The 41244-nt window shown below is 45.2% G+C and carries 34 protein-coding genes, 4 tRNA genes, 3 rRNA genes and 1 riboswitch (1 of these 42 running past the window's edge); of the genes, 7 read left to right on the top strand and 34 right to left on the bottom strand.

What is annotated here, in order from left to right; genetic code table 11:
* The 4 genes in view from betA to choV are tightly spaced (at most 49 nt apart) and all read left to right on the top strand, a layout consistent with a single transcriptional unit that may run on beyond the window.
* Nucleotides 1-603, top strand: the 3' end of a protein-coding gene (betA, locus tag OCU74_RS16135) for a choline dehydrogenase (RefSeq protein ID WP_087482030.1). It extends 1110 nt beyond the left edge of the window; only the last 603 of its 1713 coding nucleotides appear in the window; the start codon falls outside the window, past its left edge; its stop codon occupies nucleotides 601-603.
* Nucleotides 604-624: 21 nt separating this feature from the next.
* Nucleotides 625-1578 carry a choline ABC transporter substrate-binding protein gene (locus tag OCU74_RS16140; RefSeq protein WP_087482031.1) on the top strand — a complete coding sequence of 318 codons (954 nt, stop codon included), beginning with the start codon at nucleotides 625-627 and terminating at the stop codon, nucleotides 1576-1578.
* Between the two features lie 49 nt (nucleotides 1579-1627).
* On the top strand, nucleotides 1628-2476 hold the full coding sequence (gene choW / locus OCU74_RS16145; RefSeq protein ID WP_390623633.1) for a choline ABC transporter permease subunit: 849 nt from the start codon (nucleotides 1628-1630) through the stop codon (nucleotides 2474-2476).
* A gap of 1 nt (nucleotide 2477) precedes the next feature.
* Nucleotides 2478-3692, top strand: a complete 1215-nt coding sequence (gene choV / locus OCU74_RS16150; protein ID WP_087482032.1) for a choline ABC transporter ATP-binding protein — start codon at nucleotides 2478-2480, stop codon at nucleotides 3690-3692.
* A 130-nt stretch (nucleotides 3693-3822) separates the two neighbouring features.
* Here the strand turns inward: choV and thiH are convergent, their stop codons facing one another.
* From thiH to OCU74_RS16250, 20 genes are all read right to left on the bottom strand, one after another.
* On the bottom strand, nucleotides 3823-4935 hold the full coding sequence (thiH, locus tag OCU74_RS16155) for a 2-iminoacetate synthase ThiH (RefSeq protein ID WP_087482033.1): 1113 nt from the start codon (nucleotides 4933-4935) through the stop codon (nucleotides 3823-3825).
* Nucleotides 4932-5717 (bottom strand): thiazole synthase, encoded by a 786-nt coding sequence (locus OCU74_RS16160; RefSeq protein ID WP_087482061.1) that lies wholly within the window; start codon nucleotides 5715-5717, stop codon nucleotides 4932-4934. The genes thiH and OCU74_RS16160 overlap by 4 nt, the downstream gene beginning before the upstream one ends.
* Nucleotides 5718-5724: 7 nt before the next feature.
* Nucleotides 5725-5934 carry a sulfur carrier protein ThiS gene (gene thiS, locus OCU74_RS16165; RefSeq protein ID WP_087482034.1) on the bottom strand — a complete coding sequence of 70 codons (210 nt, stop codon included), beginning with the start codon at nucleotides 5932-5934 and terminating at the stop codon, nucleotides 5725-5727.
* Nucleotides 5931-6755 (bottom strand): HesA/MoeB/ThiF family protein, encoded by an 825-nt coding sequence (locus OCU74_RS16170; RefSeq protein WP_234993615.1) that lies wholly within the window; start codon nucleotides 6753-6755, stop codon nucleotides 5931-5933. The genes thiS and OCU74_RS16170 overlap by 4 nt, the downstream gene beginning before the upstream one ends.
* The gene (thiE, locus tag OCU74_RS16175; RefSeq protein WP_087482063.1) at nucleotides 6736-7920 is read right to left on the bottom strand and encodes a thiamine phosphate synthase; all 1185 of its coding nucleotides are present in this window, start codon (nucleotides 7918-7920) and stop codon (nucleotides 6736-6738) included. The genes OCU74_RS16170 and thiE overlap by 20 nt, the downstream gene beginning before the upstream one ends.
* 113 nt (nucleotides 7921-8033) lie before the next feature.
* The gene (thiC, locus tag OCU74_RS16180; RefSeq protein WP_087482035.1) at nucleotides 8034-9968 is read right to left on the bottom strand and encodes a phosphomethylpyrimidine synthase ThiC; all 1935 of its coding nucleotides are present in this window, start codon (nucleotides 9966-9968) and stop codon (nucleotides 8034-8036) included.
* A 139-nt stretch (nucleotides 9969-10107) separates the two neighbouring features.
* Nucleotides 10108-10206, bottom strand: a riboswitch (TPP riboswitch).
* Between the two features lie 43 nt (nucleotides 10207-10249).
* A complete protein-coding gene (crcB, locus tag OCU74_RS16185; RefSeq protein WP_087482036.1) occupies nucleotides 10250-10633 on the bottom strand; it encodes a fluoride efflux transporter CrcB in 384 nt (127 codons plus the stop codon).
* Between the two features lie 101 nt (nucleotides 10634-10734).
* Nucleotides 10735-12120 (bottom strand): multicopper oxidase family protein, encoded by a 1386-nt coding sequence (locus OCU74_RS16190; protein ID WP_087482037.1) that lies wholly within the window; start codon nucleotides 12118-12120, stop codon nucleotides 10735-10737.
* 133 nt (nucleotides 12121-12253) lie between these two features.
* Complete coding sequence (locus tag OCU74_RS16195) at nucleotides 12254-13195, bottom strand: glycoside hydrolase family 43 protein (protein ID WP_087482038.1); 942 nt, start codon at nucleotides 13193-13195, stop codon at nucleotides 12254-12256.
* Between the two features lie 9 nt (nucleotides 13196-13204).
* A complete protein-coding gene (locus OCU74_RS16200; RefSeq protein ID WP_087482039.1) occupies nucleotides 13205-14605 on the bottom strand; it encodes an MFS transporter in 1401 nt (466 codons plus the stop codon).
* A 639-nt stretch (nucleotides 14606-15244) separates the two neighbouring features.
* Nucleotides 15245-15321: transfer RNA gene (locus OCU74_RS16205), tRNA-Asp, on the bottom strand.
* 93 nt (nucleotides 15322-15414) lie between these two features.
* A 5S ribosomal RNA gene (gene rrf, locus OCU74_RS16210) occupies nucleotides 15415-15530 on the bottom strand.
* 81 nt (nucleotides 15531-15611) lie between these two features.
* Nucleotides 15612-18500, bottom strand: a 23S ribosomal RNA gene (locus OCU74_RS16215).
* 359 nt (nucleotides 18501-18859) lie between these two features.
* Nucleotides 18860-18935: transfer RNA gene (locus tag OCU74_RS16220), tRNA-Val, on the bottom strand.
* A 28-nt stretch (nucleotides 18936-18963) separates the two neighbouring features.
* A tRNA-Lys gene (locus tag OCU74_RS16225) sits at nucleotides 18964-19039 on the bottom strand.
* A gap of 18 nt (nucleotides 19040-19057) precedes the next feature.
* Nucleotides 19058-19133, bottom strand: a tRNA-Glu gene (locus tag OCU74_RS16230).
* A 62-nt stretch (nucleotides 19134-19195) separates the two neighbouring features.
* Nucleotides 19196-20737: ribosomal RNA gene (locus OCU74_RS16235) — 16S ribosomal RNA — on the bottom strand.
* Together the 16S, 23S and 5S rRNA genes with 4 tRNA genes alongside form the textbook arrangement of a ribosomal RNA operon.
* Before the next feature lie 453 nt (nucleotides 20738-21190).
* On the bottom strand, nucleotides 21191-21718 hold the full coding sequence (gene hemG / locus OCU74_RS16240; RefSeq protein ID WP_087482676.1) for a menaquinone-dependent protoporphyrinogen IX dehydrogenase: 528 nt from the start codon (nucleotides 21716-21718) through the stop codon (nucleotides 21191-21193).
* 12 nt (nucleotides 21719-21730) lie between these two features.
* Complete coding sequence (locus OCU74_RS16245; RefSeq protein ID WP_087482677.1) at nucleotides 21731-23188, bottom strand: TrkH family potassium uptake protein; 1458 nt, start codon at nucleotides 23186-23188, stop codon at nucleotides 21731-21733.
* Between the two features lie 23 nt (nucleotides 23189-23211).
* Nucleotides 23212-23841, bottom strand: coding sequence for a YigZ family protein (locus tag OCU74_RS16250; RefSeq protein WP_087482678.1), 630 nt, complete (start codon nucleotides 23839-23841; stop codon nucleotides 23212-23214).
* A 274-nt stretch (nucleotides 23842-24115) separates the two neighbouring features.
* Between OCU74_RS16250 and OCU74_RS16255 the strand changes: the two genes are divergently transcribed.
* From OCU74_RS16255 to fadA, 3 genes are all read left to right on the top strand, one after another.
* Nucleotides 24116-24364, top strand: coding sequence for a hypothetical protein (locus tag OCU74_RS16255; RefSeq protein ID WP_087482679.1), 249 nt, complete (start codon nucleotides 24116-24118; stop codon nucleotides 24362-24364).
* A 680-nt stretch (nucleotides 24365-25044) separates the two neighbouring features.
* Nucleotides 25045-27228 carry a fatty acid oxidation complex subunit alpha FadB gene (fadB, locus tag OCU74_RS16260; protein WP_087482681.1) on the top strand — a complete coding sequence of 728 codons (2184 nt, stop codon included), beginning with the start codon at nucleotides 25045-25047 and terminating at the stop codon, nucleotides 27226-27228.
* A 4-nt stretch (nucleotides 27229-27232) separates the two neighbouring features.
* Nucleotides 27233-28402 carry an acetyl-CoA C-acyltransferase FadA gene (gene fadA, locus OCU74_RS16265; RefSeq protein ID WP_087482682.1) on the top strand — a complete coding sequence of 390 codons (1170 nt, stop codon included), beginning with the start codon at nucleotides 27233-27235 and terminating at the stop codon, nucleotides 28400-28402.
* A 63-nt stretch (nucleotides 28403-28465) separates the two neighbouring features.
* Here the strand turns inward: fadA and glmU are convergent, their stop codons facing one another.
* From glmU to mnmG, 14 genes are all read right to left on the bottom strand, one after another.
* On the bottom strand, nucleotides 28466-29827 hold the full coding sequence (glmU, locus tag OCU74_RS16270; RefSeq protein ID WP_087482683.1) for a bifunctional UDP-N-acetylglucosamine diphosphorylase/glucosamine-1-phosphate N-acetyltransferase GlmU: 1362 nt from the start codon (nucleotides 29825-29827) through the stop codon (nucleotides 28466-28468).
* 141 nt (nucleotides 29828-29968) lie between these two features.
* Nucleotides 29969-30391 carry a F0F1 ATP synthase subunit epsilon gene (locus OCU74_RS16275; protein ID WP_087482684.1) on the bottom strand — a complete coding sequence of 141 codons (423 nt, stop codon included), beginning with the start codon at nucleotides 30389-30391 and terminating at the stop codon, nucleotides 29969-29971.
* Between the two features lie 18 nt (nucleotides 30392-30409).
* Nucleotides 30410-31813, bottom strand: a complete 1404-nt coding sequence (atpD, locus tag OCU74_RS16280) for a F0F1 ATP synthase subunit beta (RefSeq protein WP_087482685.1) — start codon at nucleotides 31811-31813, stop codon at nucleotides 30410-30412.
* Between the two features lie 34 nt (nucleotides 31814-31847).
* Nucleotides 31848-32714 carry a F0F1 ATP synthase subunit gamma gene (gene atpG, locus OCU74_RS16285; protein ID WP_087482686.1) on the bottom strand — a complete coding sequence of 289 codons (867 nt, stop codon included), beginning with the start codon at nucleotides 32712-32714 and terminating at the stop codon, nucleotides 31848-31850.
* A 44-nt stretch (nucleotides 32715-32758) separates the two neighbouring features.
* Nucleotides 32759-34300: a F0F1 ATP synthase subunit alpha gene (gene atpA, locus OCU74_RS16290; protein WP_087482687.1), complete on the bottom strand. Its 1542-nt coding sequence runs from the start codon at nucleotides 34298-34300 to the stop codon at nucleotides 32759-32761.
* A gap of 13 nt (nucleotides 34301-34313) precedes the next feature.
* On the bottom strand, nucleotides 34314-34847 hold the full coding sequence (gene atpH / locus OCU74_RS16295; RefSeq protein ID WP_087482688.1) for a F0F1 ATP synthase subunit delta: 534 nt from the start codon (nucleotides 34845-34847) through the stop codon (nucleotides 34314-34316).
* 14 nt (nucleotides 34848-34861) lie between these two features.
* A complete protein-coding gene (gene atpF, locus OCU74_RS16300; RefSeq protein ID WP_087482689.1) occupies nucleotides 34862-35332 on the bottom strand; it encodes a F0F1 ATP synthase subunit B in 471 nt (156 codons plus the stop codon).
* A gap of 70 nt (nucleotides 35333-35402) precedes the next feature.
* Complete coding sequence (atpE, locus tag OCU74_RS16305) at nucleotides 35403-35645, bottom strand: F0F1 ATP synthase subunit C (RefSeq protein WP_038180493.1); 243 nt, start codon at nucleotides 35643-35645, stop codon at nucleotides 35403-35405.
* A gap of 50 nt (nucleotides 35646-35695) precedes the next feature.
* Nucleotides 35696-36478 (bottom strand): F0F1 ATP synthase subunit A, encoded by a 783-nt coding sequence (gene atpB / locus OCU74_RS16310; RefSeq protein ID WP_087482690.1) that lies wholly within the window; start codon nucleotides 36476-36478, stop codon nucleotides 35696-35698.
* A 12-nt stretch (nucleotides 36479-36490) separates the two neighbouring features.
* On the bottom strand, nucleotides 36491-36859 hold the full coding sequence (locus OCU74_RS16315) for an ATP synthase subunit I (protein ID WP_087482691.1): 369 nt from the start codon (nucleotides 36857-36859) through the stop codon (nucleotides 36491-36493).
* Between the two features lie 148 nt (nucleotides 36860-37007).
* Nucleotides 37008-37901: a ParB/RepB/Spo0J family partition protein gene (locus OCU74_RS16320; RefSeq protein WP_087482692.1), complete on the bottom strand. Its 894-nt coding sequence runs from the start codon at nucleotides 37899-37901 to the stop codon at nucleotides 37008-37010.
* A 24-nt stretch (nucleotides 37902-37925) separates the two neighbouring features.
* The gene (locus tag OCU74_RS16325; RefSeq protein ID WP_087482693.1) at nucleotides 37926-38699 is read right to left on the bottom strand and encodes a ParA family protein; all 774 of its coding nucleotides are present in this window, start codon (nucleotides 38697-38699) and stop codon (nucleotides 37926-37928) included.
* 15 nt (nucleotides 38700-38714) lie between these two features.
* A complete protein-coding gene (gene rsmG, locus OCU74_RS16330; RefSeq protein ID WP_087482694.1) occupies nucleotides 38715-39347 on the bottom strand; it encodes a 16S rRNA (guanine(527)-N(7))-methyltransferase RsmG in 633 nt (210 codons plus the stop codon).
* A 1-nt stretch (nucleotide 39348) separates the two neighbouring features.
* Nucleotides 39349-41244 carry a tRNA uridine-5-carboxymethylaminomethyl(34) synthesis enzyme MnmG gene (mnmG, locus tag OCU74_RS16335; RefSeq protein ID WP_087482695.1) on the bottom strand — a complete coding sequence of 632 codons (1896 nt, stop codon included), beginning with the start codon at nucleotides 41242-41244 and terminating at the stop codon, nucleotides 39349-39351.

The raw sequence follows: 41244 nt of genomic DNA on the forward strand, positions 1-41244 counted from the left end.
CAGGCAGCTTTCTCCGGACACGGATTCCAGGTTCACGTAGGCCCGAATAAACCAGAAAGCCGGGGGAAAATCACAATTACCTCGTCGGATCCACATATAAAACCTGCGATTGAATTTAACTACCTGTCAACCGAACAGGATCAGCAGGACTGGCGGGATTGCATCCACCTGACCCGGGAAATCCTTTCTCAACCAGCTCTTGATGCTTACCGTGGAGATGAAATCCAGCCCGGAGCCGGAATTAACAGTGATGAAGAAATTGATCAATGGGTCCGGGAAAATGTTGAAAGTGCTTATCACCCTTCCTGCTCCTGCAAAATGGGTAGCAGCGAGGATCCAATGGCTGTCGTCGATTCCCAGTGCCGAGTGATGGGAATTGAACAGTTACGCATTGTCGATTCATCAATCTTTCCCACGATTACCAACGGCAACTTGAACGCCCCTACCATTATGGTTGCAGAGCGAGCTGCTGATTTTATTTTAGGCAACACACAACTCCCCAGATCTGATGCACCAGTCTGGATTGCAGAAGACTGGCAGACACAACAACGCACCAGTCAGCCTCGACGCTCTTCTGTACCCGATACAGAAATGAGCCGATGAACAAAAGTAAAAGGAAATACTATGAACTTCAGAAAATGGCCTTTAACTACCAAAATAGTAGCACTGAGCCTCAGTGCACTATTCTCTTTACAGAGTTATGCAGCAACAACCTGCGAAACCGTCCATTTTTCCGATGTCGGATGGACCGATATTACTTCGACAACAGCAGTTACCAGTGAAGTATTAAATGGTCTGGGTTACGGCACCAAAACCGATCTGTTATCGGTTCCTGTAACCTATTCTTCGATGGCAAACGGTGATATCGACGTTTTTCTGGGGAACTGGATGCCAACCATGGAAGGTGATATCAAAAAATATCTTGATGCCGGCAGTGTAGAAAATGTTCGTGCAAATTTAACCGGTGCAAAATATACCCTTGCTGTTCCTCAGTATGTCTACGATGCAGGTGTACATTCCTTTGCTGATCTGGCGAAATACGCGAGTAAATTCCACAATCGTATCTATGGTATTGAACCCGGAAATGACGGTAACCGACTGATTCAGGACATGATCGACACCAATGCTTTCCAACTGAAAGATTTCAATCTGATTGAATCCAGTGAAGCCGGCATGGTGTCTCAAGTCTCCCGATCTATCCGCCGTAATCAGTGGATTGTTTTCCTTGGCTGGGCACCTCACCCAATGAATACCAACTTCAAAATGGCTTATCTCTCCGGAGGTGATGATTATTTCGGGCCGAACTACGGTGGTGCCACCGTATATACCAATGTCCGGAAAGGCTACACCGCACAATGTCCGAATGTTGGAAAACTGCTCGCCAACCTGCAGTTCAGCCTAACCATGGAGAACCAGATCATGGACGGTATACTCAACAAAAAACAACCCGCACAACAGGCAGCAAAAGCTTGGTTAAAGTCGAATCCTGAGGTTTTAGATCAATGGCTTGATGGCGTGACAACTTTAGATGGTAAGCCCGGAAAAGCAGCAGTACTTCAATACTTAAACGCTCATTAATACGCAACGGACGGAGCAGGCATGACCTGCTCCGGAGAGGTACATTATTGTGAATAATCTCATCACTGACTATAAAATCCCACTGGGTCAATGGATGGAATCAGCGGTAGACTGGCTGACAATTCATGCTTCCGGACTTTTTGACATGATTTCCTACACTCTTGAAACGGTCATTATGTTTCTGGTTGATATCTTTCAGTTTATGCCACCAGCAGTTCCTATTGTGATCACTGCGGCACTGGCATGGTGGCTTCATCGTCGAGTGTCTCTGGTCATCTTTATCGTCGCTTCCTTATTGCTGATTCTGAACCTCGGCTACTGGCAGGAAATGCTGGAAACCTTTGTTCTGGTATTTGCTGCAACAACCATTTCTGTGCTTCTCGGTGTTCCTGTCGGTATTATGGCAGCCCACCGTCCATGGCTGTATACAGTCATCCGTCCGATTCTCGATCTGATGCAGACCGTTCCGACCTTTGTTTATCTGATCCCTACTTTGGTTTTATTCGGGCTTGGTGTTGTTCCCGGATTGATTTCGACCATAATTTTTGCCATTGCTGCCCCGATTCGTCTGACTTATCTGGGTATTATCCGCGTTCCGGAAGAGCTGATCGAAGCCGGAAAAGCATTTGGTGCCAGCAATATGAAGCTGCTGTTTAAAGTAGAACTACCGGCAGCAATGGCCAGCATTATGGCCGGCGTCACCCAATGCATTATGTTATCTCTTTCGATGGTAGTCATTGCGGCACTTGTTGGTGCTGATGGCTTAGGGAAGCCCGTTGTCCGGGCGTTGAATACGGTGAATATTTCTCAGGGATTCGAAGCAGGCCTGGCGATTGTTCTGGTAGCCATCATTCTTGATCGACTCTGTAAAACGCCAAATCAGGCCAAGGAGCAATAAGATGAATCAATCTGTATATAATGAATCAACCGATGCGATTGCCATTGAAAACCTGGACGTTGTTTTTGGCCGGACTCCGGAGAAAGCTCTGACACTACTTGATCAGGGAAAAACCCGACAGGAAATCATCGATCAAACAGGGCTGGTTGTTGGTGTCAATGGCGTCAGTCTAACGGTAAAAGAAGGAGAAATCTGTGTCCTGATGGGATTATCCGGTTCGGGCAAATCCAGCCTGCTCCGGGCTGTCAATGGGCTAAACCCAATTACCAGAGGTTCACTGAAAGTGAAACATGGTGAAGATTTCGTTGATGTTGCAAACTGTACACCCGACGCTCTACGCAATCTCCGGACGGAGCGTGTTTCAATGGTATTCCAGAAGTTTGCACTGATGCCTTGGCTAACCGTTGTCGACAATGTTGCATTTGGTCTTGAAATGCAGGGAATTTCGAAAAAAGAACGTCGCCAGCACGCCAGAGAAAAGCTGGAAATGGTCGGTCTGGCAGAATGGGAGAAGAAATATCCTCATGAGCTCTCCGGCGGGATGCAACAACGCGTCGGCCTTGCCCGGGCTTTTGCCATGGATAGTGACATTCTCCTGATGGATGAGCCTTTCTCTGCGCTTGATCCTCTGATTCGAACCCAACTTCAGGATGAACTGCTCACTTTGCAGAAAAAGTTAAATAAAACCATTCTGTTTGTCAGTCATGATTTGGATGAGGCATTAAAAATAGGTAATCGCATCGCTATCATGGAATCCGGGGAGCTAATTCAACATAGCCGTCCCGAAGAAATTGTTCTTCAGCCAAGAACCGATTATGTTCGTGAATTTGTTGCCCATACCAACCCATTAAATGTACTGAAAGGCCGTTCACTGATGAAACCAATTGATGAACTCGCTCATCAGGAAGGGCGCTGGCAGATTTCTCAACAGCATGATCTATGGCTGGAACATCAGCAAGGTAAGCTGGTTATTCAAGGCTCGGCTCCTGTTAAAACAATTTACTGGGATCAGGACCATGATATGGCAATGTTAGATAAGCACTCTGTCATCATTGCTTCTCCCGATATAGATATGCGGGATGCGATTGAAATTCGCTATAATACTGGCCACCCGATCGTTCTGGTTGAGAACGATGAACTGGTCGGAATCCTGAGCGATGATAATTTCTATCATGCCCTACTTGGCAAATATAATGAAACATCCAAGGCAGCTTAACTTACCGTGACATAAAAAAAGAGAAGGTATCATATGAACCTTCTCTTTTTTATTCACGTATGTTTGATGATTGAGTGATGTTTCACGTGAAACATTGCAGAATATATTTCAGATACTTTTGAAAATCTAGCTAGCCAGAGAAAACAGCATGCCAATCATGCCACACAGGTTCTAATCCTCTTTGCATGACCGCCAACTCCACCTCTTCAGCAGACCGCTCATCCCCGACACTAAATTGTTCCAATGCCAGAGTTTGATCTGCATACCCTCCGGGCTGAGTCTTCGATGCAGCAGAGATAGAAGTAATCCCAAGAGGAACCACATTATCTCTGAAACTTGGCGACTCACGTGTCGACAGGGATAATTCAACTTCAGGATCGAACAAGCGGAAAGCACATATCGTTTGTACTAGTTGTCGATCAGTCATCACAGAGCTTGGTTGAACACCACCGGTACACGGTCGTAAACGAGGGAAAGAAATCGAATAACGGGACTTCCAGTAAGTTTTTTCCAGATAAGACAGGTGTGCAGCAACATGAAAAATATCAGTCCGCCAGTCATCTAGTCCGATTAATGCCCCAAGACCAATTTTATCGATACCAGCCTTCCCAAGCCGATCTGGTGTCAGTAAGCGATATTCAAAATCTGTCTTATTACCACGTAAATGATGTTGCGCATAAGTTGATGGATGATATGTTTCCTGATAAACCATCACTCCATCCAAACCAAGCATTTTCAGTCTGGCGTATTCGTCTTCTGCTAACGGCTGTACTTCCATCGCCAGATAATTGAAATGCTGCTTTATCTGTGGCACCACCTTTTCAAAATAGGATAAACCAACTTTTGTCTCATGCTCTCCGGTCACGAGGAGAACACTATCAAACTTCATCTGTTTGATAGCTGCAATTTCAGCATCAATATCATGACTGTTCAGTATTTTTCGCTTAAGCCGGTTTTCCATTGAAAAGCCACAATAGGTGCATGAGTTAGAACATAGGTTAGATAGATAAAGTGGGATATAGAATCCCACCGTATTACCAAACCGCTGTCTGGTCAGAGCCATCGACTGTTGTGCCATTTGCTCAAGATAAGGCTCAGCAGCGGGAGAAATCAGCGCCTTGAAATCTTCCAAAGAACGTCTGGTTTTTCTCAGGGCCAGAACGACATCAGCAGCTGTTTTACTATAGACAGAGAGACGAATATCATCCCAGTCAAGCTGATTGAACACATCCAGAAAACTCATGCGTCCTCCTCCAGAAAATCAGTCAGAGGGCTGGTTGCCATTGCAAAAGATGATGAGGAGGCAATTCCAGCTTCATAGGCAAGGCGCCCGGATTCAACAGCAAGCTTCAATGCTTTAGCCATCATAATAGGATCGGCAGCACTCGCCATGGCAGTATTAATTAAAACAGCATCGGCTCCCATCTCCATCGCCAAAGCAGCATGTGATGGCGCACCGATTCCAGCATCAACAATAACCGGAACTTTGGCTTGTTCAATGATAATTTCAAGAAATGATTTCGCCGCCAACCCCTGATTTGATCCAATCGGTGCACCAAGCGGCATTACAGCAGCACAACCAACTTCTTCAAGCCGTTTGCATAAAACCGGATCAGCATGGCAGTAAGGTAAAACGACAAATCCACCTTTTACCAGCATCTCTGCGGCATACAATGTTTCCATGGGATCAGGCAATAAATATTTCGGATCCGGATGTATTTCAAGTTTTATCCAGTTAGTCCCTAACGCTTCCCGGGTTAGATGCGCAGCAAAGATCGCCTCTTTCGCCGTTTTTGCACCGGAAGTGTTCGGGAGTAAGTGAATATTTAACTCTAGCAGTGGTGTCAGAATATTATCATGGTGAGATTCCAGATCGATCCGCTTGAGAGCCATGGTTGTCATTTCTGATCCGGAGGCCTGAATTGCTTTAGTCATCATTTCAGAGCTGGCAAATTTACCGGTTCCGGTAAATAAACGGGAAGCGAACGTTCTGTCTGCAATTTTTAACGGTGTTCTGTTTATCATTTTCAATTTAACCTCCGGCAATCACCTGGAACAGAGAAATCTGATCGCCATCATTTAGAGTTGTCATCTGCCAGCGACTTTTCGCGATGACCTGTTCATTGAGTGCAAATACACATCCCTTTTCTGGAAAACCGATATCACTGATAAGCTGAGCGAGCGTGGTACCGGCAGAAAGGGTATAAATAGTCTGATTCAGCGTCACTTGAATATCTATCATGATTCCACCTTCTTATGAGCATCTTTGTCTACCGAATCACCACAGACAGGACAATTCATATCTTTTTCAAAACGAAATGATCTCAACTGCATTTCCTTTCCGTCAAAATGGAAAAAATCATTAGCTTTTAAAGATGGTTTGTTTTGTATCTCATGGTGAGATTCATTCATCCCGGCAAGTAATTCCCGTATTACCTGAAGTGCTTGCAAAGAAGCAATAGCACCAACAACCGGACCAAACACACCAGATTCACTACATCGCGAATAAGAGTCTGAGACTTCATCATCAACCAGACAGCGATAGCAAGGTTCTTCATCCCGATAGCGATAAACGGATAGCTGCCCATCCCAGCCAATAGCAGATGCAGAAACAAGTGTCGTCTTCTGCTGATAGCAGATTTGATTTACCTGATGGCGAGTAGGAAAATTGTCACTACAATCGATCACAACATCGGCTAACATCACTTCAAGCCGAAGCTGTTCACTATTCAGTTTTTTACCGATCGTCCTTATCCTGCATTCATGATTCAGTCCACGAAGCTGATTTGATAACGCAGAGACTTTCTTTTTCCCTACATCACTTTCCCGGTAAGCAATCTGCCGATGCAGATTACTGACTTCAACTTCATCATGATCGACCAATACAATTGAGCCAATCCCTGCTCCCGTAAGATAAAGTGACACGCCAGTTCCTAACCCACCACAGCCAACAATCAATACCTGCTTTTTCTTCAGTTCGTATTGTCCTGTTTCGCCTATATCTTCTAAAGCAATCTGTCTTTGGTAGCGGAGGAAAGCCTGATCATTGAGTAATGGCATCATGTTTCCTCCTGAATTGAATTACTTGTTGAAAAGCATCGATAGCAAGAGCTGTATTTTCAGCTTGTGTAATGGCTCGAACAACAGCCAGACTAGAAACTCCCTGCTCTAAGACAGTGGCCGCGTTATGTAAATTTATCCCACCAATAGCAACGGTCGGAATCGAACGATTTCGGTCATTTGCGATTGAATCAACCAACTGTTGATACAACTTCAAACGAACAAGACCTTGAGGTTTAGATGGCATCTGTTTGGTTGTAGTCGGGAAAATATGCCCTAAAGCGATATAACTCGGACAAAGTTGTTGTGCTTTAAGAATCTCCCAATAGCCATGCGTGGAAATCCCCAGCCTGATCCCAGCATCACTGAGTGCCTGAATGTTTGCAGTACATAAATCTTCCTGCCCCAGATGGACACCAAAAGCCTGATATTGAATTGCCAGCTTCCAGTAATCATTGATAAAAACCTGAGCCCGATGTTCTTTCCCCAACAAAATAGCTTGCTTAATTTGTTGTTCAAGATCAGGCTGAAGCGGATTTTTAATCCGAAGCTGGATTGTCTTAACACCTAATCGCAGTAATTCATCCACCCACTTCACATCATCAACCACAGGATAAAGCGATAAATCCGCTTCATCTACTGCTCCAAATTTGTAGCTTTGATGAATCACATCTGTTGTTGATGATGAAATCTCAGGAAAGTCATGAAAATTTCGGGGCCATGTTTCACGTGAAACATTACAAAGTGAGCGAGCAATGATTAAAGCATCTTCACATGGAAAATCTAAAATCAGCAGCACGCTCAACCAAGCTAAATGCCTCTGAATAAACTGATGAGGAAATTGCTCAGAAATAGAAGCAGCGGAGGAAAGAGTACGAATCTCATCAGATACCTCCCATAATTCAGAGATAGACCGATTCGGCTGTGGTGCATACGCGATAAATATATTTTCCACGTCATCACATCTCTCTGTCTGAGAAAAATCCTCTTTCCCGGTTATCTGTTCACAATAGTGAATATGATAATGACTCTGAAAGTTCTGATGTTCAGAGATAGAACAGCCTCGGCTACTCTCCATTGTCACAAGAGTCACTGTTTTATCTTCTGAACAAATAGATACAGCACGTTTTCCTTCAATAATCTGGCCTTCAATAAACTGGATAGCCATTTCCGGAGCAGCTAATCCTTCTATCTGTGCAACTCTCAGAACATGATGAATTTCATTGGACACTGCTTTGATGACATCAGGAGTTAACCAACTCTCAGAAATACTCAGAGCAATCATGATTCCTCCTGATCTACATACTCAGCCAGATGATAGAGTTCAGAACCCTGAGCTTTAAACTCCTGAGACTTCTGTTTCATTCCTTCCAATGGATTGTCCAGCACCTGAATATTGACGGAATGACCATCCTGCTGGGATTTAGCATAATCACGCACTTCCTGAGAGATCTTCATTGAGCAGAATTTAGGTCCGCACATTGAGCAGAAATGAGCGACTTTTCCTGATTCCTGCGGTAATGTTTCATCATGATAGGCACGAGCAGTTACCGGATCTAAGGACAAGTTGAACTGATCTTCCCAACGGAATTCAAACCGGGCTTTTGATAAAGCATTATCTCTGATTTGCGCCCCCGGATGCCCTTTAGCCAGGTCTGCTGCATGAGCAGCAAGCTTATAGGTGATTAATCCGGTTTTAACATCTTCTTTATTCGGCAATCCCAAATGCTCTTTTGGCGTCACATAGCAGAGCATTGCACAGCCATACCAGCCAATCATTGCGGCACCAATCCCGGAAGTAATATGGTCATACCCCGGAGCAATGTCTGTTGTCAGCGGACCTAATGTATAAAAAGGAGCTTCTGAACAGTGGCGAAGCTGTTCCTCCATATTTTCTTTGACCAGATGCATCGGTACATGTCCTGGACCTTCAATCATGACCTGAACATCATATTCCCAGGCAATTTTCGTCAACTCTCCCAATGTTCTTAACTCAGAAAATTGGGCTTCATCATTGGCATCAGCAACGGAACCAGGTCTGAGTCCGTCCCCTAAAGAAAGTGATACATCATACTGAGCACAAATTTCACAGATATCTCTGAAGTGGGTATACAGGAAGTTTTCTTCATGATGTGCCAGACACCATTTGGCAATAATTGAACCACCACGAGAGACAATTCCGGTCACCCGTTTCGCAGTCATAGGAACATAGCGCAGCAACAGACCCGCATGAATAGTAAAGTAATCAACCCCCTGTTCAGCCTGTTCAATTAATGTATCCCGCATTACCTCCCAGGTCAGATTCTCTGCAACACCATTGACCTTCTCCAATGCCTGATACATCGGAACGGTCCCGATCGGAACCGGACTATTACGCAGAATCCATTCTCTCGTTTCATGAATATTCCGCCCGGTAGAAAGGTCCATCACCGTGTCTGCTCCCCAGCGCGTTGACCAGACCAGCTTCTCAACCTCTTCTTCAATTGAAGAAGTTACAGAAGAATTACCGATATTCGCATTCACTTTCACAAGGAAGTTGCGACCGATAATCATGGGTTCTGATTCAGGATGATTAATATTCGCTGGAATAATTGCCCGCCCTTCAGCAACCTCGCGCCGGACAAATTCCGGTGTAATCTCTTCCGGCAGATGGGCACCGAAATTTTCTCCCGGATGTTGTCGATTCAGTTGTTCATCACGATACTGTTGACGTCGCATGTTCTCGCGAATCGCAATAAACTCCATCTCTGGCGTCACGATTCCCCGCCGGGCATAGTGAAGTTGAGTGACACGAGTATCCACGAGTGCTTTACGGATTTTCGGCAGATGACCATACCGCAGTGAGTCAAGAGTGGTATCAGCAAGACGCTCACGGGCATAATGAGATGTCATCTGATCAAGGACTTCAGTATCACTCCGCGCTTCAATCCATGACTCTCTCAGAGCCGGCAACCCCCGATAAACATCTATCGTATATTGAGGATCGGTGTAAACACCCGAGGTATCATAGACACATATGGGTTCATTAGGTTCATAAACGGGACTACCTTTCGCTCCACCGACGAGACTATCCGCCAGTTGGATTTCTCTCATAGGAACCCGGATATCCTCCTGAGAACCCTGAATATAAACTTTTGATGAATTGGGATAAGGGGTCGACTGGATATTTTCAATAAATTGCTTAGCTTCCAGTCTGGATTGTTTACGGCTCGACATGCATTTTTCTCCAATAAAATGAGTAAGAAAGAAATGCTTGACGGAAAGATGCGTATTACAAGAGGAGAAAATCAATTCGCAAGAAAGCGATAGTGCAGATCTTCGGACAATAGAGAGGCTGATGAAATGAGATATAGCCTGAATATTCTCTCTTGTTCCCTTCGCAGATTTTAATCTGATCAGGTTCAACGGATCCCGAATAAACGGTCTCAGCCTTATGGCACTCCGACAAGTAGAAACATTATAGGGAATGGCTTTTATTTAACCAAGTAAAAAATAAGTTAACTTCTAGCGACCAGCTGAAAAGCAACCCAGGCGGCTGAAATACTCAAAACAACATTCAGCAGAATATTCAAACCAACTTTGATAAATGCTCCCTGCTGCATCAGCAGAACATTATCCATAGAGAAAGTAGAAAATGTTGTCAGCGCGCCAAGAAAGCCTAACCCTATCACCTGACGCCATGGTTCAGCCGAAAGGAATTCCGCCTGAATCGCTGCAACTAAAAGTCCCATAATAAAAGAACCAAGTATGTTAACGGTCAATGTTCCATAAGGAAAACCCCGGCCAAACAGAAACACACACAGTTCCGAAATTAAATAACGGGAGCAGGCACCAAATGCACCACCAAAAGCAATAAAGCCAAGAACGGAGAACTGACTCATCATTATTCCTTCACTAAAAAATACTAAAATGTGGTTCTCAGCCGTAAAAAAGCTGAGCCCAATCGACCACAAAATCTTATATCATGAAAAAGTTACAGGGGTCACTTTACTTCAATGTATCCCATCAACCCGGTTTTCATATGCTCAATCACATGACAATGGTACATCCACCGTCCCGGATTATTCGCGACAAAAGCTGCTTTAGCTGTCCCATTTTTACCTAATAAGACAGTGTCAGTATGAAAAGGCTGATCCAGTTTTTTTCCATCTAACTCCAACACCAGAAACGTGTGTCCGTGAAGATGGATAGGATGATGGTACTGCGTGACATTCCGGAGATCAAAAATATAACTTTTCCCCAGATCTAGGGTTGCAAGTGGTTGAGGAATATTATCGGCACTCATACCTTCCCAGGCCCGTTTGTTCATCAGCCAGAATTGGGGAATTGCTTTACCGTCAGCATCCGCCGGAGAAATCGCGCCCTGCCATTCAAACACGAAATCAATTTCCTCAGCATGAGCTAAATCAACCGCCGGGATCGGATTTAAAGGCAATACAGGTAATGATCGTTCACCAGAAAAAGAGGACTCAACACAAAGAAACTCACACAATGGGAAGGCAAATTTCCCTTTCATATAACGAATATAAACGTGTTGTCCTGCATCCGGAGCTATCAGGCCAATATCAAGCCGCATTCCTGGCCCCAGAGGATGCTCAGTTAATCGAACCGGTTCAGATACGGGATTTCCATCAATAGCCAGAATCCAGGCTTCACAGCCTTCTACAGTGACGGGATAAGTCCATGTATTATCCACATTCGCAATTCTGATTCTTGCCGTACCATGGGCCTTCAATTGATACTCTGGCAGATGACGTCCATTCACCGTCCCCCACTCTCCCGGAGTTCCCATTCGGGCACTATAGCGAGGAACCATCAATTGCTTCCACTGCCCTTGCTTATCCAGATGCCAGTGCTTCAGCATCAGGCTCACTTCCTGATCAAAAACGACCGGCACCTTCTCTTCAACAATAATCAGCCCGACTAATCCCATCCCCAACTGCTCCACACTATTCATGTGCGGGTGATACCAAAAAGTACCGGCATCCGGCGGCGTAAATTCATAAATGAATGTTTCACCCGGCATAATCGGAGGCTGAGACAAGAAAGGAACACCATCCATTTCAATGGGAATTCTCAGACCATGCCAGTGAACCGTCGTTGGTTCATTCAATAGGTTGGTAAAACGAATAGTAACTTTCTCTCCCTGACGACAACGGATTTCAGGAGCTGGTATTAACCCGTTAAACCCCAGAATATCCGTCTTATAACCGGGAACTAACTCAGATTGCGCAGGCTGTGCAGTCAAATCATAGATATAACCATCTTTAGATTTAGCAACTGAGCGGGTTACCGTACAGGCAGGAAGAAGGCTCAGAGCTCCCATTGCGAGAGAAGTCTGGAGAAAATTGCGACGAGAAATATCCATAATTCATCATACTGTATCCAAGGAATAGGATTAGTGTAACGAATAATATCAGCTAACAGCAAATAAGAATCGTTCTTAAAGGCAAGAAAAAGAGAAGGAAGTCAAATGACTCCCTTCAGATTAGATCAATGTCCTATTCTGCCAGACCAAGCACAAGCTGATCACCGTCCCAGGAGATCTGTTTCATCCGGGTATGGCGGTTAGGATCCCACAACGGATCCCCATCAATCTCCGTATAGTCTCGAGCATGATAAACCAGGATATCATTTCCCTGTTCGTCCTTAGTAAAACAACTATGTCCGGGACCAAAAATATGCTCACTGGTATTGGTGACAAAGACTGGCTGTGACGATTTATGCCAATTTGCCGGCTCGAGTAAATCCGCATCCTCATCAGCTTGTAAAACGCCCATGCAGTAACGCTCATCTGTCGCACTGGCAGAATAAGTCAGCCAGACTTTTCCGTGGCTAATCAGAATATACGGACCTTCATTGACCATAAAGCCCTGTATTTCCCAGTCAAACTCAGGTACTGACAAACGGCTGGCAGGTAACTTTAATGTTGTCGGGGATAGCATTTCAGCAATATATAAATTGGAATTACCTGCAATGGAATCCTCTTTCTGTGCCCAGACATAATAACGGGTTCCCCGGTGCTCAAATGTCGTTGCATCCAGACAGAATGAATCCATCCCGGAATCAACCTGCCCGCAAAAAGTCCAGTGTTCTGCCAGAGGATTCTCTCCGTCACAGCGAATAACATACATACGGTGCTGAAACAGCCCATTTTTGATTTCGCGACTCGGCGCAGCTGCAAAATAGATGTACCAGGCTCCATCAATCATATGGATCTCCGGAGCCCAGATTAAATCAGAGTAAGGGCCATAATCCGGCTTTTGCCAGACAGTCACTATCTCATTCGTTACTGCCAGATCAGCAAGTGTTTTTGCTCTTCTCAGCTCAATGCGATCATATTCCGGAACAGATGCAGTGAAATAATAGTATCCATCATGGTGAAGATAGACATGTGGATCAGCTCTCTGCTCAATGACCGGGTTTTTTATCTTTAATACCATGTATTATCCTCATTTTGCCGGTGCCGATATTGGCGTTTGCTCATTGACTCCATCGATTCCTTCACCAATATCTGAACTCTGTACGCCCTGATGAATCATGGTGTCGTAATAGCTGTCTGTAACCTTATAGCGGAACATCAGTAACCCCATGATCAAATGAAACACACCGGGAATCACAGTGAGCATCAATGCAATTCCCGTTAATGCAAAACTGGATTGCTCCTGATTCGGAACATAATCAAAGAAGGTCAGTAACCATCCAACAATGGCTCCGGCAATCCCCATTCCAAATTTCTGACAGAATGAAACGCCACCAAACGATAGCCCTGAGACGCGCTGGCCTAGCTTAAATTCACCATAATCAACGGCTTCAGCAATCGCAGACCAGAATACGGGAGCATGTAAATCAACAATGAAAGAAAGCAGAAAATAAAGAATAAAAGCGAGGACGAAGTCAGACTGCCCTACGGAAAAATAGAGAATCGCACTCAGGATCATCACTGCAATCTGGCTATAACGGAATAGCTTAATCTTACAGTAGTATTTTGTTATCCAGGTCGAGGCAACCATAGCCAGAATAGCGGCTACAACCCCTGTCGCCAGAAATGCAGAAATCGTCGCAGCATCTCCTCCCAGATAGTACTTGGCATAATATGCAGCGACTGAACCTCTCACTGTATAGCCGACCGTCCCCGTAACACAGACCAGACATAATATGACCCACTGGTCGTTGTTTATCAGTGATTTCATCTGCTGAGTAAATGGTTGTTTCTCTACGACATGTTCTATTCGTTCTGTCGTCGTGAAATAACAGAATAAGAAAAGTAATGTTCCCATTAAGGCCATTAGCCCCATGGAGTACTGATAGCCCGTCTGAATGTTTTCACTCCCCCATTGCTCAGAGAGTAAGGGAACGATAATTGTCACCAGAAATGCTGCAATTTTCGCAAAGAAAAGACGATATCCATTGGCTGATAATTTTTCTTTCGGATCATCGGTAAGAACACTAATCAAAGAAATATACGGAATAGTGACGGCCGTAAACATCACCGTTACGAAAATATAGGTCGCATAGGCGTACACTAATTTCTCGTTATAAGCCAAATCTGGCGTACTAAAGGTCAGAAACACCGAAATACCAAAGGGAATCGATAAAAACAGCATATAAGGACGATAGCGCCCCCAACGTGTATTAATTTTATCAGTGATCATCCCCATTACCGGATCAGTCACAGCATCAATCAGGCGAACAACAATAAATAGCATCGCCAAATCACTAGCTTTTATGCCAAAGATATCAGTGTAAAAAAATGTGATGATAAGCATCATTGATGATATCACCACATTAACAGCCATATCTCCGGCACCAAATCCAACTTTCTCAAGAACAGAGAGCTTAAACTTATACATGGTAAAGAACCTCGTTCAGATAGAAATAATAATCAGTATGTTAACGACTTCGAACTGGGATTATTATCTGAACGACGAATGCCATCAGCTGCATAATATACAAATTTTATAAATCAGCCGATATGTCCATCTATATAGCTATTCTCACTAAAACGATTCTTTTTATATCACCAATATTATCGGTATCTGGACGTTGCACAGATAAAAGCTTGAGTTGAAAGATGGGAGAGCAGGAAACAAGCGTGACAGGCCGCGGTCTTTTCTATAAAAGGCAAACCTACTGAACCTGTCGCCAGAACGTAAAAAAGCCCCAGTCTTGCAACTGAGGCTTCAATAAGTGGCGGAGCGGACGGGACTCCCTTTCCGTTTAAAAAAACAGCGCGACCCCCGGCGTGACAGGCCGCAGTCCTTTCTATAAAAGGTGAACCCACTGAACCCGCTGCCAGAACGTAAAAAAGCCCCAGTCTTTCAACTGAGGCTTCAATAAGTGGCGGAGCTGACGGGACTCTCTCTCCATTTTAAAGAACAGCGCTCCCCCCGGCGTGACAGGCCGCGGTCCTTTCTATAAAAGGTTAACCAACTGAACCTGCCGCCAGAATGTAAAAAAGCCCCAGTCTTTCAACTGAGGCTTCAAATAAGTGGCGGAGCGGACGGGACTCGAACCCGCGACCCCCGGCGTGACAGGCCGGTATTCTAACCAACTGAACTACCGCTCCACTTTTCAATCTGTCTGCCAAATCAAGTCTGATGCAACTGCTGCTTCATTTAGCTCGGTTCTTATCTTCTCAAAGACAAAAAACATAATGTAAGCCTGGCGATGACCTACTCTCACATGGGGAGACCCCACACTACCATCGGCGCTGTTTCGTTTCACTTCTGAGTTCGGCATGGAATCAGGTGGGTCCAAAACGCTATGGCCGCCAGGCAAATTCTTCTAATCCGGAAAGCTGTATTCTCATATCCACAATCAAGTCTCTTCAGAGCCCTAAAACCCCTTCGGTGTTGTATGGTTAAGTCTCACGGGCAATTAGTACAGGTTAGCTCAATGCCTCACAGCACTTACACACCCTGCCTATCAACGTTCTGGTCTCGAACAACCCTTCAGGACACTTTAAGTGCCAGGGAAGACTCATCTCAGGGCTCGCTTCCCGCTTAGATGCTTTCAGCGGTTATCGATTCCGAACTTAGCTACCGGGCAATGCGATTGGCATCACAACCCGAACACCAGAGGTTCGTCCACTCCGGTCCTCTCGTACTAGGAGCAGCCCCCTTCAATCTTCCAACGCCCACGGCAGATAGGGACCGAACTGTCTCACGACGTTCTAAACCCAGCTCGCGTACCACTTTAAATGGCGAACAGCCATACCCTTGGGACCGACTTCAGCCCCAGGATGTGATGAGCCGACATCGAGGTGCCAAACACCGCCGTCGATATGAACTCTTGGGCGGTATCAGCCTGTTATCCCCGGAGTACCTTTTATCCGTTGAGCGATGGCCCTTCCATTCAGAACCACCGGATCACTATGACCTGCTTTCGCACCTGCTCGAGCCGTCACTCTCGCAGTCAAGCGGGCTTATGCCATTACACTAACCTCACGATGTCCAACCGTGATTAGCCCACCTTCGTGCTCCTCCGTTACTCTTTGGGAGGAGACCGCCCCAGTCAAACTACCCACCAGGCACTGTCCTCAACCCGGATTACGGGCCTAAGTTAGAACATCAAACATACAAGGGTGGTATTTCAAGGTCGGCTCCACAATCACTGGCGTGACTGCTTCAAAGCCTCCCACCTATCCTACACATGTAGGCTCAATGTTCAGTGCCAAGCTGTAGTAAAGGTTCACGGGGTCTTTCCGTCTAGCCGCGGGTACACTGCATCTTCACAGCGATTTCAATTTCACTGAGTCTCGGGTGGAGACAGCGTGGCCATCATTACGCCATTCGTGCAGGTCGGAACTTACCCGACAAGGAATTTCGCTACCTTAGGACCGTTATAGTTACGGCCGCCGTTTACCGGGGCTTCGATCAAGAGCTTCGCATACGCTAACCCCATCAATTAACCTTCCGGCACCGGGCAGGCGTCACACCGTATACGTCATCTTACGATTTTGCACAGTGCTGTGTTTTTAATAAACAGTTGCAGCCACCTGGTATCTGCGACTCCCGTCAGCTCCATCCGCAAGGGACTTCACCATCAGGAGCGTACCTTCTCCCGAAGTTACGGTACCATTTTGCCTAGTTCCTTCACCCGAGTTCTCTCAAGCGCCTTGGTATTCTCTACCCGACCACCTGTGTCGGTTTGGGGTACGATTTCTTGTGAACTGAAGCTTAGAGGCTTTTCCCGGAAGCATGGCATCAATGACTTCACTACCGTAGCAGCTCGACATCGTGTCTCAGCCTGTTGTGGAACCGGATTTGCCTAATCCCACAGCCTACGCACTTGAACCTGGACAACCGTCGCCAGGCCCACCTAGCCTTCTCCGTCCCCCCATCGCATTCACAACAAGTACGGGAATATTAACCCGTTTCCCATCGACTACGCCTTTCGGCCTCGCCTTAGGGGTCGACTCACCCTGCCCCGATTAACGTTGGACAGGAACCCTTGGTCTTCCGGCGAGGAGGTTTTTCACCCCCTTTGTCGTTACTCATGTCAGCATTCGCACTTCTGATACGTCCAGCATGCCTTACAGCACACCTTCAGCCGCTTACAGAACGCTCCCCTACCCAATATGATAAATCACATTGCCGCAGCTTCGGTTTACAGCTTAGCCCCGTTACATCTTCCGCGCAGGCCGACTCGACTAGTGAGCTATTACGCTTTCTTTAAATGATGGCTGCTTCTAAGCCAACATCCTAGCTGTCTGAGCCTTCCCACATCGTTTCCCACTTAGCTGTAATTTGGGACCTTAGCTGGCGGTCTGGGTTGTTTCCCTCTCCACGACGGACGTTAGCACCCGCCGTGTGTCTCCCGGATAGTACTTACTGGTATTCGGAGTTTGCAAAGGGTTGGTAAGTCGGGATGACCCCCTAGCCTTAACAGTGCTCTACCCCCAGTAGTATTCGTCCGAGGCGCTACCTAAATAGCTTTCGGGGAGAACCAGCTATCTCCGGGTTTGATTGGCCTTTCACCCCTAGCCACAAGTCATCCGCTAATTTTTCAACATTAGTCGGTTCGGTCCTCCAGTTGATGTTACTCAACCTTCAACCTGCCCATGGCTAGATCACCCGGTTTCGGGTCTATATCCAGAGACTAAGCGCCCAGTTAAGACTCGCTTTCGCTACGGCTCCCCTATACGGTTAACCTTGCCACTGAATATAAGTCGCTGACCCATTATACAAAAGGTACGCAGTCACAGGACAAAGCCTGCTCCTACTGCTTGTACGTACACGGTTTCAGGTTCTATTTCACTCCCCTCACAGGGGTTCTTTTCGCCTTTCCCTCACGGTACTGGTTCACTATCGGTCAGTCAGGAGTATTTAGCCTTGGAGGATGGTCCCCCCATATTCAGACAGGATATCACGTGTCCCGCCTTACTCGATTTCACTTAAGCAGCGCTGCCGGTTACGGGGCTGTCACCCTGTATCGCGTGCCTTTCCAGACACTTCACCTGACGCTGCCTATGCTTAAGGGCTGGTCCGATTTCGCTCGCCGCTACTTTCGGAATCTCGGTTGATTTCTTTTCCTCGGGGTACTTAGATGTTTCAGTTCTCCCGGTTCGCCTCATTAACCTATGAATTCAGTTAATGATACATGCTTATGCATGTGGGTTTCCCCATTCGGAAATCTCAGACTCAAGTGGCTCTTACTGCCTCATCTGAGCTTATCGCAAGTTAGTACGTCCTTCATCGCCTCTGACTGCCAAGGCATCCACCGTGTACGCTTAGTCACTTAACCATACAACCCGAAGAAGTTTCAGATTGCACTGTCAGTCACCAAAGTTGTCTCTCATTGATTTACATGAGCGAGAGACTGGTTTTGCCGGACTCAATTGAATACATACATTAAATGTATTCCAAGAACACTTGATTGTGTTGGTCTTTCTCTTTCGAGAAAGTATTGAGAACTTTTACAAGTAATTTGTTGTTTCTTTAAAAAAAACAACCATTACTTTGTCAGCTTTCCAAATTGTTAAAGAGCAATGTGTTATTCCTGAGAGTCAGGCAACACTTTCTAATGACTTTCAGCGCCAAAAAATCGAACCACAACAACATCAGCAGGTGGTTTGGACATTCGGACCAAAAATATTTAGAAAGTGGTGGGCGATACCGGGTTCGAACCAGTGACCCCCTGCTTGTAAGGCAGGTGCTCTCCCAACTGAGCTAATCGCCCACTTTGTTTGACTTTCCGTAGCAGAAAATGGTGGGTCGTACAGGATTCGAACCTGTGACCAATTGGTTAAAAGCCAACTGCTCTACCAGCTGAGCTAACGACCCCTTTTCACTTCAGGAAAGTGGTATCCCGTAGGGGAGTCGAACCCCTGTTACCGCCGTGAAAGGGCGGTGTCCTAGGCCTCTAGACGAACGGGACATTGCGCTACTTCTATAAACCAAATCAATCTGTGTGAACACTCATACAACAACATCTTTACGTAAGGAGGTGATCCAGCGCCAGGTTCCCCTAGCGCTACCTTGTTACGACTTCACCCCAGTCATGAACCACAAAGTGGCAAGCGTCCTCCCGAAGGTTAAACTACCTGCTTCTTTTGCAGCCCACTCCCATGGTGTGACGGGCGGTGTGTACAAGGCCCGGGAACGTATTCACCGTAGCATTCTGATCTACGATTACTAGCGATTCCGACTTCATGGAGTCGAGTTGCAGACTCCAATCCGGACTACGACGTACTTTTTGGGATTCGCATGCTCTCGCGAGTTAGCTGCCCTCTGTATACGCCATTGTAGCACGTGTGTAGCCCTACTCGTAAGGGCCATGATGACTTGACGTCGTCCCCACCTTCCTCCGGTTTATCACCGGCAGTCTCCCTGAAGTTCCCGGCCTAACCGCTGGCAATCAAGGATAAGGGTTGCGCTCGTTGCGGGACTTAACCCAACATTTCACAACACGAGCTGACGACAGCCATGCAGCACCTGTCTCAGAGCTCCCGAAGGCACACCAGAATCTCTTCCGGCTTCTCTGGATGTCAAGAGTAGGTAAGGTTCTTCGCGTTGCATCGAATTAAACCACATGCTCCACCGCTTGTGCGGGCCCCCGTCAATTCATTTGAGTTTTAATCTTGCGACCGTACTCCCCAGGCGGTCTACTTAACGCGTTAGCTCCGAAAGCCACGACTCTGGGTCACAACCTCCAAGTAGACATCGTTTACGGCGTGGACTACCAGGGTATCTAATCCTGTTTGCTCCCCACGCTTTCGCATCTGAGTGTCAGTATCTGTCCAGGGGGCCGCCTTCGCCACCGGTATTCCTTCAGATCTCTACGCATTTCACCGCTACACCTGAAATTCTACCCCCCTCTACAGTACTCTAGCCTGCCAGTTTCAAATGCAACTCCGAGGTTAAGCCCCGGGCTTTCACATCTGACTTAACAGACCACCTGCATGCGCTTTACGCCCAGTAATTCCGATTAACGCTCGCACCCTCCGTATTACCGCGGCTGCTGGCACGGAGTTAGCCGGTGCTTCTTCTGCAGCTAACGTCAAAGAACAGCTCTATTAAAACTATCCCCTTCCTCACTGCTGAAAGTACTTTACAACCCGAAGGCCTTCTTCATACACGCGGCATGGCTGCATCAGGCTTGCGCCCATTGTGCAATATTCCCCACTGCTGCCTCCCGTAGGAGTCTGGACCGTGTCTCAGTTCCAGTGTGGCTGATCATCCTCTCAGACCAGCTAGGGATCGTCGCCTTGGTGAGCCCTTACCTCACCAACTAGCTAATCCCACCTGGGCATATCCTGACGCGAGAGGCCCGAAGGTCCCCCTCTTTGGTCCGTAGACATTATGCGGTATTAGCCATCGTTTCCAATGGTTATCCCCCACATCAGGGCAATTTCCCAGGCTTTACTCACCCGTCCGCCGCTCGACGCCGAGAAAGCAAGCTTTCTCTCGTTTCCGCTCGACTTGCATGTGTTAGGCCTGCCGCCAGCGTTCAATCTGAGCCATGATCAAACTCTTCAATTAAAAGTTTTTTTGAAGCCTAAGCTTCGGCTCAATGAATACTGTTCATCTTACATAAATGTAAGACTGAATTGACTGTGCTGAACTTCAATTCCCGAAAGAATCTCGGTTCGGTTGGTCACTCGTATCATTGATAAAATCTTTTGGATGTTTATCGACGAGTGCCCACACAGATTGATTGGTCTATATTGTTAAAGAGCAATTCTTCGAAACGTTCATCGTTTGAAGAGGCGGCCATTCTAGCGAGATAAATTCAAGTGTCAAACACTTTTTTCAGATTTATCTCTCGGTGAAGACCGGGCTCACACAGCCGGGGATTTCTCTCCGCTATCCCGTGTCAGCGAGGGGCATTATAGGCATCACCTTTTGATTGGCAAGTCCTTTTTGTAACTTTTTTAAAAATAATTCCTGAGATATCTATAAATGGACTTTTTTTACTCGATCAGCTTGTTTTATCTACATATCTCTAAATTTTTTAGCAAATTTTTTAACTTTATCCCAGTTGGTATATTCAACTTCTTTTGATGTGTCAGTTTCCCCACCCGTCATCATCATAATGAACCGAATCATAATTCTGTCGAAAAATCGATATCTGGGGTAACGTAACGCCCCGGCAAAAACACCTATCATTTCAGGTTGCCAGAAAGATTTGCGTAAAAAAGTCTGCACATAGACACTTCCTTCCGGCGTATCTTTGTTTTGCTCCTCTTTTCGAGCCGTTAAATTGATACAAATAAACGCTGCTTTCGATTTATCTAATTGGTGATGATGACTCTCTATAAACTGGTAAAGAGCCTTATGAAGACGACCATACCGAATTGAAGCAGCAACCAACACCTTATCGTAAAGCGCCAGATCAAGTGTCGGAAACTGGTGTAAATCAACGTATTCACATTGATAGCCTTCAAGTCTTTCCACTATATATTCAACTATCTTTTTGGTTTGCCCTTCCCGGGTTGAATACAGACAAAGAACCTTTTTCACAAATCTTCCTCTTTAATTGCGCCAAAATGCCGGAGTAAACAGAACTAGCAGAGTAAAAATCTCCAATCGTCCGAAGAGCATGGAAATAATGAGCACCCACTTTGCTTTATCATTAATGTCACCAAAATGGACAGCAACCTCTCCAAGTCCCGGCCCCAGATTATTTAATGTGGCCGCAACAGCTGAAAATGCACTGAGTTCTTCCATCCCTGTAGCGATTAAAGCCAGCATACATAGCACAAAGACCAGCGTATAGGTTGAAAAAAAGCCCCATACGGCATCAATGACCCGAGGAGACAATGCCTTGTCCCCCAGTTTTATAGGATAAATCGCCCGCGGGTGAACGAGGCGTTTCATTTCCCGGACACCCTGTAAGGTCAAAAGCAGAATTCGTATCACTTTCAATCCTCCTCCGGTTGAACCGGCACATCCCCCGACAAATGAGGAGAAAAGCAATAAAACCGGTAAGAAAAGAGGCCAGTCAGAAAAACCCGTTGTAGTAAATCCTGCGGTTGTCGAAATAGAAACACTCTGAAATAAAGCCTTATCGAAAACTTCAGAAACAGAATCATATGGCTGATGCTGGAGCAATATGGCAAAACAGGTAAGGAACAGAATCCCCTGAATAAACAGAAAAGTTCTGAATTCGTAGTCCTTCCAGTAAAGCTTCGGATGAACTCCCCCCGAAGCAAATGCAGCATAATGCAGCGTAAAATTACAAGATGAGATCAATAGGAAAACAACCGTAATCATGTTGATTGCCTGACTGTTAAAGTACCCCATGCTGGCATCATGTGTAGAAAAGCCTCCGATCGCAATCGTAGAGAAGCTATGACATATCGCATCAAAGAATGTCATACCAGCCAGCCAGTATAAGAATGCACAAACCAGCGTAATCCCTAAATAAATATACCAAAGCGCTTTTGCAGTTTCGGCAATACGAGGTGTCACCTTGGTATCTTTTACCGGACCGGGAATTTCTGCCCGATAAAGCTGCATCCCACCGATACCAAGAACAGGAAGAATAGCGACTGCAAGTACAATGATCCCCATCCCACCGAACCATTGTAAAAACTGTCGATAGAACAAAATTGCTTTGGGAAGCTCATCCAACCCGACAATTACGGTCGCACCTGTGGTTGTCAGTGCAGAAAAAGATTCAAAAAAAGAATCCGTCAGCGAAATATTAGGATTCTCTGAAATGAAAAACGGAATAGATCCGGCACTGCCGATAACCGTCCAGAATAAGACCACAATCAAAAAGCCGTCACGGGATTTTAATTCATGTCTATGATGACGGTTGGGAAACCAAATACTTCCCCCGCATAGTAGCAGAACAAAGAAAGTCGTAATAAATGAAACACCTGCACCATCACGATATATCAAAGCCACCAGCGCAGGCGCCAGCATAGATACACTGAATAAAGCAAGGAGCAATCCGACAATGCGGATAATAGAACGAAATTGCATGCTTATATGACTTGATTCTGACCTTAGTTGTTTAGTTCATTATCTGAACTCACAAGAATCCTTGCGCTACTTTTATTGGTTATCGCTTGTATAAACTCATCGATATGCCGAATCTCGATCTCAATAGTAATAACAACCCGTTGAAGATATTGCGCTTCCAGCTCCTGAGCACCAAATTGCTGAATGACCGATTGAGCCAGAGGGATTAATCCATAGTCTAGCGCCAGGTTTAATTTCCTGGTGATTTTTTTTTCGATAGTTTGAAGTTGCTTAAGAGCTTGCTGAACTCCGCCGCCATAAGCTTTGACTAATCCACCTGTTCCCAGCTTAACACCACCATAGTAACGTACAACAACCGCGGTAATTTCTCCGATATGTGCACCTGAAAGCTGAGCTAAAATCGGCTTTCCTGCTGTTCCTGATGGTTCTCCGTCATCACTGAATCCCCATTTCATTGAATCATCAGGTCGCCCGGCCACAAAAGCCCAACAATGATGTCTTGCATCAGGATACTGACTTTTTATCTGCTCAATAAAGCCCTTAGATGACTCAATTCCCGGCGTATGCTGAAGAAAAGTCATGAACAGACTCTTCTTTATTTCTTCTTCATAACAGACAGAAGTTGCCGGTATCGCATAAGGCTGATCATTCATTAATTACCCGGAATTACATCAAATCAGAGAGTTTTCACAGTCTATCACGACCACAAAGAAAAGTGCTGCTGATCTAGAGATCCGGAATTATATACCAGTGCTTTTGCTAATTTAGCAAACCACCAATAACTACAGATATTGCAAAGAGAGTTGTGGACAACTAGCACGAGCAGTAAACTTGCGCTAGCTAGAACGCCTGATTTTGGGCGCACACTAAATATAACTATTTGATTATGATAACGAAAATAAACATTTGATTTGATGGAGATATATAATGAACGGCAGTTGGGCTAACTTCTTTCCGTACTTTGCTGGAGCTTTTAAGATTATTGTATTAGGTATTGGAGCCTACTTAGCTATTAAATGGCATTTTGATGAAGAGAGGAGAGTGAGGGAAGCAGAAGGCGTGGTATTTGATAAACCAAGCGCCATGAAAAAGTTGGCAATGATACTAGCCTTCCCAGTCTTTCTAGTTATTCTAATCCTTCTAGTTATTTATGCGACTAACTGGTTTCTCGACTGACGGGCTTTATATACAGGAATCACATTAGTTGCCAGCAATGCAATTTTGTTTGCTGGCTTTTTCAGCCTTCTGATTATTTTTGGTCATAGTGGTCATGAAGTCATTTTTCTGAGTCACTCAAAGCCACCCCATCGATTACTGATCATTTTCTTTATGGTTGGCGGAATCACAGGGTTTACCATCAATTACCTGATCTATCATATAATTATTAAAGAAAATAACTTTATTCAGTGTCCCGCTGAAACTGGCTATAAGAATAATTTGATGGATAAATATGTCAGAGAAATAAGGGATTGTGACAACTGACTTGCTTTTCTACCTCACTTTGATATTGCTTCATCCTTCCTTGTAAAATAAGACATAAGTCACCAATCATTCATAGACTAAAACGTGATTCTTGCAAATCTCATAAAAATGCTTAAACATTAATCAAACATCAAAATACCTTCATGATTGTGCATACAAATTTTTGATTATTCAGAAAAAATGTGTGCAGCAATTCGTGTAGCAAAAGCTACATTTTCAGTGTCAAAATAGAAATAATCCTTTCAAGATCAATATATTAAAAAAAACACTCCAAATTTATTGCAGTTATCTGAACTTGTGCCCACACTTTTTGAATACTAAAACAAGTCATCGTACCAGTTGACTCATTACAAATGCATGTCAGGAGATAGTTCATGATTTTTCAGTCAAAGACATTGCAGGTAAAGGAAATAGAAGGTGGTATCCTTGAGCTGCAGTTTTGTTCACCTCAGTCCGTCAATACCCTTGATACGGCAACCTTAGGTTATCTGGATGAAGCATTGGATGTCATCCAAAAGGTTCCGGATCTCAAAGGATTAATACTCACATCCGATAAAGAAAGCTTTATCGTCGGTGCAGATATCAATGAGTTTTTAGGTTTATTCCAATATCCGAGTGAAGAGCTTGAGCAGTGGCTTCATTATGCCAACCGGATATTCTGTAAACTCGAAGATCTCCCTGTTCCGACAATATCAGCTCTGTGTGGATATGCACTCGGTGGTGGATGTGAGTGTGTACTTGCTACTGATTTTCGTATTGCAACACCATCAACAAAAATTGGGTTACCGGAAACAAGACTGGGAATTATGCCAGGATTCGGTGGCTGTGTTCGTTTGCCAAGATTAATTGGCGCAGATAATGCCTTAGAAGCAATCGTTCAGGCCAAAATATTAAATGCAGAACAAGCTCTATCTGTCGGGCTTGTCGATGCAATCTCTACAGAAGAAAATCTGTTAGAAACAGCAAAACAGACTTTAGACGATGCAATTCACTTACGCATTAACTGGAAAAAAATACGGCAGGAAAAATGTGCACCGCTTACTTTATCCTCGGTAGAACAACTTATGGTCTTTTCTACTGCAAAAGGAATGACTCATCAAAAAGTAAGCACTCACTACATGGCCCCATTTCTAGCGATTGAGACTATCGAAGCCTCAGCTATGCTTCACAGAGACGAAGCTCTGAATATCGAGCGGAAGAACTTCGTCACGCTGGCGAAATCAGATCAGGCAACAGCACTTGTCAGTATCTATCTGAATGATCAGTATATTAAAGGTCTCGCCAAAAAAGCTAAAAAGTCTCTCACTCATCCAATGAATCACAGTGCCGTAATTGGTGCCGGAGTAATGGGAGGCGGAATTGCTTACCAATCTGCGATTAAAGGAATTCCGGCAGTGTTAAAAGATATCGTTCCGGAATCTCTGAAACTGGGAATGGATCATACAGCTCAACTTCTGGAGCAAGGAGTGAAGCGAGGGAAACTTTCTCCCAGAGAAATGGCAAATACCCTCTCGTCTATTCGGCCAACACTCAATTATGCCGGTATAGAAGATGTTGATATCGTCGTTGAAGCTGTTGTAGAAAACCCCAAAATAAAATCTTCAGTTCTCAAAGAACTGGAAGAAAAAGTATCACCCAACACAATTCTGACCTCAAATACATCAACAATTCCAATTACCGATCTGGCCTCAGGATTATCAAGACCTGAAAATTTCTGTGGTATGCACTTTTTCAATCCGGTTCATAAAATGCCGCTTGTTGAAATTATCCGGGGGAAACATACCAGTGAAGAAACAATTGCTACCGTTGTTGCTTTTGCAGCCCATATGGGGAAATCTCCAATAGTCGTTAATGATTGTCCCGGATTTTTTGTCAACCGGGTTCTGTTCCCTTATTTTCTGGCCTTTTGCCAGTTACTTGATGAGGGATATGACTTTAGCCACATCGATAAAATCATGGAAAAAGATTTCGGCTGGCCAATGGGACCGGCTTATTTGCTTGATGTGGTAGGTATCGACATTGCTTATCATGCTCAGCAAGTCATTTGCCAGGCTTACCCGGAAAGGATGAAAGCATCTCCGGACAATATTATTACCCGGCTCTATGAAGCCAAGCGATTCGGCCAGAAAACCGGGGAAGGCTTCTATCAGTACTACACCGATAAGAGAGGAAAGAGCAAAAAAGTACTATCTCCGGATATCAATCAACTGGTGTACTCATCAGGAGAACCACAACCGGTTACAGATAGCCAAATGATCATGGATCGTATGATGGTTCCAATGATGAATGAAGTTATTCTTTGCATGGAGGAAAATATTATCTTCTCTCCTGCTGAAGCAGATATTGCTTTAGTGTACGGACTCGGTTTCCCACCATTCAGAGGAGGCGTTTGCCGCTATCTGGATACAATCGGTATTCCACAATATATCCAAACAGCTCAGTCATATCAGAGTTTAGGAGAACTCTATCGCGTTCCGAAGTCTCTCGAAGAAATGGCTCGTGAAGAAAAAGTTTTCTATCCCATCCACCATGTCAAATCAGAATCAGAGAGAGGGTAAGCGTATGAGTAAGCAAGCTGTGATAGTTGATTGTATCCGGACACCGATGGGGCGCTCTAAAGGTGGTGTATTCCGCCATACCCGCGCAGAAACACTCTCTGCACACTTGATGCAATCACTGGTTCAACGAAATCCACAAATCCCGGTAGCTGAAATTGAAGATATCTACTGGGGATGTGTTCAGCAAACGCTTGAACAGGGAATGAATATTGCCCGCAATGCTGCCATTTTAGCCGGACTACCATTTGAAATTGGTGCAGTCACCGTCAACCGACTGTGCGGTTCTTCAATGCAGGCACTCCATGATGCAGCAAGAGCCGTTACTGTTGGTGATGCCGATATTTGTCTGATCGGCGGGGTTGAACATATGGGGCATGTCCCGATGACTCATGGACTAGATATGCATCCGGGCCTGAGTAAACATGCAGCAAAAGCAGCCGGAGTCATGGGACTGACAGCAGAAATGCTGGCAAAACAATACCAGATTAGCCGGGAAGCACAGGACCAGTTCGCTCTGCGCTCTCATCAAAGAGCGACCCTTGCAACTGAAAGACAGTTATTTCAACGAGAAATAGTTCCGACTCAGGGCCACAATGATCAGGGAGCACTCATTTCTCTGCAAGAAGATGAAGTCATTCGACGGGATGCATCACTAGATTCCCTCGCATCTCTCAAACCGGTTTTCGATCCGGTCCATGGGACAGTGACAGCAGGAACATCTTCGGCATTATCAGATGGTGCCTCTGCAATGATTGTAACCACGAAAGAGAAAGCGCACCAACTGGGATTACCAATTAAGGCCAAAATCCGTTCTATGGCAATTGCAGGATGTGAACCTTCCGTCATGGGAATAGGTCCGGTACCAGCGACCAGAAAAGCGCTGAAAAGAGCCGGATTATCACTTCAGGATATTGAGGTAATCGAACTGAACGAAGCTTTTGCTGCGCAGGCTCTTTCCTGTATTCAGCAATTTGAACTGATGGATCGCTTTGATGATAAAGTGAATTTATGGGGTGGAGCTATCGCATTGGGTCATCCCCTGGGATGTTCCGGAGCCAGAATATCAACAACATTGTTACACGTGATGGAACATCAGGATGCCCAGTTTGGGCTGGCAACCATGTGTATCGGTATGGGTCAGGGGATCGCAACGATTTTTGAGCGTGTCAGCTAGTCGTTATCTGATTTTAATATCTGGTACGAAAAAGGCTCCTTCCGGAGCCTTCTTTCTATTGCCTTATTTGTTTTTTACCGGTCTCTGCCAGCCTTCAACCCGACGTTCTTTGGCCCGGGTAATCACCAACTCACCCTGAGCAACATTTCTGGTTAATGTGGTGCCAGCACCAATTGTAGCACCGTCTTCAATCGTCACCGGAGCCACCAACTGACTGTCGGAACCAACAAAAACATCATCACCGATGATCGTTTTATGTTTATTGGCACCGTCATAGTTACAGGTAATAACACCAGCGCCAACATTAACCCGTGCTCCTATTTCCGCATCTCCCAGATAAGCCAGATGATTAGCTTTCGAGCCTTCACCCAACCGGGCATTTTTCACTTCGACAAAATTGCCGACATGCGCATCATCCTTTAATTCAGCCCCAGGTCTCAAACGGGTAAACGGACCGACAGTACACATTTCTCCAACTGTAGCACCTTCAATAACACTGTATGGACGAATGATCGTGTTGTCGTCGATTTCACAATCTTTTAATACACAACCAGCCCCGATAATGACATTATTTCCCAGGGATACACTCCCTTCGATAACGACATTGACATCAATCTCAACATCATAACCGCACTGCAACTGACCCCGGAGATCGAATCGGGCCGGATCCCGCAGCATGACTCCCTGAGTTAACAGCTTATTCGCCAGAGAGTACTGATAAGCTCTCTCCAGCCGGGATAGCTGCACACGATCATTTACACCTTCAACTTCCATTTGTTCCATAGGATGGACCGCCTGAATAGCTCTCCCTTCAGCATGTGCAGCAGCGATAACATCTGTCAGATAATATTCACCCTGAGCATTGTTGTTCTCTAATCCGGATAACCAGCGTTTCAGATCCTTACCCGAAGCAACCAGTACACCCGTATTTACTTCCTGAATAGCAAGTTCAGCTTCGGAAGCATCCTTCTGTTCAACAATAGCGACCACGGTATCATTTTTGCGGATAATCCGCCCATACCCGGTTGGGTTATCTAATACAACAGTTAATAGCGCAATACCATCCTGTGGCTGTGAAGAAAGTAAACTCTCAATGGTTTCTTCTGAAATCAGAGGAACATCGCCATACAGCACAATAATCTGCTCATCATCATGAAAATAGCCGGATGCCTGCTCAACAGCATGTCCTGTTCCCAATTGTTGATCCTGCAACACCCAGTTAACCGACTCCTCAGCAAGCTTCTGCTGCATCAACTCACCACCGTGACCATAAACAAGATGTATCTGCTGCGCACCAATACTCTGACACGTATCAATGACATGCTTGACCATAGGTTTACCTGCAATCGTATGAAGAACCTTAGGTAATTGGGAGTACATACGGGTTCCTTTACCCGCAGCTAAAATCACAGCGCTGAATTTCATGGACTACCTTTATACTTAATATAAGAAACTGACTCTGATTCTATATGGGAAACTTGAAATAGTTAAATTATCGGCAGGGATTTTTGACAAGATATTAAAAAAGGCGACATGATGTCGCCTTTTCCGAACGCAGTTAAAAAATTAACGACGTTGTTTAACCAGCTCGATAACTCGTAGCTGGGCAATGGCTTTAGCCAGTTCACTGGCCGCCTGCGCGAAGTCCATATCACCATGCTGATTCTGAATTTTCTCCTCAGCACGACGCTTGGCTTCTTCCGCCTTTGCTGCGTCTAGATCTTCACCACGAATGGCTGTATCAGCAAGAACCGTAGAGGTACTTGCCTGAACTTCCACTATACCACCAGAAACATAAATGATTTCTTCGTGGCCGTGCTGCTTCACAATACGCACCATACCAGGCTTTATAGCGGTCAGCAGCGGTGCGTGACCGTGGTAGATACCAAGCTCACCTTCGCTACCGGTCACCTGAAACGTTTCAACCATCCCGGAGAAGAGTTTCTTCTCGGCACTGACAACGTCCAAGTGAAAGGGTATTGATGCCATATCGCCTCCTAGTCAGCCTTATAGCTTCTTCGCATTCTCAACAGCGTCGTCAATTGCACCACAGTACATAAACGCCTGTTCAGGAACGTCATCATATTCACCGGAAAGGAGACCTTTGAAACCACGCAGGGTTTCTTTCAGAGGAACGTAAATTCCCGGGTCACCAGTAAATACTTCGGCTACGTGGTAAGGCTGAGTCAGGAAACGCTCAATCTTACGAGCACGGGCAACCACCAGCTTATCGTCTTCAGAAAGCTCATCCATACCCAGAATCGCAATGATATCTTTCAGCTCTTTATAGCGCTGAAGTGTTGACTGAACACCACGAGCAATATCGTAATGTTCCTGACCAACAACGAGTGGATCAAGCTGACGTGATGTTGAATCAAGCGGGTCAATCGCTGGATACAAACCCATTGCCGCGATGTTACGGTTCAATACAACCGTTGCATCCAAGTGAGCAAATGTTGTTGCAGGAGATGGGTCAGTCAAGTCATCCGCTGGTACATAAACCGCCTGTACGGACGTGATAGAACCAGTTTTGGTTGAAGTGATACGTTCTTGCAGAACACCCATTTCTTCTGCCAGTGTTGGCTGATAACCTACCGCTGAAGGCATACGGCCCAGAAGTGCTGAAACTTCTGTTCCCGCCAGGGTATAACGGTAAATGTTATCGATAAACAGAAGTACGTCACGACCTTCATCACGGAACTTCTCAGCCATTGTCAAACCAGTCAGAGCAACACGCAGACGGTTACCCGGTGGTTCGTTCATCTGACCGTAAACCATCGCTACCTTAGATTCTTCAGGTTTTTCGATGTTTACAACGCCAGCTTCCTGCATTTCGTAGTAGAAGTCGTTCCCTTCACGAGTACGCTCACCTACCCCGGCAAATACAGACAAACCAGAGTGTTGTAGCGCGATGTTGTTGATCAGTTCCATCATGTTTACTGTCTTACCAACACCGGCACCACCGAACAGACCGATTTTACCACCCTTCGCGAATGGGCAAATCAGGTCAATAACTTTTACACCAGTTTCTAAAAGCTCAGTCGCGTTAGACTGTTCTTCATAGCTTGGTGCTTCACGGTGAATAGAGTAAGTGTCTTCTGCACCAATCTCACCGCGTTCGTCAATCGCATCACCCAAAACGTTCATGATACGACCTAACGTTTTAGTACCGACAGGTACTGAAATTGGAGCGCCAGTATTTTCTACTGTCATTCCACGACGTAAACCATCCGAGCTACCCATAACGATTGCGCGTACAACGCCACCGCCCAGCTGTTGCTGAACTTCAAGAACCAGACGTCCCTGAGCATCCACAACATTCAGAGCATCGTAAACACTAGGTACTTCGCTCTGTGGGAACTCTACGTCGACTACTGCACCAATGATCTGTACGATCTTACCTGTAGCCATCGTTAATCCTCTAAACTATTTATTTGACCTTCACTTAAACCGCAGCTGCGCCGCCCACGATTTCCGATAGTTCTTGTGTAATTGCAGCCTGACGGGCTTTGTTATACACAAGTTCCAGTTCTTCAATCAGGTTACCCGCATTATCAGTCGCAGCCTTCATCGCAACCATCCGAGCCGCTTGCTCACAGGCAAGGTTCTCAACGACTCCCTGATAAACCTGAGACTCTACATAACGTTGCAACAACATATTCAGTAGAGGTTTAGGTTCAGGCTCATAGAGATAATCCCATGAATGCTCACGCTGCATATCTTTGCTGTTTGATTTAGGCAAAGGTAGCAATTGATCGATCGTTGGCTCTTGCACCATGGTGTTAACAAAATGGTTAAACACAACATAGAGGCGATCCAACTCACCTTCATCATATTTCTTCAGCATTACATTGACTGAACCGATCAAATCTTCCAGAGACGGATTATCTCCCAATCCGGAAATCTGAGCGGCAACCTTTGCTCCGCTGTTATTGAAAAATGCCGTTGCTTTTGAACCGACAACTGCCAGTTCCACTTCAACATTCTTCTCCGACCAGGATTTCATATCCAGCAGGGCTTTTTTGAACAGGTTAATGTTCAAGCCACCACACAATCCACGGTCGGTGGAAATGATGATATAACCAACACGTTTGGCTTCACGCTCTTCCAGATACGGATGACGATATTCCAGATTTGCGTTTGCCACATGACCGATCACTTTACGCATTGTTTCTGCGTATGGACGGGAAGACTCCATTGCGTCCTGACTGCGACGCATTTTAGAAGCTGCCACCATTTCCATCGCTTTCGTAATCTTCTGAGTGCTTTTTACACTCCCGATTTTACTACGAATCTCTTTTGCGCCGGCCATCGTCACTCTCCATTAGTTGGTGGCTTATAAGCCACCGACTTTCATTACCAAGTTTGAGTTGCTTTAAACTCATCGACCAGCTTCTTCAGCTGAGCTTCGATGTCATCGTTATAAGCACCAGTCTTGTTGATCTCAGCTGCTAAATCAGCATATTGATTATGAGCGAACGACAGTAGTGCGGCTTCAAAATCAAGGAGTTTGTTCAGTTCAACATCCCCAAGATAACCACGTTCCGCAGCAAAGATAACCAATGCCTGGTCAAAGACTGACATTGGCGCATATTGCTTCTGCTTCATCAGTTCAGTAACTTTCTGACCATGATCCAGCTGTCTCTTCGTTGCATCATCCAGATCAGAAGAGAACTGAGCAAATGCTGCCAGTTCACGATACTGTGCAAGAGCCGTACGAATACCACCAGAAAGTTTCTTGATGATTTTCGTTTGAGCAGAACCACCCACACGAGATACCGAGATACCAGGGTCAACCGCAGGACGAACCCCTGCATTAAACAATTCAGTTTGCAGGAAGATCTGACCATCAGTAATCGAGATTACGTTTGTCGGTACGAATGCAGAAACGTCACCAGCCTGAGTTTCAATGATAGGCAATGCAGTTAAAGAACCTGTCTTACCTTTCACTTCACCGTTTGTGAATTTCTCTACATAACCTTCGCTGACTCGCGCAGCACGCTCAAGCAGACGAGAGTGTAAGTAGAATACATCCCCAGGGAATGCTTCACGGCCCGGTGGGCGTTTCAATAGTAGAGAAATCTGACGATAAGCAACGGCTTGCTTTGACAGATCATCATAAACGATCAGTGCATCTTCACCACGATCACGGAAATATTCACCCATCGCACACCCAGCATAAGGAGCCAGATACTGCAGTGCCGCAGATTCGGAAGCAGAAGCAACAACAACAATTGTATTCGCCAGTGCGCCATGCTCTTCAAGCTTACGCACAACGTTTGCAATTGTGGATGCTTTCTGTCCAATCGCAACATAAATAGAATAAATACCAGAATCTTTTTGGTTGATAATCGAGTCAATCGCCATTGCTGTTTTACCAGTTTGACGGTCACCGATAACCAACTCACGCTGACCACGACCGATAGGAATCATCGAGTCAACAGATTTATAACCAGTTTGAACAGGCTGATCGACCGACTTACGATCGATAACACCAGGAGCGATCACCTCCACAGGAGAAGTCAATTTCGCTTCAATCGGACCTTTACCATCAATAGGCTCACCCAGCGTGTTCACCACACGACCAAGCAATTCGGGACCAACAGGAACTTCAAGAATCCGACCTGTACCTGTTACTTTTGTGCCTTCCTTAAGGTCGGCGTACGGGCCCATTACAACGGCACCAACCGAGTCACGCTCAAGGTTAAGTGCTAACGCATAACGGCCACCCGGTAATTCGATCATTTCACCTTGCATCACGTCCTTCAGGCCGTGGATGCGGATAATACCATCGCTTACCGAGACGATAGTACCTTCATTGCGAGCTTCACTAACAACATTGAATGACTCAATACGTTGTTTAATTAGATCGCTAATTTCCGTGGAATTAAGTTGCATGCTCCAATCCCCATCAAGACTGTAATACATCGCTCAGACGGCTCAAACGGCCATGTACTGAGTTATCGATGATTAAGTCTCCGGCTCGAATAATTACCCCACCGAGTAGGGCCTCATCTACACTGCAATTCAGCTGTACTTTGCGCTCAAGGCGCTGCTCCAGTTTGCTGCTGATCTCTGCTTTTTGTTCTTCGGAAAGCTCCGTAGCCGAAACGACTTCAACTTCCACTTGTTTTTCATGCTCTTTTTTCAACACAAAAAACTGTTCACAAACATCAGGGAGCGTAATTAAACGCCCATTTTCAGCCATTACCCGAATCAGGTTCTGGCCATATTCATCAAACTGTTCACCGCAAACGGCAACAAAAATTTCTGCCAGTCTATTGGCAGCCATTGAACTATTAAGTAGTTCACGGATCTGTTCGTTTTTGGTTACTTCGGCAGCAAAAGTAAGCATCTCACCCCATTGGTCGAGTTGCCCTTTTTCTACCGCAAAGTCAAACGCTGCTTTAGCATAGGGGCGTGCTATAGTTGTCAAATCAGACATTTGCGCCCCCCTAATTAAAGTTTCGCAGTAATGCTATCGAGAATATCTTTGTGCGCTTCTTTATCAATAGAACGCTCAAGAATTTTCTCAGCTCCAGCCACAGCAAGAGTAGCAACCTGTTTACGCAAGTCATCTCTGGCACGAACACGTAAAGACTCGATTTCAGCTTTAGCCTGAGCAAGAATATTTTCACGCTCAATAATTGCTTCGTCTCTTGCTTCATCAAGAATTTGTAATTTACGTTTATTCGCCTGTTCAATGACTTCAGCCGCTGCTTGCTTGGCTTCTTTGATACGTTCAGAAGCATTCGCTTTCGCTAGATCAAGGTCTTTTTCAGCGCGCTCAGCAGCAGATAAACCGTCAGCAATTTTTTTCTGACGCTCTTCAATAGCTGCCATCAATGGTGGCCATACATACTTCATGCAGAACCAAACAAAGATCGCAAACGCAATAGCCTGACCCAGCAGAGTTGCGTTAATATTCACCGCAGACTCCTTCTATGTTTGCAAATAATTAAAAACACCAGCCAATTTATATGCACTTATTTGTGCTTACTTAGCCGGCAACCGCAAACATGACGTACAAACCCAGACCCACAGAGATCATAGGAATCGCGTCCACAAGACCCATAACGATAAAGAACTGAGTACGGATAAGTGGGATAAGATCTGGTTGACGAGCAGCACCTTCAAGATACTTACCACCAAGCATACCGATACCGATCGCTGCACCAATCGCTGCCAAGCCCATCATGATTGCCGCTGAAAGATACAGCAGATCCATGTTCAAGTTTTCCATTGTTGACTCCAAGTTTTGTACTAATTGAGTTTCTGATTGATTAAGTTTAATTAGTGATCTTCAGAAGCTTGAGACAGATAAACTATCGTCAATACCATGAAGATAAATGCTTGTAATGTGATGATCAGTATATGGAAAATAGCCCAAGGCACTGACAACACCCACTGTGACCACCACGGTAACAATCCGGCAATCAAAATAAAGATCAATTCACCCGCATACATGTTACCGAACAAACGAAGACCCAGTGATACCGGCTTCGAAATCAGAGTCACCCCTTCCAGAATCAAGTTGATTGGAATGAATGCCCAATGATTAAATGGCTGCAGTGTTAGCTCTTTTGCAAACCCGACTGGCCCTTTGATTTTGAAGCTGTAGTACAGAATCAAAACAAAGACGCCCAACGCCATCGATAGCGTAATATTTACGTCGGCAGAAGGAACGACACGAAGATAGTGTACTCCTACTAAGCTTGCTGCATGAGGAAGAAAATCTACCGGGATCAAGTCCATTAAGTTCATCAGGAACACCCATCCGAAAATGGTTATCGCCAATGGAGCAATTAACGCACTTTTTCCGCTGAATACATCTCTGACAGTCCCATCGACAAACTCAACAATCATCTCAATGAAACACTGTAGTTTGCCGGGCACATCACTTGTTGCATTTTTGGCTACACGAGAAAACAGCCAAAGCATTCCAGCCCCCAGAAGAACAGAGATAATCATAGAGTCTATATTCAGACTCCAGAATCCTTCTCCCGAACTTAAAAAGGTCAAGTGGTGAGAGATATATTCTTGAGAGGTTAGAGTGGTTTCACCTGAACCAGACATTGAATATCCTATCTATTCACGGTTGATTGATAAAAATGACGTTACGAACTGCACCACACTTGCCAGACAATAAAACACAATAAGAGCCCCGGCATTTATGTCAATTTCCTTAAAAATAAACACTAAAACGCCAGCGGTCATCATCAGTTTGTAGATATTGCCCATATATGCACGACCAACATCCAGACCGGCATTATCTTCACGGTCCAGATTTTTATGCATATACAAATTAGCCAGTAATGAAGGTACGATGTACGTAAGTCCCCCAAGAAAAGCAGAAAGACCACTTTTCTCATCCAGCACATAGCCGACAATGGTAGCTGATACAGTAAAAAAGGCTAACTGCCACAAGAATGACAGAATAAACCATTTATTTAACATAAGTTACCACCCGTTAACTATAGGCCGATTATACATCCGCCTTTACCTTTTACAATAAAGCCGGACCTACAATTCCTCTAGATACATCACAAAAACCCATAAAATGTAAAACAATGATTGCAAAAATAAACATTTTTGTTTTACGGGATTATGACTCTAGTTTTGTTGTTAGTGATTGTAATATTTCTTCCAGGGCCTGACTGTCCGCCACACTGATTGTAATTTTCCCTTGCCCTTTATCAGAAAGGTTTACAGAAACTTTTGCATGCAGCATTTCACCCAATCTTTCCGACAAATTCAACGCATGATTCGTTACAACAGGTTTCTGAATTTCAGGCTTAGGTGACAGCTCTCTTTTTACTAGCTGTTCAGTCTGACGCACTGTCAGTTGCTTTTTGGCAACCTGGCTGGCAATAGCTATCTGGGCTTCTCCTTCCAGCATCAATAATGCCCGGGCATGCCCCATTTCAAGCTTTCTCTCTGCAACCAGTGATTTCACCACATCATCCAACTGATTCAGTCGTAATAAATTCGTGACTGTGGTTCTGGATTTACCTATTGCATCAGCAACTTGCTGATGTGTCAGTTTAAATTCGTCCTGCAACCGTTCCAGAGCCTGGGCTTCTTCAATGGCATTCAAATCTTCCCGTTGAATATTTTCAATCAGAGCCATTGCTATTGCAGCACGATCTTCCACATGCTTCACCAGACACGGAACCTGTTTCAGTCCCGCATGTCTGGCAGCCCGCCAGCGTCGTTCCCCGGCAATAATTTCATAGTGACCATTATCGATAGGCCGCACAACGATCGGTTGAATAATTCCCTGAGACTGAATCGAGGCTGACAGTTCTTCCAGTGTTTCAGGAGAAACATCTTTACGAGGCTGATACACTCCGGGTCTCAGATGAGCGATAGAAATATCGGCTAATTCACCATCAGATGACAATGTCTGGCTATGGGTTGCCACCTGTTGCTTTTCTCTCGCCATAGAACTTGTCGAAAGCAACGCATCCAACCCTTTTCCTAAACCACGTTTAGACATGTAAGCGGATTCCTTTATCTTTGGTTATGCAGTGACTTCTTCCCGGCGCAGCATCTCTCCGGCTAATGCCAGATAAGCTTTGGCCCCAACAGAGTATTTATCATAATACATTGCCGGTTTACCATGACTTGGCGCTTCGGCAAGACGAACATTGCGCGGGATAACGGTACGATACACTTTGTCACCAAAGTGTTGTTTTAATTGATCGGATACCTCATTGGAGAGTCGATTACGAGGATCATACATCGTTCTCAGTAACCCTTCGATTTTCAGGTTACTATTCACCACAGCTGCCAGCTTACTTATGGTATCCATCAGGGCCGTTAATCCCTCAAGCGCAAAATACTCGCATTGCATTGGTACTAATACAGAATCCGCAGCAGCCATCGCATTGATTGTAAGGAGGTTCAGAGAGGGAGGACAATCGATAAAGATGAAATCATAGTTATCACGAACCGAGGAGAGTATATTTTTCAGCCGGACTTCACGGGCAAAAACTTCCATGAGTTTTATTTCTGCGGCAGTAACATCACCATTCGCAGCAATTAAATGATAACGACCGGTTGTCTTTTCACAGACGACTTCCTGGAAAGGAACTTCCTCAACCAGTAAATCATAGGCCGTATAATCGATCTGATATTTATCTACGCCGCTTGCCATCGTTGCGTTCCCTTGCGGGTCAAGATCAATCACTAATACCTTACGTTTCGTTGCCGCCATTGAGGCAGCAAGATTGACACAAGTTGTTGTTTTACCAACACCACCTTTCTGGTTGGCGATTGCTACTATTTTTCCCACGGCATGCCTCGTTGTCTATTCCTTGCGCGATAAGATTACAAGATGACGCTCACCTTCTAACTCCGGAACTGCTAAAGATTGGATATCTATCACAGAACACCATTCAGGAAGCAAATCTATCTCATCATGCGGTATTTGTCCTTTCAATGCCAAAAAAACACCCTCATCATCCTTCGGAAGGTGGTGACACCAATTTACCATATCTACCATGGAAGCAAATGCTCTACTGAGTACACCATCAAATTTATCTTCTGGCTGGAAATCTTCCACTCGGCTTTGAACCGGTGTCACATTATGAATATTCAATTCATAAATCACCTGTTTAATAAACCGAATGCGTTTTCCCAAACTATCCAGCAAAGTAAAACATTTATCTGGATTCATAATAGCCAGTGGAATACCGGGCAAACCCGGACCAGTACCAACGTCAATAAAGTTCTTACCGGGTAAGTGAGGACTTACAACGATGCTATCCATGATATGTTTCACCAACATGTCTTCCGGATGACGGACCGAAGTCAGATTGTAAGCTTTATTCCATTTATCCAATAATTCAACATACCCGATCAAAAGCGCCAGCTGTTGTTCACTTACGATCAGATCTGTTTGTGCAATCAACTGCTCCAAACGTGCTGCCAGTGTTCCCATATTACGCTGCTTCTCCCTTCTTAAGCATGCCGTTTTTCTTCAGGTAAACCAGCAAGATAGAAATTGCTGCCGGAGTGACTCCGGAAATACGTGATGCAATTCCGACAGTCTCAGGTTTCGCCGTATTGAGTTTGATCACAACTTCATTAGACAAACCTTTCACATGACTGTAATCCAAATCAGCAGGTAATCTGGTATTTTCATGGCGCAGTGATTTTTCAATTTCATCTTTCTGACGCTGAATATATCCTTCGTACTTCACCTGAATTTCAACCTGTTCAGCAGCCTGATGATCTTCCAGCGCCGGAGAATACTGCGGTAAAGTCGTCAATAAATCATAGGTCATTTCAGGGCGACGTAATAGATCCTCTCCGCTGGCTTCTCGGGAAACCGGTGTTTTCAGCATCGCATTCAACGTTTCAATCCCGGTTGATTCAGGATTAATCCATATCTCTTTCAGACGCTGACGTTCCCGTTCCATATTCTCAACTTTCTGATTGAAACGAGCCCAACGTATATCATCAACCAGACCAAGCTCCCGTCCTTTTTCAGTTAAACGTAAGTCAGCATTATCTTCCCGGAGTAACAAACGATATTCTGCACGGGATGTAAACATCCGGTATGGTTCTTTTGTTCCCAGAGTTGAAAGATCATCGATCAAAACACCCATGTAGGCTTGATCTCTACGCGGGCTCCAGCCTTCTTTTTCCTGTGAGAACAGGCTGGCATTTAAACCGGCCATCAGTCCTTGTGCAGCCGCTTCTTCATACCCGGTCGTCCCGTTAATCTGTCCGGCAAAGAACAGACCCCGGATAAATTTCGTTTCATAGGTCTGCTTTAAATCCCGCGGATCAAAGAAATCATACTCAATCGCATAACCAGGGCGAACAATATGTGCATTTTCAAAACCTTGCATTGATTGCACAATCTGTACCTGTACATCAAACGGTAAGCTGGTGGAGATTCCATTCGGATACAATTCTGTGGTTGTCAGCCCTTCTGGCTCAATAAAGATCTGGTGGCTGTCTTTATCAGCAAAGCGCATAACCTTATCTTCTATTGACGGACAATAGCGTGGCCCAATACCTTCGATCACACCAGCATACATTGGGCTTCGATCCAGGTTATTCCGGATCACATCATGTGTTTTCTCATTGGTATGAGTGATATAGCAAGGGATCTGACGAGGATGTTGATCCCGGAGACCTAAAAATGAAAAGACCGGTGTTGGATCATCGCCATGCTGAACGGCAAGCTGAGAAAAATCAACGGATCGTGCGTCAATACGAGGTGGTGTTCCGGTTTTTAAACGATCAACCCGAAATGGTAATTCCCGTAATCGTTGTGCCAAAGCGATCGAAGGAGGATCGCCTGCGCGGCCTCCTGAGTAGTTTTCCATACCAATATGGATCTTTCCACCCAGAAATGTTCCAACGGTCAGTACAACCGCTTTGGCGTGGAATTTAAGCCCCATTTGCGTAACGACACCAACAACTTGATCCTGTTCAACGATCAAATCGTCAGCTGACTGCTGAAACAGTGTCAGGTTCGGTGTATTTTCCAGAGCATGTCGTACATAAGCTTTATACAAAGCTCTGTCTGCCTGAGCCCGGGTAGCTCTGACTGCCGGACCTTTTGAAGCGTTCAGTGTTCTGAACTGAATACCTGCATGATCGATTGCCTGGGCCATTAAGCCACCTAAAGCATCAACCTCTTTGACCAGATGTCCTTTTCCGATCCCACCGATAGCCGGGTTACATGACATTTGTCCCAGCGTGTCTATGTTATGAGTCAGAAGGAGTGTTTTTTGTCCTGTGCGAGCAGAGGAGAGAGCGGCTTCCGTTCCTGCGTGACCGCCACCAACGACAATGACGTCAAAATTTTCGTGATAAAGCAT

It is taken from the genome of Vibrio mangrovi (assembly GCF_024346955.1).
Taxonomy (GTDB): domain Bacteria; phylum Pseudomonadota; class Gammaproteobacteria; order Enterobacterales; family Vibrionaceae; genus Vibrio; species Vibrio mangrovi.

Bases quoted from the DNA above. Each gene is read 5' to 3' on its own strand.
- fadB (WP_087482681.1), top strand. From the start codon at position 25,045: ATGATTTTTCAGTCAAAGACATTGCAGGTAAAGGAAATAGAAGGTGGT.
- thiS (WP_087482034.1), bottom strand. From the start codon at position 5,934: ATGATAGATATTCAAGTGACGCTGAATCAGACTATTTATACCCTTTCT.
- OCU74_RS16195 (WP_087482038.1), bottom strand. From the start codon at position 13,195: ATGGTATTAAAGATAAAAAACCCGGTCATTGAGCAGAGAGCTGATCCA.
- glmU (WP_087482683.1), bottom strand. From the start codon at position 29,827: ATGAAATTCAGCGCTGTGATTTTAGCTGCGGGTAAAGGAACCCGTATG.
- atpD (WP_087482685.1), bottom strand. From the start codon at position 31,813: ATGGCTACAGGTAAGATCGTACAGATCATTGGTGCAGTAGTCGACGTA.
- atpG (WP_087482686.1), bottom strand. From the start codon at position 32,714: ATGGCCGGCGCAAAAGAGATTCGTAGTAAAATCGGGAGTGTAAAAAGC.
- OCU74_RS16250 (WP_087482678.1), bottom strand. From the start codon at position 23,841: ATGAATGATCAGCCTTATGCGATACCGGCAACTTCTGTCTGTTATGAA.
- mnmG (WP_087482695.1), bottom strand. From the start codon at position 41,244: ATGCTTTATCACGAAAATTTTGACGTCATTGTCGTTGGTGGCGGTCAC.
- thiE (WP_087482063.1), bottom strand. From the start codon at position 7,920: ATGGCTATCCAGTTTATTGAAGGCCAGATTATTGAAGGAAAACGTGCT.
- rsmG (WP_087482694.1), bottom strand. From the start codon at position 39,347: ATGGGAACACTGGCAGCACGTTTGGAGCAGTTGATTGCACAAACAGAT.
- thiC (WP_087482035.1), bottom strand. From the start codon at position 9,968: ATGTCGAGCCGTAAACAATCCAGACTGGAAGCTAAGCAATTTATTGAA.
- OCU74_RS16255 (WP_087482679.1), top strand. From the start codon at position 24,116: ATGAACGGCAGTTGGGCTAACTTCTTTCCGTACTTTGCTGGAGCTTTT.
- OCU74_RS16320 (WP_087482692.1), bottom strand. From the start codon at position 37,901: ATGTCTAAACGTGGTTTAGGAAAAGGGTTGGATGCGTTGCTTTCGACA.
- crcB (WP_087482036.1), bottom strand. From the start codon at position 10,633: ATGAGTCAGTTCTCCGTTCTTGGCTTTATTGCTTTTGGTGGTGCATTT.
- OCU74_RS16140 (WP_087482031.1), top strand. From the start codon at position 625: ATGAACTTCAGAAAATGGCCTTTAACTACCAAAATAGTAGCACTGAGC.
- OCU74_RS16160 (WP_087482061.1), bottom strand. From the start codon at position 5,717: ATGATAAACAGAACACCGTTAAAAATTGCAGACAGAACGTTCGCTTCC.
- OCU74_RS16170 (WP_234993615.1), bottom strand. From the start codon at position 6,755: ATGATGCCATTACTCAATGATCAGGCTTTCCTCCGCTACCAAAGACAG.
- OCU74_RS16245 (WP_087482677.1), bottom strand. From the start codon at position 23,188: ATGCAATTTCGTTCTATTATCCGCATTGTCGGATTGCTCCTTGCTTTA.
- OCU74_RS16200 (WP_087482039.1), bottom strand. From the start codon at position 14,605: ATGTATAAGTTTAAGCTCTCTGTTCTTGAGAAAGTTGGATTTGGTGCC.
- fadA (WP_087482682.1), top strand. From the start codon at position 27,233: ATGAGTAAGCAAGCTGTGATAGTTGATTGTATCCGGACACCGATGGGG.
- atpE (WP_038180493.1), bottom strand. From the start codon at position 35,645: ATGGAAAACTTGAACATGGATCTGCTGTATCTTTCAGCGGCAATCATG.
- atpH (WP_087482688.1), bottom strand. From the start codon at position 34,847: ATGTCTGATTTGACAACTATAGCACGCCCCTATGCTAAAGCAGCGTTT.
- OCU74_RS16275 (WP_087482684.1), bottom strand. From the start codon at position 30,391: ATGGCATCAATACCCTTTCACTTGGACGTTGTCAGTGCCGAGAAGAAA.
- thiH (WP_087482033.1), bottom strand. From the start codon at position 4,935: ATGAGTTTTCTGGATGTGTTCAATCAGCTTGACTGGGATGATATTCGT.
- atpA (WP_087482687.1), bottom strand. From the start codon at position 34,300: ATGCAACTTAATTCCACGGAAATTAGCGATCTAATTAAACAACGTATT.
- choV (WP_087482032.1), top strand. From the start codon at position 2,478: ATGAATCAATCTGTATATAATGAATCAACCGATGCGATTGCCATTGAA.
- OCU74_RS16190 (WP_087482037.1), bottom strand. From the start codon at position 12,120: ATGGATATTTCTCGTCGCAATTTTCTCCAGACTTCTCTCGCAATGGGA.
- atpB (WP_087482690.1), bottom strand. From the start codon at position 36,478: ATGTCTGGTTCAGGTGAAACCACTCTAACCTCTCAAGAATATATCTCT.
- OCU74_RS16315 (WP_087482691.1), bottom strand. From the start codon at position 36,859: ATGTTAAATAAATGGTTTATTCTGTCATTCTTGTGGCAGTTAGCCTTT.